The sequence below is a fragment of the Caballeronia udeis genome (genome assembly GCF_001544555.2).
GTDB classification, from domain to species: Bacteria; Pseudomonadota; Gammaproteobacteria; order Burkholderiales; family Burkholderiaceae; genus Caballeronia; species Caballeronia udeis.
The window spans coordinates 1-57671 of record NZ_FCOK02000020.1 but is presented as its reverse complement, the minus strand read 5'-3'; the positions used below and the strand labels follow the sequence as shown (position 1 = coordinate 57671).

Sequence of the window (57671 nt, the reverse complement as noted above, 5' to 3'; positions counted from 1 at the left end):
GACGCCATCTGCCGGAGACGTCGGGCCAGCGCCTTCGAAACCACTGGCTTCGCGCCACCTTCGGCACTGCTGGCGGCCTCGCTTTCCTTGAGGAACACAGCTGTCTCGCGCGCAACGATTTCCCGCTCGTTGTCGGAGGTGATCATGTGATACGAATCGTCGAGATAGATGGTGCGCAGAACCGTCGATCCGATGTTCGCCGCAACGAACTGCGCATTGCGCGGGCTGGACGTCTCGTCGTCAATTGCATGGATCAGCAGGCAATCGTTCTTGAGCGCCGCCAGTGTTTTTCTCACGCTCGCGGCAAGGCGGCTGGCCTCGTGCAACGCGGAAAGCGAGATGCTCGACGGGCCTACTTCGCTCAGATCATTGCGCTGCATGGCCCGGCCGACCTTCGCGCGCAACGCCTCGTTGCGCAGCCCGAACGGCGACTCCTCGCGGTATCTCCAGCGATTGCGCAACGGCGTGTAATAAGCCCACCCAAGCAGGAATCGATACCACGGCATAGCCCAGCCGTCGTAGTCGAGCGTGACGGACAGCAGCACCATAGCCTGTGCGCTCGCGCGCTCACGCATGAGCGCCAGCGCCAGCGTAGCGCCCATGGACAGGCCGCACACGGACACTCGGGGGTAACGGGCGCTCAGCGCATCGAATTCCCGGACCGCGGCCGCTACCCATGCTTCCATGCGTAGTTCCGGCGTGCCCGCGCTGTAACCGTAAAGGTTGGGCGCGCACGTGGTGAGCCCTTCGCTATTCAGGTAACGCGCGAGATGGCGCATTTCGAGCGGCGAGCTGGACAGGCCATGCAGCATCAGCACAGCGTGATCGCTGCCGGGATAAAAGATCGAGCCGTTCAACGCGGGCGGTTCCTTTGTCACGCTATTCAACCGTGCGCAGGATCAGGAACTCGCCGGCGTGCGTGGTAAAGCGCTCGCAGATGCATTCCACAAGTTTATGCATGCCGTCGCCGGAGCCGATCCGCACGCGGTGCCGCCCCGGTTGCAAACCACGCTGCAACCGTTCGATGTCGTCGGGATGGGCATTGGCGAAGAGCCGCCCGGGCGCCATTTCCTTGGCGCCTTGCGCCGCGTCGCGATCGACTGCCTGCAGCAGGATGATGGCGTCGTGGTAATGCGGCAAATGCCGCACCAGCCGATGCGTTTCATCCACAACCCGGCGCGACAGCGCACGTTCATTGTCGGCGCGCAGGAGCATTTCATAGCGCGACAGCGCCACCGCCGCGATCATTTCCGCACCGAATTGCGCGCGCCGCAGCCGTTCGATAAGGGTGATGGTGGACAGCGTGACGAGCGGGTACGAAATCGCCAGCACGACGTCATCGCGAGTAACTATCGTAATGTGTCCGTAAGGCGGTACGAACAGGAAATCGGCAATGCCCAGTCCAAGCAGCATGACCGTCAGCGAAGGAATGAGACCGAAGAAGTATTCGACCATGGCCGCCGCTATACAGAAAGCGACACCTGGCATGACCGGGCCGAGAAACGGATGCAAGGCGAGTCTGACCCCGCTTGCGACACAAAGCGCAAGCGCACTCATCAACCACACACGCTTGCCTCGCGGCGCCCAGCGGCGGGCGTTTTGAATATTCATTAATGCAGCTTTGTGTCAGCGAAGTAACCGGGACGGGGATGGATTATTACACACAGTTACAGCCAGTGTGACATGCACCTGCTTAAGCCATCCTTAAGGACCTGCCAGCGGCGGACGTGTCGCTAAAACCACCCGTTTCCAGGTAAGGAACTGTTAAGGAGCACTGTGTAATCTGGAAGCATGCATCGTGGTTGACGAGGTGCCGGTTACGGCACTTTTCGCGATGTAGCCATCCCATATCCGGATACGCCGGATGACCTCTCGTTCCAGGAGAACGCATCATGAAATCGCTTGTACTGTCGTTGCTCGCGGCCTCGGCCCTGACGCTTCCGCTCGCTTCGTTCGCACAGACCGCGAACGATCCGGTCACCCGTGCGCAAGTCCGCGCCGACCTGATCACCGCTGAACAACAAGGGACGGTTCCCCCGTCGAAAACGCACTACCCGGCAGGTCAGGAGACCGCTTCGAATACGACTCGTCACGCAGATCAACAGGACGGCGCAAACAACGCATACGGCCCCTCGACCTACGGATCGAGCCAGTCAAGCAGTGTCATTCCAATGGGCCCGCATAACTCCCTTTTCTCGCATCACTGATCACGGTGTTGTGCACGCGGGATGAAAGTCCCGCGGCTGAGGGCTGAGTGTTGTGAAGCTAGTTTGTGTAACTCGATGAGGGGCGCTGATCCGGCGCCCCTTTTTTATTCCTTTGCCTTATTCCTTTGTGCCCCGCGGTTTCATCAACAACTGCAGCAATACCGGCAACAACAGCAGCACCAGCGGCAACTGCACGATCAAACCGGAGATGATCGCCACCGCCAGAGGTTGCTGCATGGCCGATCCCTGGCCCAGCGCAAACGCCAGCGGCAGCAACGCAAGAATGGCCGCAATGGTCGTCATGGCAATCGGGCGCAAACGGTTCCGGCCCGCTTCTATCAACGCGCGGTCGAGCGGCATCTCCTCGTCGCGCATCAACCCCTGCAGCTCCGATACATAGAAGATCGCCACCTCGGTGACAATGCCGATGATCATCGTCATGCCCATCATCGCGGAGATGTTGAGTTCAATGCCGGTGACCCACAGGCCGACAAACACCGCGCCGGTCGCCAGCAAGGGCATGGCAAGCACGGCCAGCGCAATGCGAAAACGCTCGTAGAGAAACAGCAGCAGGCCAAATACCAGCGCGACAGCCGCGCCGAATACGGTCATCAAACCCTTGAAGGCAATCTGCTGCTGTTTAAACAAGCCGCCTAGTTCGTAATACACGCCCGTGGGCAGCAGATTGGCCGTAGCGAGCACTTTCTGCACGTCGGCAATCGTCGAGCCCAGATCGCGCCCATCAATACGCGCCGTCACCGCCACCATGCGCTTCAGGTTGTCCCGGCTCACCTCCGGCTGGCCCGTCACGGTCACACGCGAAGCCACGCGATCCAGCGCGAACAGATGGCCGTCCGGCGCGCGGATCTGCAACTGGCCGAGCTGCGTGTCGGTAAGTGCGAGCGCACCGGCCACCCGAACCCGAATGCCGACCGTCTTCGGCCCATTCTGGAACTGCGTGGCAATATTGCCTTGCACCATGTCGGAGACAGCCTGCGCGATGCTTTGCGGATCCATGCCTTCGGCCGCCGCCGCATCTGGCCGGATGTGCAGTTCAAGCGCGTCGCCGGCGGGATTGATGCCGTCGTTCACATCCACCACGCCCTGGACCTTGCCGATCGCCTCAGCCACCTTCCGCGCGGTCGAGTTGAGGATGGTCTGGTCGTCGGAGTAGATCTTGATCTGCACAGGTTGCGGCACGGAGGTCAGATCGCCGATCAGGTCTTCCATCAACTGTGCAAGTTCGATATTCACCCCGGGCACATCCGTTTCCACTTTCGAGCGAATCTCCTCCATCACGGTCTCGATCGGCTCGCGCTTGCCGGACTTCAGGCGTACGAAAAAGTCTCCCCGGTTCGGCTCGTTCAGATCGCCGCCCAAGCCTGCGCCGGTCCGCCGCGAGTAAGTGGCGACATTCGGATTGGCGCTGACAATCGCCTCGACCTGCTTCATCAGCCGGTCGGTTTCACTGATCGATGTACCCGGCTCGGTGTGATAGTCGAGCACAAAACCGCCTTCGTCCATGGTCGGCATGAACCCGCTGCCCACCCGGGTGAACGCGAACGCAGCGACAACAACCAGCGGTACGAGGCCGATCAGGACGAGCACCGGCCGTGCGCTGACGCGGCCGATCAACGTCGCGTAGTGCTTGTTCATCCACGTCGCGAGGCGAGTCTCCGTGTGTTCCTCCGCGTCCTTGGGCTTGAGCCATCGGTCGCAGAGGATGGGCACGGCAAGCCAGGTGACCATGAACGAAATGAGGAGCGCGCTTGCCATGGTGACGGACAGCGCCTTGAAGAACGCGCCCGTCACACCCGACAGAAAAGCGAGGGGCACGAAGATGATCAGCGTCGCCGCGGACGACCCGGCAAGCGGCCGGGTGAATTCGAGCGCGGCCGCCATCACGCGGCCATGGAACGCGTTCGCACCGCCCTCGCGCATGCGCCGCACGATATGCTCGATCATCACGATCGCATCGTCGATCACCAGGCCTACCGCCGCCGCCATGCCGCCGAGCGTCATGATGTTGAAGCCCATGCCGAACACATCGAGCAAGAGGATGGTCGCGGCCATCACGACCGGCACCAGCGCCACGGCAATCGCGGTGATCTTCCAGTTGCGCAGGAATGCGAACAGTGTCAGCGCAGCGAGCACGACGCCGATCATGATGGCGTCACGCACGCTCGTGGCGGCTGCGGTCACCAGTTCGCTCTGGTCGTACCAGTTGGCGAGGCGCACGCCCGGCGGCATCTGCGGCTGGAATGCGCTCAGCTTTGCGCGGATCGCCTTCGCCATGGCGACGCTGTTCGCGCCCGGCTGCTGGTAGATGTTGACGAGCACTGCGTCCTGCCCGTCGGCGGTCACGCGCAGCCATTGCGGCGTGACGCCCGCGCGCACCGTGGCAACATCGCCGAGCCGGATCTGGGTGGGCCCGTTCGCCGCCACCACCACGTTCCTCAGATCGTCGAGCTTCGTAATGGTCGCATCCGCTATGACCAGATAGAGCTTGTAGTGATCCTCGATCCGGCCGGTCGCCATGAGCACGTTGCTCGCGCTGATCGCCTTCGATACATCGGCGAGCGAGAGTTTGTAGGCCGCCAGCCGGGCGGGGTCCACGGCCACTTCGAACTCGTCGGTCGCGCCGCCGGTCACGTCCACGCGCGCCACCCCTTCCACCGACGACAACAGCGGCCGCATCTGGAACTGCGCCAGGTCGTGCAGCGCGGAAAGCGATTGCTGCTTCGACGTCAGGCTGTACGCGAGCACCGGGAACACCGTCGGGTCCATGCGGCGGACCTGCATCGACGTGCCTTGCGGCAACGTCCCGAGGATCTCGCTGATCGACGATTGCGACTGTAGCGTCGCCTGCGCCATGTCGGTGCCCCAGTTGAAGTTCACCGATATCTCGGCGGACCCGCGGCTCGTCCTTGATTCGACATCGAGCACGTCGGGCACGCGCCGAAGCGCCTCTTCCACCGGCATGGTGACGAGCGTCGCCATCTGCTCGGCGGGGCGGTCGCCGGCATCGAGCGAGACAACGGCACGCGGGAACGCCACGTTCGGGAACAGCGAGATCGGCAGCCGGAACGCGGTCAGTGCGCCCGCAACAGCGAGCAACCCGATCACGAACAGCAATGAGCGCCGGTGCGCCTGCATCCATTGGCCGAAGTTCATCGTGGCGCGCCTCCGGCGCCCCGCACCGTCATGCCATCCGTCAACTCATAGTTGCCGCTGACCACCACCGGCTGCGCCCCATTGAGCGGACCGTCGATGCCGTAGCGGTCGCGATCCTCTATCTGCGTCACCACGTTCACGCGGTGCGCCTTGTTGCCGGACATGACCTGGAACACGAAGTCGCCGTGGTCGTCCTTGAGTACGGCCGAGCGCGGGACGACCCAGTGCATGCCGCGGTTCGTATCGATATCCGCAGCCACGCGCGTACCGGGAATGAATGCGCTATTGCCTAGCGGCACGTTCGCGCCCACATCGACGAGCTGGCTTTGCGGGTCGATAGACGCACCCACCAGGACCACACGCCCGGTCATGGAGACCTTCGAGAGCGAAGTCGACAGGCCGCGCAGGCGGACCTCATCGCCGGCATGGATGTTGACGGCTTGCGAGGGTTCGACCGCCAGCATCACGTTGCCGCGCGCGGGTCGGCCGCTGTCCGCGCCGGCGAGTTGCATGATCGGCGCTCCCGCCTGCACCTGATCGCCTTGTCCCGCCGAAACCTGCAACACCACGCCGTCGACGGGCGACGCAACGACCTTGGCTCCGCTCGTGATCCCGCTCTGTGCCTGCGACGCCAGCGCCTCCCGCGCATCCTGCGCCGCCTTGCGCGCACCGGCCAGTTGCGACGCGGTGGCGAGGCCCTTGTCGAACAGCGACTGAGTGCGCGCGAGCTCGCCGTCGGCCAGTGTCGCGGCGCTTCTTGCCTGCGTAGCGGCAAGCGCGGCAGCGGGGTCGGCCTGTACGACAAACAGCGGATCGCCGCGCCTCACCGGCTGCCCCGTCTGCACGCGCAGTTGCGTAATCCGGGCCACGTAGGGCAGGTTGATCGACGTGAGATTAGCCGCCGATGCCGCGACGATTCCGTACGCGCGCACTGGTTGCGCTATCGGCGCGCGCTGGACCAGGGCGGTTGTGACGACGACCGCGGTGTCGTCGGCAAGAGCGTTGCTGGCTTCGGAGAAAACGCTGAAGCAAAGACAAAGGACGATGCAGGCGTGCATCGAAAGCCGGTTATTTTGCATGGGCTTCGGTCAGGGTCAGGTCGGAAGAAAAGGCGTCGGGGATCACGCTGCCCAGCAACGCCTGGAGGCCGACACGCTGTTCGGCCCGCGACTCGCGCAGTGTCGCGATATCCACACGTTTGGTCAGCGCGGCCGACATCGCATCCGTGTACGCGCCGAGCGTCAGGTTGTGCTCGGCAAAGGCCGCGGCGGCGTCGCGCGCCGCACGCTGCGTTCCGGGCAACGCCGCTTCGGTCTGCTCGAGCTGGCGCGAGAGGATCGCGTCGTCGGCACGCAGATGGGCCACGTCCGCGAATGCCTGGTTCAGGCGATTTTGATATTCATCACGCAGGCGCTGGCGCGTGCTTTGCTCGATCGCGATATTGCCGCGGTTGCGGTTGAAGATGGGCAAGCTCAGGTTGATCTGGAAACCGGACGTGTAGATATTCGACGTGTCGCGTTGACGGTCGAACCCCACGGTCAGCGACGGAAACTGGCTCATGACCGCCGCGCGATACTTTTGCTCCTGCGCCTCGTAGCCCGCTTGCAGGGCCAACAGATCAGGCCGCCGGCGCGGCAGCGCGGCGAGCGCGCTATCCACCGTGGTGTTGTCGAGCGATGTGTCTTCGGGCTCGCCAACAAGCTGCAATTGCACGTCGGGGGACAAGCCCAGCAGCTGGTTCAGGTCATGGTGCGTCTGCTCGGCCGCGCGTTCAGCATCGGTATAAAGCTTGCGCGCGTCGCTATACGAAGTCAGTGCGGCGGTCAGCGTGTCTTCGGTCAGGTTGCCCTCGCGCTGGGCCGCGGCCATGCGTTCATAACGTGTGCGCGACAGGTCCCGTTGTTGCGCAAGCAACGGCAGCGTGTCCTCTTGAAAGCGCGCCTTGATGAACAGTTGTTTTGCTTGCGCCACGACCTGCCACTCCTGCCAGAGCAGGCCGAGATCGGTCTTCGCGACGGTCGCGTCCGCCGACTGCTTGTTGGGGCCGCGCGTGAAGATCGCCAGCACGTCCATGGTCAAGCCATAATTGAACGCACGCGTGGCGCCCTCCATGCCCGGGTAATCGCTGGAAACGGCCAGTTGCGGATCAGGCAGCAATCCCGCCGAAAAGGCTTGTGCCCGTGCAATACCCACGTCGTCGCGAGCGAGCTTCAGGTCTGGATTGTTCGCCACGGCCAGCATGGCGACCTCTTCGATGTCGAGGCCGTCCGAGGGGTCGAAGCGATGCGCCGCAAGAGAAGGCAAGGGCATGGTCGCCGGGTCGATCTGCACGCGTGAGAGCGTAGTGAGCGTGGTCGATGTGTCCCGCGTCGCGAGCGGCTCGCGGTGATACGAGGTGCAGCCGGCCAGCAGCGCCGCGCACGTGCTGGCGCACACCAGCTGGCACAGGTACAAACTCGGGATGGCGGACAATGCAGGCAAGCCTGGCTCCTGGGAGAAGAAAGTGAACGGGCAAGATTCATCGAAGGAGCGGCCGATTCTAGGAAGCGCGTGCTTAAGGAACGCTTAAGCACGGGCCGCTGACAATTGATGCTCCATACTTGTTGATAGAACCTGGGAGACTTCACGATGCGGCTATTACTGGTGGAAGACGACGAGATGATTGCCGAGACCGTGCTCGACTCCATGCGCCGGCTGGGTTACGCAATCGACTGGGCGGCGGACGGACGCGCCGCCGATCTGTCGCTTGGCAATGGGGTGTACGACCTCGTATTGCTCGACCTCGGCTTGCCGAAACGCGATGGCATCCAGGTGTTGAACACGTACCGCAAGGCAGGCGGCGCGGCGTCAGTCATCATCCTGACCGCGCGCGATGCCGTGGACGACCGCGTTCGCGGACTGGATGCGGGCGCCGACGACTACCTCATGAAACCCTTCGATCTCGACGAACTCGCTGCACGCGTGCGCGCGGCGCTGCGACGTCGTAGCGGACAAAAGCAGCCCGTCTATACGCATGGCCAACTTGCCCTCGATCCCGCCTCACACGAGGCCAGCAAGGCCGGTGTGCCGCTGCCGCTGGTGCCACGCGAGTTCGCGTTGCTTCAGGTGCTGATCGAGGAGCCAACACGCGTTTTCAGGCGGGCGGAACTGGAGGAGAAGCTGTACGGCTGGGGTGAGGAAGTGAGCAGCAATACCATTGAAGTGCATGTCCACAGTCTCAGGCGCAAGATTGGCGCGGAGCAGATATTGACGATCCGGGGCGTGGGCTACCGGCTCAAGGGACTCGAATGACATCCATACGCCGTTGGCTGCTCGGCTGGCTGATCTTCGGATTGGCCGCGACGTCGCTGGCAGCGGGCTACGGCATCTTCGACACCGCACGCAGCGAAGCGAGCGAGTTATTCGACTACGAGTTGCGCACCGTCGCGCTTTCATTGCCGCCGAATATTGCTACCGCCGGCGCTGCCGAGCAGCCCAGCCACGACTTCAACGGCATAGCCGACGACCGTATTGCGATCGATATCTGGGACAAGCAGGGCAAGCTCGTTTACCACTCGATCGGGGAACCGGCATTGCCGCGTATCGCTGAAGGATTCCAGTCGATTGAACGCGACGAATATCGATGGCGCGTGTTCGGCCTGCAGCAGCCGGACCGGTACATCCAGGTGGCACAACCGTTCTCCGTTCGCGAGGATCTGGCGCTGCGGCTCGCCTGGCGCACGTTGTGGCCGCTGGCGCTGGTGGTGCCGGTGACCATTGTGCTGGTGTTGTTTGTCGTGGCGCGGGGACTCGCGCCGATCGGCGGGTTATCGCGTGCGGTATCGCGACGCTCGCTTGACTCGCTTGAGCCGTTACAGGCGGGCACGAAGGTGCCGGTGGAGATCCGTCCGCTGGTCGACGCGTTGAACGACTTGCTGCGGCGTTTGAACGACGCGTCGCAGGCGCAGCGAATCTTCGTTGCCGACGCCGCGCACGAGTTGCGCACGCCGCTGACCGCGTTGAAGCTGCAGCTTCAGGCGGCCCGGCGTGACGGGACGTTGCAAGGCGTTGGCCAGACGCTCGAGCGTCTTGAGGGACGGCTCAACCGGATCATTCACCTTGCACACCAGCTATTGGCCATGGCGCGCGAGGACGCGAACCGGGCGGGGTCGGTGGCGCCCATGAGTCTGCGCCGTCTCGCCGAACGCTCAGTGAGCGACCTGTCGTTGCTGGCCGAGGCCAAGGGTATCGACCTGGGGCTGGAGGAGCGCTCGCGCGACGCATCGGACGACTACGTCATCATGGGCGACGAAGATTCGCTGGGTATCCTGCTGAACAATCTGATCGATAACGCAATTCGCCATACGCCCGAGGGCGGCAAGGTCGATGTGATCCTCACGCGCGATATACAGGGCATGGGCGTTGAAGTGGTAGATACGGGCACGGGCATTGCGCCCGATGAACTGGACCGGGTGTTCGACCGGTTTTACCGCGGTGCCGGTGCCCAAGGGTCGGGCAGCGGGCTGGGACTCGCGATTGCATCGAGCATTGCGGGACGGCATGGGGCTACGCTCGATATCCGCAATCGCGAGGACGGGGGTGGGTTGATGGTGAGGGTGGGCGGGTTGGCGCCGGGTGCGTAACCCGCCAGGCTTTTAATCCACCAACTCCCCATCGTCATCGAAAAACGGATACGGCCCGTCGAACTGCTCGACGTATTCATGATGCGACACGAGCCCCACGCCCTCTGTCCAATAGTGCAGGGCGAACGCCCCCGGCTCGAGCACGAACGCCGACGGTGCATCCACATGCAGATCAAGCACGACCTGATGCGCGGTCGACGGCGCGATGGAAGCGATCGTTCCGGCGAAGCGCTTATGCACCGGCCGATGCACATGCCCGCACAAAACCCGCTCCACGTTCGGGTACCGCGAAATCAGGGCCTCGAGCTTCGACGAAGCTTGCGAGTCAAGCGCCATGTCGTCCATATGCCCGATACCGGTGGCAAACGGCGGATGATGCAACGCGACAATCACCGGGCGGCCATCCGCGGCCTCCAGCTGCCGCTCAAGCCACGCAAGACGCGCGTCGCATAACGTACCCGGGCTTTCCTGCGGCTTCTGCGAATCCAGCGCGATGACCCGCATATCCTGCAGGTCGAACGCGTATTGCACAAAGTCGCTACCTGTACCGCTTTCGTGCAGATAACCCGCATCGAAAACTTCGCGCAATGCCGCGCGATCGTCGTGATTCCCGACCATCAGATACACCGGCATCTCTAACGGTTTCAAGCACGCCGCCAAGTGACGATATTCATCGGCGGTACCGAAATCCACCAGATCTCCGGTCACGAGCACGGCATCCGGACGCGGACTCAGCGCGTTCAACCGTTCGACACAAGCACGCAGACAGGCTGCCGTATCGACTTTTTTATACGCGAGCACACCGGGCAGCTTGATATGCAAATCGGTGATTTGAGCGAGCAGCATGGCTTCTCCTTGGTTTGGCTTCAAGCGAACGGAACCCCGACCAGGGGGATCAGTGCAACGCGACCCAACCTTCGTCGCGCACCGATATCCCCACAGCCGTTCCCTCCGCCAGTTCGACACGGCCGGGCACATCGACAATCAATGCATCCGGCGCTGCGTCCCTGATTTTCAAGCGGGTGCGTTCACCCAGAAACAGCGCCGACTCCACCGCGCCGCGCAACTGCGCAGACTGCGGATCGACCAGCACGGCATCTTCCGGCCGGAAGAAAATTTCCGACCGGGCACCGTCCCGCGCACGCAGTTGCGCGACCAGTCCCGTCACGCTAATCGTACCGCCAAGCGTGACGAATGCGTCATCGCGGCACTCGCCCGCCACCCGGTTCAATGTGCCGATGAATTGCGCCACCGCGCGGCTGGCCGGCTGGTAATAGATCTCGCGCGGCGTACCGCACTGCTCAATGCGCCCGGCGCTCATCACCACAATGCGGTCGGCCAGGGCCATTGCTTCGGACTGGTCATGCGTGACATAGATGCTGGTCACGCGAAGCTCTCGCAGCAACGCGTTCATCTCGGCACGCAAGGTCTCGCGCAGGCGGGCATCGAGTGCGGTCAGGGGTTCATCGAGCAACAATACACGTGGCCTCGGCGCCAGCGCGCGAGCCAGCGCGACACGCTGCCGCTGACCGCCGGACAACTCCGTTATCGGCTTGTCGGCGTGTGCGGTCAACTCGGTCATCTCGAGCAATTCATCTACCCGCCGACGCGCCGCCGATGCCTCCACCTTCTGGATCCGCAAGCCATAACCCACGTTGCCGCGCACCGTGAGATTGGGAAATAGCGCGTAGTTCTGGAACACCATGCCGACCTGACGGCGTTCGATGGGCAATGCCGTGACATCGTCGGCGCCGAAGCTCACGCGGCCGCCGGCATCGGGTTTTTCCAGCCCCGCGATCAGGCGCAGCGTGGTGGTCTTGCCGCAGCCTGACGGTCCGAGCAGCACCAGCGTTTCGCCGGGTTCGATGCTGAGATCGACGGGTTCGAGCACACGCTGCCCGCGAAACGTTTTCGCGCAACGGCTGAGGGTGACGGGAACAGCTTCGAGTCTCATCGTGCAGTCTCTACAGGTTGGGTAAGGGTTTGCTGCCCCGGTGAACCGCTTTGCGACAACGCTCGCTTGCGTTTTGCCGCGGCGCGCTCGCTCTGCGCGCCAGCCGGATCGACACCCAGCCACTGCATCGCAATCAGCAATGGCAGCGTCATCAGCAGGAACAGGATGGTGTAGGCGCTGCCGACTTCAAGACGCATGGACGCGTAAGCATCGGCGAGTCCGACCGGCAGCGTCTTGGTGTCGGGCGTATGCAGCATCCAGGTCAGGTTGAATTCACCTATCGACAAAGTCAGCACCGCGAGCGCACCGGCAACAATGCCGGGACGCGCATTCGGCAGCACGATTGTCAGGAACCGCTGCGTAAACGACGCGCCCAGACTGGCCGCGCCTTCTTCCATGGTTCGCAGGTCGGTGCCCGCGCAGACCGCCGCGACCGAGCGCACCATGAACGGCAAGGTAAAGACCACATGCCCGGCGACGATGAACCACATGCTCGAGCGAAACGCGCTCCAGCCGCCGTACACCGACAACAAGGCCAACGCAGTAGCAAGACCCGGCAACGCGATAGGCAGCACCAGCAGTTCTTCTACAAACCGCGCCCAGCGCGTATTGCTGCGCGCCAGCGCATACGCCGCCGGCACACCAATAGCGAGCGTGATGGCAAGCGTTGCAAGCGCGATCTCGATCGATAACCAGACCGAATCCTGATACATCGCCCACACCTGCTCGAGCCATTTAAGCGTCAGCCCGCTGGACACGCCACGAAAATAGTTGACGGTCAATCCGGCCATCACCGACATCACCACGGGCACGACCATGAACGCAACCAGCGCAAGCGTCAGCAGCAATTGCCCCGCAACGAGCAGACGGCGCGGCTTCAGGAACTCAGGCATCGGCGTCCTCATGCGGTAGCGGCGACAGTCGCGCCGGTGAGGCTGCGAGCAACCGCCAGCACGGCCCAGGTAACGAGGCCGAGCACGATCGACAACGCCGCTGCCGTCGCAAGATTCGCGTTCAGCGTGAACTCGGTATAGATGGTCATCGGCAATACGTCGAGGTCGGTGGCGAGTGTGAACGCGGTGCCGAAAGCACCCATCGCGGTAGCAAAACACACCGCGCCCGCCGCGATCAACGCAGGCATCAGGGCAGGCATGACCACATCGATAAAGATGCGCCACGGCGACGCCCCCAGCGAACGCGCCGCTTCTTCCAGCGACGCATCCAGCTTCGTTGCAGCCGCCATGACGGTGACGATCACGCGCGGAATCGAAAAATACAGGTAGCCCAGGAACAAACCGCTGAGCGAATAAGCGAACACCCAGCGGTCCCCTGTAAACCGGGTGGAGAGGGCGCCAATCAATCCTTGGCGCCCGGCCAGCATGATCACCATGAACCCCACCACCACGCCGGGAAACGCGAGCGGAAACGTCAGCAGTGCGACCAGCAATCGCTTGGCCGGCAGCTCGCGGCGCGCGAGAAACAAACCCGCGATGGTCGACAAAACCAGTGTCGCCGCCGTCACCGCCAACGACAACACAATGGTCGCGAGCAAGCTATGCAGATAACGCGAGTTGGTCAGGACCTCGCGATACGCGGTGAACGCGTCCGGCACCGCGCTGGCCTGCAACAACGCGACCAGCGGCAGCAGCCAGAACGCGAAGAACACGGCAAGCGCGGGCGCCAGCAGGAAGATCCGCGCACGGGTGGAAAAGGTGGAGTCTTGCATTGCCGGAAGCTCAGTGCATGACGCGCAAATACTCTTCGCCGAACGCGCTCTGCTTGGCGGCCATCTTCGCAAAGTCGACGTCCTTGGCGCGCGCATACTCCGACGCCGGCAGGAACTTGGCGGCTATGTCAGGCGGCAACGTTCCGCCACGCACCGGTCGCAAATACGCGTTCGCCCACAGGCGCTGGCCTTCATCCGACAGCACGAAATCCAGCACCTTCTCGCCGTTCGCCTGATGCGGTGCGCCCTTCACAAGGCTCATCACATACGGCACCACGATCGTGCCTTCCTTCGGGATCACGAACTCCACGTTCGCGTGATCCTTGTATTTAGCGCGATAGGCGTCGAAGTCATAGTCGAGCAGGATCGGAATCTCGCCCGACATCACGCGCGCATACGCGGTCTGCTTCGGCACGATCGGCGCGTTGGCCTTCATCTTCGCGAACCAGTCGAGACCGGGCTTGAAGTTATCGAGCGTGCCGCCCAGCGCCTGGTTCACCGCCACTGCGCCCGCGTATCCCACGAATGCCGACGACGGATCAAGATAGCCGACCATGCCCTTGTATTCCGGCTTCAGCAAGTCCGCCCACGAACGCGGAACCGGCTTGCCGTCGAGCGCGTCCTTGTTCACGAAAAAGCCCAGCGTGCCGGAATGAATCGCGAACCAGTAGCCGTTGGGATCCTTCATGCCGGCAGGGATATCGTCCCAATGCGCAGGTTTGTACGGCTGCACGAGGTCCTTGTCTTTTGCCTGGAACGCCGATGAAACGCCGAGATACACCACGTCGGCAATCGGGCTCTTCTGCTCGGCCATCATCTGCGCAATGGCCTGGCCGGAATTCTTGTTGTCGAACGGCACGCGAATGCCGGTCTGCTTCTGGATGGCAGCAATCTGGCTCGCCCAGTCCGCCCATTCCGGCGGGCAGTTGTAGCAGATCGCGGTGCTGTCGGCGGTGTTGCCAGCATAGGCCGCGCCGGCCGCGCAAAAAGTGGCCGTTGCTGCAAGCAGCGTAGCCAGGACATGACGAATTTTCATGCAGGATTCTCCGATACGAGGGAGGCCGTTCTGGCCGCGGGATCGATCAATGGCGCGATGGTCGCACCGGTTCTTACGCTATGAGGCAACTTGAAGGGAACAGGGCCGTTGGTCGTGTCGCCGGGCAAACCCAGCCTGGCCGCGAGATGAAGCCATGCGTACCGGCCAATCTCGCGGTTCGGCGTAGCGACGCTGGACAGCGCTGTCGATAGCCATTCGCCAAGCGGAATGCCATCGAAACCAAGCACCGAGATATCGCCCGGCACGGACAATCCCGCGTGCCGCAAACCCCTCATCACGATGATCGCCAGCCGGTCATTGCTGCAGAAAAGCGCAGTGGGCCGGCGAGCGGGATCGGAGAGATGGGCGAGCAGCGAAGGCGGCAGATCGTCCGCGTTGAAATCGAGTTCGATCGGCGGGTGCGGCGTGAGGCCGGAGTCAAGCATCGCGTCTTCATAACCGCGATACCGCAAGCGCGCGCGGTCCGATTCCGCGAACGAACCAGCGAGCATCAGGATGCGCCGGTGCCCGCGCTGCAGCAACGCACACACGCCATCACGCGCTGCGCGCCGGTTATCCACCGATACCGCCGCGCGATACGCCGTGTCGTTATGCGCGAGCACATAAGGCAGACCAATGCGGTCAAGTTCGTCCAGCAAGGGGTTGGATTCGGCGTCGGCGACGGTCGCGATCAGGCCATCCACACGTTGCTCGCGCAGGGTCTCGATCGCGCGGCGCTCACGAGCGCTGTCATACGCGGTGGTCATCAGCATCAGGCGGTAGTCACTGGCGGATGCCGCTTCATCAATGCCTTGCAGCGACTCGGCGAAGACGGGATTGGCCAGTGTCGGCACGACCACGCCGACCAGCCGCGTGCGTACGCCGCGAAGCTGGCGGCCTCGTGCGCTAGGCATGAAGTCGAGTGCTTCAATCGATTCGCGCACCTTCGCGAGGGTCTCCGCATTCAGCAACTGCGGTGCGTTCAGTGCACGCGAAACCGTGGCGATCGAGACGCCTGAATGCGCGGCAACGTCCTTGATGGTGGAGTGCATGGGCTTTGGCAAAAGTGAACTGAAAACGTTTACAGCAGCAGCGATTATCGAAGCGCTCTGTGACGTCAGCATGAAAGGTTGCGACTCGTTAGCGGATAAGCCGTGCAACTCTTTCCGGCCGCCTAAAAAAGCCTTGCCATCAAACAGCCGTGCCGGCGCTCGCGCCGCCGGCCTTGAAAGGCCAGCCCGTACCGCGCTTCGACGTTCTACCTTACCGACTCTTTCTGTTTGTTATTTCCACGTAACCACAGCGAAAGCAGACCGTCTTTTAGGGTTCATACGTAAGTGTTCCAATGCGGTCGGATCGAAAAGAAAGGTCTCTTCATAGTCCGCACCCGTCCCCCAAAGGCCACGCGGCCACACAAGCACTGCCACAACGACATCGGGAGCTTCACACATGTTTCGTCGAGCCTTAATGGTTGGCGTACCCACTGCAGCAATGGCTATCGGCCTATACGCCTGCGGCGGTGGCAACAACAGCAATCCCAGTTCGTCGCAATCCATCCAGAACCGGATCGCGACGGCTACCCCCATCAAGCACGTAGTCGTGATCTATAACGAGAACGTCTCGTTCGATCACTACTTCGCGACGTATCCGAACGCAGCGAACCCGGCAGGCGAGCCGGCGTTCACTCCGGCAGCGGGCACGCCGGCGGTGAACGGTCTTAGCGGCACGTTGCTGACAGCGAACCCGAACTTCACGAACACGGCCAACGGCACGGGCGCAGCCAATCCGTTCCGCCTGGACCGGACGCAAGCCGCGACCTCCGACCAGAACCACGCGTACACGGCTGAACAACACGCCTACGACAACGGCGCGGCCGACCTCTTCCCGAAGTTCACGGGTAAGGGCACGGCAGGCGGCGCAGGCGCATTCGGTACCACAGGCCAGGTCATGGGCTACTTCGACGGCAACACGGTCGGCGCCCTCTGGAACTATGCGCAGAATTTCGCCATGAGCGACAACGCGTACACGTCGACCTACGGTCCGTCCACGCCGGGCGCACTCGAAGTCGTGTCGGGCCAGACCAACGGCCTGCAAGTGATCAAGTCGAGCGCAGGCGGCCCGGTCACCGCGACGAACACGGGTTCGTACTTCGTGAACGACGGTCAGGGCGGCTTCACGCTGATCAACGACGTCGATCCGGCGAACGACACGTGCTCGAGCACGACCGACACGGCGATGATCGCAGCCAAGAACATCGGCGACTTGCTGAACGCGCAAAACATCTCGTGGGGCGGCTTCATGGGCGGCTTCAATCTGTCGACCGTGAACAGCAACGGCACGACGGGTTGCAAGCGCAGCACGTTGTCGCCAGTCGTGGGTCAGGCAACCGCCGACTATATCCCGCACCACAACTGGTTCCAGTACTTCGCATCGACCGCCAACCCGACGCACGCACGTCCGAGCTCGACGGCAGTGATCGGCTTGTCGCTTGAAGCGGATGGCAAGACGCCGGAACCGGCGAACCACCAGTACGACACCGACGACTTCTTCGCAACGGTCAAGGCCGGCAACTATCCGTCCGTCAGCTTCATCAAGGCGCCGGCGTTCCAGGATGGCCACGCAGGTTATTCGGATCCGCTCGACGAGCAGGCTTTCACGGCGAAGATCGTCAACTTCCTGCAGCAACAGCCGGACTGGGCAACCACCGCTGTGATCGTGGCCTGGGATGACTCGGACGGCTGGTACGACCATGCCTTCGCAGTGCCGAACTCGTCGTCGTTCGACGCAGTTGCCGATCAGGTGAATGGCGCCGGCACGTGCGGCACGGGTACGGCTCCGCTGGGTGTGAAGGGTGCGCCGGTGAATGGCCGTTGCGGTCCGGGCACGCGTATCCCGTTCGTCGTGATCTCGCCGTGGGCCAAGGTGAACTACGTGGACCACACGCTGATCAACCAGGCTTCGGTGGTTCGCTTCATTGAAGACAACTGGCTCAACGGTGCGCGTCTCGGTGGCGGTTCGTTCGACGCAACTGCCGGCAGCATCAACAACATGTTCAACTTCAGCGGTTCGGGCAAGAACCCGACGGTCTTCATCGATCCGAACCTGGGTACACCGGTCGCATCGGTTCCCACCATCTGATTGTTACCTGAACACCCGCGTCGGATCACTGACGCGGGCGGTAAGGTTCTTGCTGCGTCGCCGCCGGGCAATTGAGCCGGCGGCGTTTTTTCAATGCTGCCCCTGCTTCCTGGTCAACATGCCGCACACCGTCATACCCCCGGTAACGCCCGCCGCAGGCGAGAAGCCACGCTTGAAGCCACGCTTCCCCCGCCCGAAACACATCTTGCTCGGATGCATCGCCGCCGTGGTTCTCGGCGCCGCCGGATTCAGCGCATGGGCCGTAGCCTTCCCCTCGCAAGTACCGGCCCGCGTGGGCGCCATCGTGGAAGACCTGACGGGTGCCAACCCGAATCCTGTTGTCCTCTCCCGCCCGCCGGTCGCCCCGTTGAGCGCGGTCGCGCAACTCGGCCAGAAGATTTTCTTCGACGAGTCGCTGTCCGCTTCCGGGAAACAGTCGTGCGCGACCTGCCACAGCCCGGACCATGCCTATGGCCCGCCGAACAAACTCTCCGTGCAGTTGGGCGGACCGCACATGACGCTGGAAGGCTACCGTCCGCCGCCTTCCCTGATGTACCTGTACCTGCAGCCTAACTTCAGCATTGGACCCGATGCCGGCGAAGCCGAAGCTCCGGCCGATTTAGCCGCCCTCGCGTCGCAGGCCGCCGGAACCGCCAAGGCGCAAAAGAACGCGGGCGTAGCGCCCGCAGCGCCGGCTATGGTGCCGCAAGGCGGTCTCTTCTGGGACGGCCGCGCCGATACGCTGCAGGAACAAGCGTCCGGCCCGATGCTCAATCCCGTGGAAATGGCCAACACCAGCGAAGCCGACGTCTCCGCAAAATTGCAGCGCACGGCCTACAAGGACGACTTCACGAAACTGTTCGGCCCGGCTATTTTCCAGAGCAGGGAGCTCACCATCTCCGAGGCCATGTTTGCAGTTGCGCGCTACCAGGTCGAAGAACAGTCGTTCCACCCGTACACCAGCAAGTACGACTACTGGCTCGAGGGCAAGGCGCGGCTCTCGAAAGCGGAGTTGCATGGCTTGCGCCTCTTCAACGATCCCGACAAGGCCAACTGCGCCGGCTGTCACTTGTCCAAGCCCAGTCCCGACGGCGTGCCGCCGATGTTCACCGACTACCAGTACGAAGCGCTCGGCGTACCCCGTAACACCACGCTGGCGGAGAACCACGATCCGAAGTTCTTCGACATGGGCGTGTGCGGCCCCTTCCGCACCGACATAAAGGACCAGACGCAGTATTGCGGCATGTTCCTCACGCCCACGCTCCGGAACTCCGCGACGCGGCAAGTGTTCTTCCATAACGGCGTCTATCACTCGCTCGACGACGTCATGGCGTTCTACAACGACCGCAATACCGCGCCGGAGAAGTTCTATCCGAAGGGCGCCGACGGCAAGGTCAACAAGTACGACGACCTGCCGCCGCAATTCCACGCGAACATCGACGTGACCGACGCACCGTTCGACCGCAAGTTCGGCGACAAGCCCGCAATGACCGATCAGGAGATGAAGGACATCATTGCGTTCCTGCATACACTGACCGACGGTTACAACAAGGGAAGCTGACTCGCTCGATCAGCCTTTGACGAGCTTGATGCTTGAGGTGTCCGCGGTCAGGTAACCGACCGTGGCGCCGAAGCGGTCCTTGAAGTTGTCCCGCACGAGCGGGTCCAGCGCGGCCTTCACCTTGTCGTGGACCGGGCTCTCCCAGTCGCCCGCATGCTGGAAGTTGCTCATGATGTAGGTCCAGCCGTTGATCTCGTCAACCGCATGAAGGCCGGTCGATTCCGCGCCGGCCGGACACGACAGCACGCGTGACAGCGTCTGCGTGTCCACGTTGTAGGCCCACAGGAAGTTGTTCACGTGCATGCCCGAATCTTCGCCAACGAAGAGCGTGCGCAGCTTCTCCGAGAACTTCAGGTTGTCCGGGTTCGCGATCTTGCTCGCGTTCGCGGTATTGCCGATCGCATCGGGCGTTGAGAGGTCTTCGCCTGTCAGCGCAGCCGGCGCGGCCATGTCGACCGGAACCCATTCGCTGTTGATCGCCGTACCGCTCGTATCCCGCTGCCCCGCTTTCAGGTTCAACGCATAGACCGCACCGGCGTTGATGGTTTTGTCGACGGCCACGTCCGTGGATGCCGCGTTGCCCTTGACCATCGACTTCTCGACGCGTGACATGGCGCTGTACACGATCTTGTCCTTCGCGTTGATCGTCGTGCCTTCAAGCTTCGTAAAGCCCATGCTCCCGCCAATATAGGCAGCGTAACGATGCGTCTCCAGGAACGCCGCCGCCTTCTCCATGCCCGGCTTGATGCGGATCCAGTTGAACGTGCCGTTGAAATTGATCTTCGTGAAGCTCGCGTCGAGAGGATCCCTGGTGCTCACGTCCATGATGTCCGGCGCTTTCAGCCTCGCTGCCATTGTTTCGATTTCCGCGCTCGCCGCGCTGCCAATCCTGATCCAGGTCAGGTTGGCCGAGCCCGCACCCGCAGACGATGTCTGCGTCCATTTCGCCACATACAGCGTGCCCGACGACAAGTCCTCCGCACGATCCGCGATGAACATGAAGAGGCCGCCGTTGGTCGCGTCGTCGCCCATCATGACGGTGCGTTTGTCCGGCATCACCTGCACCAGTTCGTGCGAGATGCGTCCAAGGTTGTAGTGTTTCTTGACGGTGCCCGTGCCGTCCGGGTTCACCGTGACTTCGGGGAGGTGACCGTAGTTGTACGGGTTCGCGCGGGTCGCATCGCCATAGAGGCTCGTGCTGAACACCTTGAACTGGCTGTTGGTCGCAATGGTCGTGGCGTCCGGCTCGTACTCCTCGCTCGACAGGTGCGTGTTCCACGGCGACAGGCTCGCGCCGCACGTGATCCACAGACCATTCGCCTTCGACGTATCCACGTTGTGATACTTCACGAGCGTGAGTTTGCCGGTCGTCTGGTCCTGGTCGAGCGTAAGGACCGCGATAGGCGAAGGCAACTGTCCATACGCCGACGCGAGGCTCTGGTCACGCGTCGCATATTCGAACTGGACGACTGCGAATACGGCCTTTCCCTTGATACCGGCAACCGTGGGTTTCGCGAGTGACAGCAGCGACGTGCCGTCCGGGCAATCCGAGAAGAACTGGCGCTCCTTGCCCGGCACCGATTTGTCGATGACCGGCTGGTTGTTGATGTCGTAATAACCACCCGCGAGCGTCGTGCCGCCGCTGCCGTTCGGCACCATGTCACCGGTCACGAAGAACGGCTGGTAGGCGAGCTTGTACGCTTGCGTCGTGCCGTCGGTGTAGGTCACCGTGAGCGACGAGCGCACCGTGGTGGTCGCCATGGCGGCCGTGTCCTCCAGAGTCGGCGCAGCCATTGAAGCAAATGAAGCGGACTTGAACGATGCCGACGTGACCGGTGTGGTTGCGCTGTCGCCGCCGCAGCCCGCCAGCGTGGAAATGGAGAACGCGCCTAGAGGCAGCATGGGCGCGGTCACGAGCAGTTTGAGGGCTTTACGGCGCGATACGTTGGGCTGCTCTTGCATGTCGTCTGGTCCGGTTTTCTGTTGGGTGGGGGCCAGCGCACCCTGTCATTGAAACGCCTGAGCGTATGAGTCATGAGTTAAGGGGTACGCGGTGAAGGCGAATTGTAATTTTCATTAATGAAAGAAATATGACAGTAAATAGTATTGAATATGGAAGTTAATGCGGACGCGATTTGACGGCCGGTGGGATATCCGGTGTGACGCGCTATCAGAGGGAGAATTGCTGCGATGGGAGCGTTGCGGTTTGCGCGCAGCGATCCTGTGGGAGGCCACGCGACAAGGGTTTTATTATTCAGCCGCGCGAGTCGATTTAGCCGTGAGGGGCCGCCGCGATTCAAGCTGACTGGCGCCACGCATTCGCCGATCCATTCGCAACCGCCTTACCGTGCATCAGCGTCGGCCAAAGCCTGCCTGCGCAGGCTGATTCGTTCGACGTCAGCCATATGCTCAGTACCCCAAACACAAAGCGGACCCAACGCTTTCGCCAGAGAACGGCCGAAAGGAGTGAGCGAGTACTCGACCTTCGGCGGAATCTCCTTGTAGTCAGTGCGCTCGATAACTTCGTCCATCTGCAATTCCTTCAACTGCTGAATGAGCACTTTGTCGCTCACGCTTCCCACGGCACGCCTCAGTTCGCCGTATCGATGCACACCGTGCGCCAGATTAAACAGCACCAGCGGTTTCCACTTTCCACCAAGGATAGCCAGTGCGGCCTCAAGCCCGCAGGTGAAGGTAATCGTCGACATTCTGCCGCTCCTGGAGAGGGTACTTACCAAAAGGTAAATACTATACAAAGTAATAGCGCGGGTCTACGCTTCCTATCTCCTATCTCGGGAGGTACGCATGAACAGGCTTGACGGAAAAATCGCAGTGGTCACCGGCGGCAACAGCGGCATTGGATTGGCAAGCGCCAAACGCTTTGCAGCCGAAGGCGCGGAGGTCGTTATCGTAGGTCGTCGCCAAGAGGAACTGGACAAGGCACTCGAGGTGATCGGGCCCCGCGCGGTGGCTATTCAGGGAGACATTTCCCGGCTGGACGACCTTGAGCGTGTTTTCGCCACGATAGAGGCCGCGAAAGGACGCATCGACATACTGCTCGCCAATGCGGGAGTCGGCGACATGCAGCCTATCGGTTCGATCACCGAGGAATCGTTCGATCGCGTTTTCGGCGTGAATGTCAAAGGGACGCTGTTCACCGTCCAGAAAACACTGGCGATGATGAAAGCGGGCGGTTCCATCATTCTTACGGGATCGACGGCGGGTTCAACCGGATCGCCCGCTTTCAGCGTCTATAGCGCATCGAAGGCTGCGATCCGCAATTTCGTCAGGGGCTGGGCGGTGGACTTGAAGGGTACCGGCATCCGCGTGAACGTGCTTTCTCCGGGCCCGACCTCCACGCCGGGACTGCTCAATGGACTGGCTCGCTCGGGTCAGCAGGAAGCGATGATAGCGGGCCTGGTCGCCAAGACGCCTCTTGGCCGCATGGGCGACCCGGACGAAGTCGCGGCTGCCGCACTCTTCCTTGCGTCTGACGACAGCAGTTTCATGACCGGAAGCGAATTGAGCGTTGACGGCGGGTATGCACAGGTCTGAAGAGCTCGCGTCCAATGGCATGGAATGACTCACCTGATAGCGGTTACAAACCGCTATCTTTCAAGAACCGCGCGCGACACTCCTCTATCTATATAGGCGTGCCGCGCCCTCCGCGGTAGCCGTCTCCCAACCATCCCCAAGCGGACGGCCTCCTGCCGTTGTCTTGTGCATGGCGGCACTTTATCGGTGCCTTGTCTCTTTCAAATCCCACTCCGGTGCATGCCGGCCAGACCCAGACATCTCCCAACAAGCCCTCTTCATGTGGCACACTTCATGCATAGTGAATCTCATTCAAGTAACTTGAATACATTCACTAACCCCTCTTTGCGGCGTGGCCGCACGGGAGCATCATGCATAAGTCACTTCACAGGTTTGTCTTGTCGATGACCGGCGCGCTTGCGCTGTGCGCGTCAATTCCGGGGCACGCGCAAAGCGGCGACCTGCTCGCCCGCGTCAAGGCGAACAAGGAAATCACGGTGGGCACAGAGGCGCGATATGCGCCGTTCGAATCCGTTGAGAACGGCAAGATCGTGGGATATGACTCTGACCTGCTGCAATACGTGCTGAAGTCGGTGCCCGACGTCAAGCTCAAGCAACTCGACCTGCCGTTCCAGGGCTTGCTCCCGGGCCTCGACGCCAAGCGTTTTGACATGGTGATCACCGCCGTCACCGTCAACAAGGATCGGGCAGAACACTTTGCGTTCACACTGCCTATTGCCGATGCAACCGCAGGCGTCCTGGTGCGTTCGAATGAAGCTTCCATCAAGTCGCCCAATGACCTGAACGGCAAGATCGTCGGATCGCAAACGGGCTCGGCACAGTTGCAGGCGCTCATGGCGCTCGACAAGAACCTGAAGGCCGCCGGCGGTCCTGGCATCAAGCAGATCAAGCAATACGTCGCCTTCGACGAGGCTTATGCGGACCTGGCGGTCGGCCGCCTGGACGCGGTCGCGCAATCAGTCGCGAATCTTGGACCCTTGCTGAAATCCCGTCCGGGCGTGTTCACCGTGTTGCCGCAAAGCATTGGACCGAAGAGCTATTTCGCATGGGTCGCGCGCAAGGACGCGGACAGCGCAACGCTGCTCAAGCTTTTCAGCGACGCCATTGCCCGCGCGAATCATGACGGCACCATGAAGGCGCTGCAGATGAAGTGGTTCGGCACGACCATGGACGTCCCCGCCGACGCCATGCCCGCACCGTCGATGTAAGCAGCATCAAACCGCATCGACCGATATGAACCCACCCGATCTCCTCGCGCGTTGTCTCGGCTATCTGCCGCAACTGCTGGACGGCGCGATCACGACGCTATGTCTCTCAGCGGTCGCGGTGGCGTGCGGCTTCTTTGCGGGCATCTTCATCTACATGATGTCCGCAAGCAAAAGCCTCACGCTCGCCTCTGCTGCGCGGGTCTATGTGAGCCTCTTTCGCGGCACGCCGGTGCTCGCGCAATTGCTGGTGTTCTACTACGTGCCCTCGGGACTCGGATGGGCCATCCCCGGCGTGGCCGCGGCGGCAGTGGGTTTGTCGATGAATACAGCGGCGTATCAGTCGCAGATCCTGGGCACGGGTTTTCGCGCGATTCCGCGCGGGCAGGTCGAGGCGGCGCAGACCTTCAATCTCACGCGCCGCCAGACCTTGTGGCACGTGGAGATTCCGCAAGTCGTCGCGTTGACGCTGCCGGCGCTGGTGTCGGAGATGATCGACATAGTGAAGGCGTCCGCGGTGGTGTCGGTGATTGCGGTCACGGACCTGATGCGCGTCGGGCAGCAATTGTCTTCGGTCAGTTACCGGCCGCTCGAGGTTTATACGCTCGCGGCCTGCTTCTATCTCGCGATCACTTCGCTGCTGTCGCTTGCCGGCCGGGGTATCGAACGGCGCGTGGCGCGACGGGCCTGAGCCGACCATGAACAGTTTCCTCTCGCTCATTCCGCGTTTCGCCGAAGCCATCCTGGTGACGCTCGAGGTCAGCTTGCTCGCGGCCTTCACGGGTGCGCTGGCCGGCTTCGTGCTGAACGCGCTGCGGCTGCGGTTCCCGCGCTGGGTGGCGGCGCCTTATCGCGTCTATGTCTGGCTCGTGCGCGGTACGCCGTATCTGTCGCAACTTGTGATCGTCTATTTCGGCTTGCCGGTGATCGGCATCACCATGACCGCGGTGCAGGCCACCATTGTGTCGCTCGCGTTTTATTCGGCCGCGTACTTTGCGGAAATCTTTCGCGCCGGCTGGGCCAGCATTCCGCGCGGACATGGAGAAGCGGCTCGCGCGTTCGGCATCAGCCGATGGGCTGCGTTTCGCAGCATCGACATGCCACAGGCTATTGCATTCGCCATTCCCTTGCTCGCCAACCAGACCATTCTTGTCATCAAGGAAAGCGCCGTGGCGTCGATCATCACCGTGCCCGAACTGACCATGACAGCAAGCGACATAGTCTCGTCCACTTATACGTACATCGCTCCGTACGCGATGTTGATCGTGTGCTACTGGCTACTCACGCAATGCGTTGCCCTCGCTGCCCGATGGGCGCAGGCGCTGATTGCCCCTTCGCGGAAAACCTCATGAGTTCATTGCCCATTCTCGAACTGCGTGCCGTGGGTAAATCGTACGGTGCCAATCGCGTGCTCAAGGGCATCGATCTCGCGGTGACACGCGGCGAGATCGTCTCGCTGATCGGGCCTTCAGGGTCCGGCAAGACGACCGCGCTACGCTGCATGAACTTTCTCGAAGCCTACGATGAAGGCGAAGTGTGGATCAAAGGCCAGTTGCTCGGTTATCGCTCGGCAGGTCGTTCGGACCGTGATCGCGATAGTGAAAAGAGCATCGCGGAAGTGCGTCGGCCCGTGTCCATGGTGTTCCAGCAATTCAATCTCTGGCCACACATGACCGTGCTGGGCAACGTGGCCGCGCCGCTGGTGTTATCGAAGAAAGCGAGCAAGGCCGATGCTCATAAACAGGCGCTGGCGGCGCTGACGCGTGTTGGCCTCGCAGAAAAAGCCGATGCCTATCCCGCGTCCCTGAGCGGCGGTCAGCAGCAACGCGTGGGAATCGCGCGCGCATTGGCGATCGAGCCCGAAGTGATGCTCCTCGACGAACCGACTTCCGCGCTCGATCCCGAACTGGTGGAAGAAGTATTGAGTGTGATCCGATCCCTGGCGCAAGACGGCATGACGATGGTCATGGTCACGCACGAAATGAGCTTTGCCGCCAAGATTTCGGACCACGTGGTGTTCATGGAAGCCGGGCGGATAGTGGAGGCGGGGCCGCCTGAACAGATCTTCGGCAACACCCGCACGCCACGCCTGCAGCAGTTCCTGAAGCCGTGGTTCGATCGCAGCCTGACATCTGTCACGGGGGTCGCGTGATGTTGGACGGCGCATTCAAGACCGCCTCTCATATCGACGCATCACGTCTGCTCGAATCGATCGAGACGCTTGCTCGCTTCGGTGCGCGTGCAGACGGCGGCGTGGATCGCCCGGCGCTGTCTCCTGCCGATATCGAAGCACGGCGTTTCCTGATCGATCGTGCCGCCGCACTCGGCTGCACAGTCCGTACCGACGCTTGCGCGAACCTGTTTTTTCGACGCCCCGGTCTGGAGGGCCTGCCGCCGGTGATGACCGGCAGCCATGTCGATACCCAGCCGACAGGCGGCAAGCTCGACGGCTGCTACGGCGTGCTGGCCGGCTTCGAATGCCTTGCCGCGCTCAACGATGCCGGTATCCGTACGCGCCGCCCGCTCGAAGTGGTGGCATGGACCAACGAAGAAGGCACGCGCTTTCAGCCTGGCGCGATGGGGTCGAGCGCGTTCGTCGATCCGGCATTGATCGAGCGCTACGGGCAGGCGAAGGACAGCGATGGTATCTCGCTCGACAGCGCGCTCGCCGCACATCGCGAAGCGTTTCCGTTACTCCAGACACGCGTTGTCGAGAAGGCTGCGCACGCGTTCATCGAATTGCATATAGAACAAGGACCCTTGCTGGAACTCGCCAATGTTCCTCTGGGCGTAGTCACCGGCATCCAGGGCGTGCGGTGGTACGCAGTGCGCTGCCAGGGCGTCGCTGCACACGCGGGCACCACACCCATGCACGCTCGCCACGACGCCATGACGCTCGCTGTCGCCGTCCGCGCGGAGATCGACACGCTCGCTTGCCGGCTAGGCGGCGGCGATACCCGCATCACCTTCGGACGCTGGACCGTCGTGCCGAACTCGATCAACACGATTGCATCGGAAGTCACGTTCACCATTGACTTCCGTCACCCGGACGCGGCTGTACTCGACGCTTTCGATCGCCAGCTTGCGGACTGCGTGAGCCACCATGCGGTGACATTGGAAGCGCTGTTCATCCACCCACCCGTGGACTTTGCACCGGCCGTGATCCAGCGCGTAGCCGATGCATGCGAAGCACTCGGCGCGCCTTCACTACGCATCACCTCAGGCGCATTCCACGACGCCATGTATCTCGCGAAACATTGCCCGAGCGCGATGCTGTTTGTCCCGAGTCGCGACGGCATCAGCCACAACCCGCTTGAAGCCACCGACGACGATCACCTCGTACTGGGCGCCCGCGCATTGGCGCATTGCCTGGTTCACCTCTGCAACGAAGCACCTTGAAAACGATCTGACTGAAGGAGTCACCATGAGCACGCCGCACGTTGAACATCATCACGACAACAGCCATGCGCTTGGCGAAAACGCCACGCTGCGCGAACCCATTTCCGCCGATGGCACACCGGAGATCGGCAAGACCTATACCGTGCCTGCGCGCAATGGCCGCGCGGTCAAGATACAGTCGGGCCAGACGATCCGTATCACGAACACGCACGGCACCCAGGTGTGCGATACGTGGATCTTCAATGCGACTCACCTCGACGAATTCCTGTCGTTCGAACACGCTCGCGCGTCGCTTGACAAGGTGATTCCGCAAGCCGGCGATCCGTTGATGACCAATCATCGCCGGCCGATTGCTGAGCTGGTCACGGACACATCGCCGGGCGTGCACGACACGCTGATGGCCGCGTGCGATCTGTACCGCTACAAGAACCTGGGCGTGGCCGGTTATCACGACAACTGCGCGGACAACATGCGGCTCGCGCTGAAAGCGATCGGCCTGCGCGCTCGCGAAGTGCCGCAACCCTTCAACCTGTGGATGAACATCCCGATCAGGCCGGACTATTCGATCGAATGGCTTGCGCCGGTATCGAAGGCGGGGGATTACGTGGAGATCAAGGCGTTGATGGATTGCGTCGTGGTCATGTCTGCTTGCCCGCAGGATATTATTCCGATCAACGCGTTGAATCCGTTGGAAGTCGAGTTCACGGTGCTCGCGTAGATCCCCTACTTTTAGGAAGAACCTTCCGGTGGCCACAAAAAAAACCGCAGCACGCAAACCAGCGAGCCCGCGCCGGGCCGCGAGCAAGCCGCCCGAGGTTCAGCCCGATCCGTCCGCCACGCTCGGCGTGCGTCTGAAACACGCGCGCATGGTCAAGCAGTTGACGCTGAAAGCGCTCGCGGCGGAGGTGGGTTGCTCGGAGAGCATGTTGTCCAAACTCGAGGGCGGCCACGCGCAACCCTCGCTTGCGACATTGCACAAGATCGCGCTGGCGTTGTCGACCAATGTGGGCGCGCTCGTCTCGGGACCGGACATCAATACGTCGCCTGTGCAGCGCGCGAACGAGCGTCCCACCACGGAGTTTCCGTCAGCCGGCAAGCGTCTTTCGATCATGCTGGAACGGGTGATCGTGCCCGCTTCGGGGCAATTGCTGCAAAGCGATATCCACGTGATCGAACCGCTTGCAAGCAGCGACGAGCAGATCAGCCACGCCGGTGAAGAACTGGGTTACGTGATCGAGGGCCAGTTCGAACTGACGCTGGGCGATGAATGTTATCTGCTGCATGCGGGAGATACCTTCTATTTCCCCAGTACCGTTCCGCACAGTTATCGCAACCCCGGCAAGACCGTTGCGCGTGTGCTGTGGACCAATACACCGCCTACTTTCTGACGAGAACATCATGCCCGGCACCGATCGAAGCCAGATGGCGTTACCCCGCTTTAGCGGCATCCCGACCTTCATGCGCGTGCCGTACTGCACGGATATCAATGAACTCGATATCGTGCTGGCCGGCGTGCCGTTCGATGGCGGCGTGACTGCGCGTCCGGGTGCGCGGTTTGGCCCGCGCGAGATCCGCAACATGTCGAGCATGACGCGCGCGATCCATCACGTGACGCGTTTCAATCCCTTCGATGTGTGCCGCGTGGGCGAAATAGGCGACGTCCCGTTCACCGACCTCTATCATCTCGAACGTTCGCACGAGGACATCCGACGGTTCTTTGAACCGGTGTTCGCGGCCGGCAAGATTGCCTTGAGCGCGGGTGGCGATCATTCGATTACCTACCCGATCTTCCAGGCGATGGCGCCGAAGCGGCCTGTTGGCATGGTGCATATCGATGCGCACACTGACACATGGGATAGTTTCAAGGGGTCGAAATTCACGCACGGCGCGCCGTTTCGCCGCGCGGTGGAAGCGGGCTTGCTGGACCCAAAGCGAACCATCCAGATTGGCATTCGCGGTGCGCAGAATTCCGACGAGGGCTGGCGTTATTCGCTCGAAAGTGGCATGCGTGTGGTGTTTATCGAAGAATTCGAGGCCCTCGGTGTGGGCGCGATCATTGACGAAGCGCGTAAGGTCGTGGGCGATGGCCCGACATATCTTTCACTGGATGTGGACGGCCTGGATCCGGTCTACACGCCGGGTACAGGCACGCCTGAAATAGGCGGGCTGACAACGCGTGAAACGCTGGCGCTGCTGCGCGGACTGGATGGTTTGAACTGGGTCGGCGGCGACGTCGTGGAAGTGTCGCCGCCTTATGATCCGAGCGGTAATACGGCGCTTGTCGCCGCCACGCTCATGTACGAAATCTTGTGTCTGCTGGCGCGGCGCTTCGAGTAAAAGTCTTTAACTTGGCAGGTCCTGCCCCTTCGTTTCCGGCGCGAACGGGATCACCGCCAGCCCGATCACGAACGCGATGGCGGTCAGCGCGATAGGCACGCCGAGCGTCTTCATGTGCAGCACCATCGCGCCAATCCCGAAGTTCACGATTGCCCCGAAGAAGCGTCCTATCGATGTGCAGAACGCAAACGCCGTCGCTCGCACGCGGGTCTCGAACTGCTCCGGCAGCCACAAGCTGAACAACGCGAAGTTGCCGCCGAAGAAACCCAGCACCACCAGCAACGCGATGAACGGCACCAGCCCGTTCTCCAGATAGAAGGCCCAGCCGAACGCCAGCGCGATCGATCCCGCCATGCCCACGAAGTACACCGCCAGCGTGAGTTTTCGGCCGATACGCTCGGCCATTGGCGGCAACGCGAGACAGCCGATGATCGTGCCTATCGACAACAGCCCTGTCGCGATAGATGCGGTCCGGGATGCATCCGCCTTCGTCATGCCGGCTTTCGTCGCAAGCTGAATGACCGCCGACGGTTCATACACCGCGCCCGCCCACAAGCCGATGATCGCCACGGTGAGCAACACGGTCGCGACGATGGTGCGTTGCCGGTACTGCGCCGAGAAAATCGCACGCAGCGAACTGGCCTGCTTGACCACGGTCGCTTCGACCTTCTGCCACTTGTCGGTTTCCTTCACGCGCAACAACACGACGATAGATACGATCACCGGCACAATGCCGACGAGGAACATCGCGCGCCAGCCGAAGGTCGCACCGATCGTATAGTTAAGCGCGGCGGCCATGAAGAAGCCCGCGTAATACCCGGTCTGGAGATACCCTGCGCCCATCTTGCGGCGATCCTCCGGCCACGCTTCCGCCACGTAGGTGCCGGCGAGCGCCCACTCCCCGCCAATACCCACACCCGCAAGAAAACGATAGATGCCCAGCTCCCACACCGTATGCGAAGTCGCGGCAAGCCCTGTAAAGATCGCGAAGGTGAAGATGGTCGCGGCGAGCACCTTGGTGCGCCCGAAGCGGTCGGCGAGCGGGCCCCAGATGAACGACAACCCCCAACCCACCAGGAATAGTGCGAAGAGAATTGATCCTGCCAGTCCGACATTCGCGGGCGTAGCCGCGTAGCCGGACTTCGGCAGCAGTTCGGTCAGCGCGGGCGCCAGCACCAGTGCATAGATGAACGAGTCCATGCCATCGAGCGTCCAGCCGGCCCAGGCACCCCAGAAGCCTACGATCTGTGTCCGGTTGAGTGGCGTGCGCTTGCGCCGGACGGCGCCTATCGAACGTTCCAGCGTACTTGGCATGACTGTCTTCCTGGTAGATATAAACCTGGTGTGACCCTGATATGAACAACGCCCGCTGTTCGCAAATTGGGGCGTCTGCGTTAAAGCACCGGGTTTGCCTTACAAGCCCTAAAAGTGCATTTTCATATATAATATTTGAAAATGAGCTGTTGACCACTCCGCACTTGTACCTAGCTTCGGTAGGAACAAACATGAAAAACGAGCTGAATCTCCCGTTTCGCGAGGCGCAATTCGAGCCGCGCCAGAGCACGTCGCGCTATATAGCGGACGCGTTGCGCGTGGCGATCGTGGAAGGCACGCTGTTGCCGGGTGAACCGCTGCGCCAGGACGCTATTGCCAGGCAGTTCTCCGTCAGCGCCATTCCTGTGCGCGAGGCGTTCAGGCAACTGGACAGCGAGGGCTGGGTCACCATTGAACAGAATCGCGGCGCGTCGGTCAGCCTGCAATCGGCCGATGAAGCCCGCGAGATCTACGAGATCCGAGCGTCGCTGGAGAGTCTGGCTATCGGCATCGCAATCGAGCGCCATACCGATGCAACGCTGGCCGAGGCGCGCCGGTTGCTGGAGGCCGCGGCCAACGAACAGGACCAGGCGCTCTATGTCGTGCGCAATGAGCAGTTCCACATGAGCCTGTACGCGCCCGCTGAGCGGCCTCACCTGATGGAGCTGATTGGGACGATGCATCGGCGGGGCGAGCGTTATCTGCGGCTCAAGTTCGGCATGCCCACGTTCAAGGGACAGTCCGACGCCGAGCACGAAGCCATTCTCGACGCACTGCATGCGCGCGATACCGAAGCGGCGCAAACACTGGTCGCACGCCATCTGCTCGCGACCGGCGAACTGGTTTTTCGTTTTCTCCACGACGCTCAAATGCAGGCCCAGGCCACGCAGCCGAAGAAGCGTCGCCGTCCTTCCACTGCGCGGTCAGACTAAGCGCTGCTGCCGCTCTCCTGATTTCGTTCCGCTGATCCCGCTCAACACCGAGGCCCCGCATGAATCCTCCCGCACAAACCGACACCGCCCCAGCGCCGCGCCAGTGGAACACGCGCGCGCTGGAAAAGGCCCGGCGCCTGAAGGCTATCGAAGGCTGGCTCGACAACGGCGTGCTCAAGGCGGAACGCATTGTCGACGCCCTCGAAACGCTGATTCAATCCGGGGACCGTGTCGCGCTCGAAGGCAACAACCAGAAGCAAGCCGACTTTCTTTCGCGCGCATTCGCGAAGCTCGATCCGGCGCGCGTGCATGACGTGCATCTGCTGATATCCAGCATCAGCCGGCCCGAGCACCTGACGCTGTTCGAACGCGGCATCGCGCGCAAAGTGGACTTCTCGTTTGCGGGCCCGCAAAGTCTGCGCGTCGCGCAGTTGCTCGAAGACGGGCAGCTCGAGATTGGTGCGATCTATACGTATATAGAACTGTATGCGCGCATGTTCATCGACCTGACGCCGCAAGTCGCGCTGGTCTGCGCGGTGCAGGCCGATCGGCACGGCAATCTGTACACCGGCCCTAACACCGAGGACACGCCGACTATCGTCGAAGCAACCGCGTTCCGTCATGGCATTGTGGTGGCGCAGGTGAACGAGATTGTCGACGAATTGCCGCGCGTCGATATCCCCGGTTCGTGGGTTGATGTCGTCGTGCAGGCAGACCGGCCGTTTGCGGTCGAGCCGCTGTTCACGCGCGATCCGCGTCATATCGGCGAGTTGCAGATTCTCATGGCAATGATGACCATTCGCGGCATCTACGAGCGTTATGGCGTGACGGCACTGAACCACGGCATTGGCTTCGACACCGCCGCGATCGAATTGCTGCTGCCCACTTATGGCGCAGCGCATGGGCTGAAGGGCAAGATCTGCACGCACTGGGCACTCAATCCGCACCCCACGCTGATCCCGGCCATCGAGAGCGGCTGGGTCGAAAGCGTGCATTGCTTCGGCAGCGAAGTGGGCATGGAGGATTACATTGAAGCGCGCTCGGACGTGTTTTTCACGGGTCGCGACGGCAGCCTTCGATCAAACCGCGTGCTGTGCCAGCTCGCGGGGCAATACGGCGTGGATCTTTTCATAGGCTCGACGTTGCAGATGGACGCCGACGCGAATTCATCGACGGTCACGCTCGGCCGCCTTGCCGGATTCGGCGGTGCGCCGAACATGGGACACGATCCGCGCGGCCGCCGTCATTCGAGCGCGGCGTGGTTATCGCTGATGAAAAACGATGGGCCAAACAGCGCGATCGGACGCGGGCACAAGCTCGTCGTGCAAACCGCCGAGACCTTCAAGAAGGGTGGCGAGCCGACTATTGTCGACGCCCTCGACGCGATCGCCGTCGGCAAGCAAAGCAACATGCCGATAGCCCCGGTCATGATCTACGGCGACGACGTGAGCCACGTCGTGACCGAAGAAGGAATTGCGTATCTGCATGCTGCCGAAGGCGTGGAAGAGCGCCGTGCGGCGTTGAGTGCCGTGGCGGGGGTGACACCCGTCGGCATGCGCGCCGACCCCGCCAAGACCGCGGAATTGCGGCGTCGTGGCATTGTTGCGTACCCGGAAGATCTCGGCATCCGCCGCGGCGAAGCGAAGCGCTCGTTGCTGGCGGCACGGAGCATCGACGATCTGGTCGCGTGGTCAGGCGGGCTGTATCAGCCGCCCGCAAAATTCCGCGGCTGGTGAAACGCGATGGCCTGCACTCAACAACCCGAATTCATCGATGCTGCCCGCGACCCGTCGACCCTCGCGGATCATGCAGTCGCCGCGTTGATTGATGAGGCGTCTCTCACGCCGAAGCCCGCGCTGGTGGATGGGCGCGGCAGCGGCGCACATCGTGACCTGGACCTCGACATCATGCTGCGTTCGGCGCGTTCGTTGCAGCCGACCTTTCTCGCACTGGCGCGAGCAGCGGTTGATCAAAAACCTTCTCAATGGCTGCGTGAGCAACTTGCGCGTATTGGCCGTGAGGGTGAGGCGGCCATGCTGCGTGCAACGAATGGCAGCAACGCGCATCGCGGGGCGATCTGGATTGTTGGCCTGTTATGCGCCGCTGCTGCAATGTGTCCCTTGGGTGAACCCTTCGAACTCTGCGCGCAAGCGGCAGTCATCGCGCGCTTCGAGGATCGTTTCGCGCCGTCACCGAACGCGATGAGTAATGGTGCGCGTGTTTCCCAGCGCTTCGGCGTGACCGGCGCACGCGGTCAGGCTGCCGAAGGTTTCCCTCACGTGCTCGAAGCCGGCTTGCCTGCGTTGCATCGTTCTCGTGCGAACGGCGCAACTGAAGGCGAAGCGCGGCTCGACGCATTGCTCGCCATCATCGCGACACTCGACGATACCTGCCTGCTGCATCGCGGCGGCCGGGTCGCGCTTGAAGCCGCGCAGGCCGGCGCCCGCGACGCACTGCAAGCCGGCGGCGCGGCACGTCCGCAAGGCCGCGCCGCGCTCGCCCGCCTCGACCAACGTCTCACCGAACTGAACGCATCTCCCGGAGGCGCGGCGGACTTGCTGGCCGCCACCCTCTTCCTCGATACCCTGCCGCGCGTCGGCTGACGCGGAGAACACGCCATGGAAAACTTGCGCTACGAATATCCCGCCACCCGCCCCGTGCCGCAACGCGCGCATGTCGGCGTGGTCGGCTCGGGCGACCTGGAGATCCTGCTGTCGCCATCGGAGAGTCAGCATGCGGAGGTCGTGATCCGCACGAGCGTGGACGGTTACGAACACGTATGGAAAAGCGTGCTCGACCGCTTCTTCTCGCGCTACGACGGCGCCGCGCGCCTCGAACTCAACGACTTCGGCGCAACGCCCGGCGTCGTCATGCTGCGGCTCGCTGAAGCAGTGGAAGCGAGTGAAGGAGACGCATCATGAGCGGCCACAATGCCTTCATCGCGCAGCATAGTTTTATCGAACTGACCGCGCGCGAACGTGCCCGTGCGTTACTCGATACCGGCACCTTCCGCGAGTTGATCGGACCGTTCGACCGGCTCGAATCGCCGTGGCTCGCCATGCAGGATGTGGTCTGCCAGGCCGACGACGGCGCGGTCATTGCACGCGGTACGCTGGGCGGCGAAGCGGCGGTCATCGCGGCGATCGAGCCAGCGTTCCAGGGCGGCAGCATCGGCGAAGTGTCGGGCGCGAAGATCGCAGCGGCGCTCGAAATGGCCGTGCGCGAATTCGAAGCGGGCCGCAAGATCCGGGCGGTGATCCTGTTCGAAACCGGTGGTGTCAGGCTGCAGGAAGCGAATCTCGGTCTCGCTGTAATCGCGGAGATCCAGGCGGGGATCGTCGCGTTGCGCCGCTACGTGCCGGTCGTCGGCGTGATCGGCGGCATGGTCGGCTGCTTCGGCGGGATGTCGCTGGCGGCGGCATTGTGCACCCGGCTGATCATGACGCGGCAGGCGCGGCTCGGGATGAACGGGCCCGAAGTGATCGAACAGGAAGCGGGCGTAGAAGAACTCGATTCACGTGACCGGCGTCTCATCTGGTCGATGATCGGCGGGGAGCAACGCGCAGCCGTGGGCTTGGTCGACACCCTCGTGGAAGACGATACCGATCAGGTTCGCGAAGCCGTGCTCAGCGCGTTCGCAAGCGGTGTGCCGGCAAGCCATCGGACCGAACAGGTCGATGCACAACTTGAACGGCTTGCGCGTGTGGACCCGGCGGCAATCGACCCCGCTGTGTTGCGCACGCTTTGGCAAGGAGAGGTTTGATGAACGCATCACGTGGGCAAATCTGGTTCGACGCGTTGACGTCGAATGAACACCCGGCTTCGGGCAACGAAGGCCCGATCCGCAGCGCCGACGCGCCGCTTGGCGACACGACCGCGCGTTTCATCACCGTCGTTCCCGATCCGCACAACCGCTTTCCGCGTGCGACCGACAACGTGGTCGGCCTCGAACAAGGCTGGCTGCTTGCACGCGCGGTGCGCAATGCAATGGAGGCGGATCGCGACGCTCCGGTCAAGCGCCCGATCGTGGCTATTGTCGATGTGAAGAGCCAGGCATACGGCCGTCGCGAAGAATTGCTTGGCGTTCATCTCGCGTGCGCGGCCGGCGTCGATGCCTATGCAAGCGCGCGGCTTGCCGGTCATCCTGTGATCGCGCTGATTGTCGGCCCGGCAATGTCCGGCGCTTTTCTCGCGCATGGTTATCAGGCGAACCGGATCATCGCGCTCGACGCGAGCGGCATCGCCGTGCATGCGATGGGCAAGGAAGCGGCGGCACGGGTCACGCGCCGTAGCGTTGAAGGACTCGATGAACTCGGCGACCGCGTGCTGCCCATGTCGTACAAGATGAGTGCTTACGCGAAGCTCGGGCTGCTGCATGAGCTGATCGCCGGCATTGATGCGGATGCACCCGGGCGTGAAGATATCGACCGCGTGCAGTCTTCGTTGATCGCTGCAATTGACGATGCACGCAAAGGTCCGCGCGATCTCTCATCGCGGTTGCAGTCGGCGGATGCCAAGCGGATTCGCGCCGCGTCCATAGAAGTCCGCAAGCGCATGGCAGAACAATGGGACGCGTCGTGAGTCCGCACGACCTGTTGCAGCTCGCGCCGGGAACACCTGATTTCCCCGATGCCCCGGCGTGGGTCGCAGCCTCACTGACACGTGCACCGTTCGTGGTGGTCCGGCGGGCGGTGTCGGTGAACGGCTTGATCGCGGTGGGCATTCGCGGCGAAATACGCAGCGAGCGGTTCGGCTCGTGGCTTGATCCGCGTTTTGTTGCCGATGTCCTGAAGCCCGAATCGCTTGGGCCCGCGAAGCCCGCAACGACACGCGCAAACTTCTTGCCCGCGTTTGTTTTGCTGCAAGCAATTGCCCCACTCTGCGAAGCGACCGGCTGCACGTGGGGGCCTACCGGCAGCGCCGGCTTCGAACTTGCCAGCGGCTATCCGACGGTCACGCAAACCAGTGATCTCGACCTGCTTATGCGCGCGCCCGAGCCTCTCGACCGCGCCGCAGCCAAGACCTTATTCGATGCCCTCTCCCAAGCCGCGCTCGACCACGGCACGCGCATTGACATGCAGATCCAGACGCATGACGGCGCGTTCTCGCTGGCTGAATACGCGCATCCCGGCGCACGCGTGATGCTGCGCTGCGCCGATGGCCCGAAGCTTGTCGCCGATCCTTGGCAGACGAGTCAAGCGGCATGATCGCATTCCTCTTCCCCGGTCAGGGCTCGCAATTCGCGGGCTTTTTGCACACGCTTGGGGGCACGACGCCGCATGCGCGTTTTGCTGAAACCATCGAGGAAGCGTCCGATGTATTGCATACCGACGTACTCTCACTCGATCACGCCGATGCTTTGGATTCGACCGTCGCAGTGCAGATCGGCTTGCTTGTTGCGGGGGTGGCGACGGTGCGAGCGTTGCGGGATGAAGGGATCGAGCCGGACGCGGTGGCGGGTTTATCGGTGGGAGCGTACGGCGCTGCGGTTGCGTGCAATGCCGTGTCTTTCGACGATGCCTTGAGGCTGCTGCACCTTCGCGCGCAATTGATGGAGACCGCTTTTCCGCACGGCTACGGGATGCTCGCGGTCTCCGGCTTAAGCGAGTGTGAACTGGACGCTGTGATTGCGAGTGCCCATACGCAGGCCGCTTTCATTGCGAATTTGAATGCCCCGCGACAGATCGTGGTGGCAGGTGCGGACGCGGATCTCGACCAGGTTCGGGAGCTCGCATTGCAAGCCGGCGCACGCAAGGCAGAGCGGTTGGCGGTCAGCGTGCCGTCCCACTGCGTGCTACTCGACGACGCCGCTCGCGAACTCACTGAAGCCGCAAGCAAGATCGCCTTCCATGCGCCGTCGGTTCCGTATATCAGCAATCGCGGCGCACGGCCTTTGCGCCAGGCCGACGCTATCCGCACCGACCTCGCGACGAACCTGCGATATCCCGTTCGCTGGCACGACTCGACGATCGTGCTGGGTGAACTCGGTGCACAGGTGTTAGTTGAAATGCCGCCGGGGCGTACGCTGACGCAACTCGCGGAAGACGCGCTGCCGGGTGTCGCCAAAGTTGCAATAGAGCAGACATCAGTTCCATCGGCCGCCGCGCTGATCCGGGCACGCGCCGCCGGGTAATCCTCGGTTTGCACCTCATCAAACGCGAAATCGCAAAGCGTTTTCCCCGATCACTTTTCGCGGGTGCGCTTGTTATAATCATTTCATCTGGCGAACAAAATCTAACAACCACATCCACGACGTGCAGCTTGCGTCCACTACCCTCTGCGAATGACCAAAAGCGATCGCTTGCGTGTTCTTGCCGATGCTTTGCGCGAGCAAAGTGTGATGCGTCTTCGCGATGCGGCGACTTTGCTCGATGTATCGGAGATGACGGTTCGCCGTGACATAGCGGCGAGTCCGGGGACCTTCACTTACCTTGGCGGTTATATCGTTCGCGCCTCGGATGTCCCGAACAGCGCGGGTTATACGATCGATGAAGAGAAGGATCATTTTGCACAGGCCAAGGCGGAAGCATCGGCGCTGGCTGCGCGGCTGCTTGCTGACAACGAGACCATTTTCATCGATTGCGGAACGACGCTGACCACGTTGGCGCGGCTCATTCCGGCTGAAATGCATTTGACGGTGGTGTGTTATTCGCTGAACGTGGCTGAGATTTTGCGGCGCAAGACCAATGTGCGGATGATCTTATTGGGCGGCGTTTATGCGCCCTCGTCGGATTCGTTTTCCAGCGATGAAAGTATCGAGACGCTGCGGCGAATGGGGATCAACAAGGCGTTCATTTCGGCCGGCGGGGTGGATGAGGCGCGCGGCGTGACGTGCTGGAACTTTCATGAGGTAGCAATCAAGCAGGCTGCAATGGAAAGTGCGGTTGAGAGGCATCTGGTGGTGGATGCCAGCAAGTTGGGCAAGGTCAAGGCAGTGAGGTTTTCGCAGCTGGATCAGTTCGATTCGTTGATCACGGAGAAGGGGATGGAAATTCGGAAGTGAACGAAACCATGAATAGGCTGAGCATCGGCAACTATCGTGTGGTTGGCCCGGCAAATTCACCGGGCAGTTCAACCGACCACTGCGCGTAGGCGAAATCAACCACCCCTACGCCGCCCTTCTCCCCAACGCGAACAACGTCCCCGCCACCAGAATAAACGCCCCGATAATCACCTTCTGCCAGGTACTGGGCACACCGATCAAGATCAAGACGCTGTTGATCAGCGTAACCAGAACCACCCCAAGCAACGTCCCCACCACCGTCCCTGTCCCGCCGGTAATCCGGGCCCCGCCAAGAATCACCGCCGCGATCACATCCAGCTCAGTCCCCACCAGATCGAACGGATTCGCCAGCCGATTCGTCGATACATGCAATATCCCGGCAATCCCCGCCAGCATCCCGGTGTACCCAAAGACAAACAGGTGAATAGCCCGCAGGTTGTAACCAAGCCGCTCGGCAATCGGCAGACTGCCGCCCATCGCATACACACCCCGCCCCATCATCGTCCGGTTGAGCAGCCACCACGTCAGACCCGCAGCAATGAACAGCGCAATCACCGACACCGGCAACACCGCCCGAAGCCCATCGTTCGTGTGGTAGAAAAACAGCGGCAACTGCCCGAAGCTGTCCATGCTATGCGGGATGTTCATGAAAAACTGCGTTCCCACGAACGTCAGCAACAACCCGCGATACAGATACTGCGTGCCAATGGTCACGATCAGCGAAGGCGCTTTCAGCCGATGCACCAGCACGCCATTGATCAACCCAAGCAACACGCCGCCCACTGCACCGCAAACCAGAATCACAAAAAACGGCGCATCAGGCCACCACGCGAACACGGCCTTGGTGATCGAATACATCGTAAAAGCAGCAATGGCAGTGAAGGACACGTCAATACCGCCCGATGCCAGCACGACCAGCGTCCCCAGCGCAAACAACGACACGGTCGTCCCTGAATGCAACAGATCGAAGAGCGTTGCGAACTGGAAGAAGCGCGGATTCAGCGTGCCCACCACCAGACACGTCACAAGAATCAACCCGACGGTGAACCATTCAGGATTACGCACCAACCGCGCGGTAAAACTGAGCGGCTGCACCTGCGGCGCAACCTCGGCCAATGCCGGACTGAGCGCGGATGCGCCTTGCGATGTCTGAGCAACGCGATGAAGTGACTCGCTCATGCTGCCTCTGAAAGTAAAGCGTGATAAAGATCGGCTTCAGTCAACTGCCCCGCACGATACTCGTTCGAGACACGCCCCTTCTTCATCATCAGGATTCGGTCGCAGTTCTGCAGCAACTCAGGCAAGTCATCGCTGATCAGAATAATGCCGATGCCCTGCTCCGCCAGCCGCTGCATGATGCGGTAAATGATGTCCTTCGATCCCACGTCCACGCCCACCGTCGGGCCGTGCAGGATCAACACGCGTGGATCAATAGCAAGCCAACGCCCGATCAACACACGTTGCTGGTTTCCGCCGGAAAGCGATTGCACCGGCTTGTCAATGTCAGGCGTCGCAATCTGCAACTCCTTCACGGTGCGCTCGGCAAGCTCACGCGTGCGTTTCCGGTCGACCTGTCCGAAGCGGTCCCGCAAGCTCGAGATCATCGCCGTGATGACATTGTCGCGAATGGATTTATCGAGGAAAAGGCCTTCGTTCAGGCGGTCTTCGGGCACGTAGCCTATGCGCTGCCACTTCGCATCGGACGGCGTTTTAAGCCTCACGACAGAACCGTCCAGCGTCACCGTACCGCTATCCGCAGGCGCGACGCCGGCCAATGCGCGCGCCAATTCGTTGCGCCCCGAGTCGAGCAAACCGGTCACGCCGAGAATCTCTCCGCGATGCAGGGAGAACGTGACATCGGCGAACTGGCGCGACCGCGATAATGCCTTCACATCCAGCACGATCTCGTGGCCATCCATGACTTCGGCCTGCCGATATCGCTCGTTCGATAACTGCTTGCCCGTCATCAACTCGCCAATCTGCGCCTTCGTATAATTCTCGATCGGCCCTTGCGCCATCTTCTGGCCATCGCGCAGCACAATCACCTCGCCGCCGATCGCGTAGCACTCATCCAGCTTGTGACTCACGAACAGCACGGCAACACCATCGGCACGCAGTTTCGCCAGCACTGCGATCAGGTTATCGACTTCCTTTTGCGTGAGCGACGTAGTCGGCTCATCCATGATGACGAACTTCGCCTCGCTCGCAATCGCTCGCGCGATCGCCACAAGCTGCCGTGTTGCCAGCGGCAATTGCTCGACCAGCGTGGCCTGGAAATCGGCATCGCCGGGCAGGCCCACCGCTTCCAGAGCACGCGCCGCCGTTTTGGCCAGCGCGCGGCGATCGAAGGTCCGCGCAAGGCGCCCCGCGTGCGCGGCCAGTTCCGACGTCAACGCCACGTTCTCCGCCACGCTCATGTTGGGCAGCAGCGAAAGGTCCTGATACACCGTTTCAATACCCGCCGACAACGCCTCCAGCGGCGCAAGCCGCGCATGCCTTACGCCTTCGATCACAAGCTCGCCCTGATCGGGCGGTTGCGCCCCGGAGATGATCTTGATCAGCGTGCTCTTGCCGCAACCGTTCTCGCCAAGCAGGTGATAGATCTGCCCACGCTGGAACGAAAGGCTCACGCCACGCAGCGCATACACGCCGGTAAAGCGCTTATGGATATCGACGACTTCGAGAAGCGGCACTGTACTCATCATTGGACCTTCCACTCTTTCAACTTCCTGAAGACAGCGCGCACGGCAGCCGTGCGCGCTTCACTGCATCAGCTACAGCAGTCAGAATGGATACTGCTTGTAGTTGGTCTTGTCGACGTCGACCCAACCGGTGCCGCGCACGATGATCCCTTTGCCCGGACCCTTCGTGACCGTAACCTTGTTATAACCAACGAGGCCCAGGTCGGCACCGTTCTCCACTGTCTTGCCGTCGATCAGCATTTTCGCGACCTTGTTCATCGCGATACCGGCGAGCTTCGGGTCCCAGAACGCGATGCCGTTGATCGCGCCGCTCTCCAGGAACTTGCCGGCTTCGGTCGGCAGTCCCGTGCCGTACACGCAGATCTTGCCAATCTTGCCGGCCTCTTCCACCGCACGCCCGATACCAATCACGTCCAGCGATGACGACCCTTGAAAACCAGTCAGGTCCGGGTGCTTGCGCAGCACTTCCTTCGCGACCTGGTAAGCACGTTCGCCGTCGTTATTGGTTTCAAGCTTCGGCTCGACCAGATCCATCTTCGGGTACTTCTGCTTCGCATTGCCAATCCCGCCATCCGCCCACTGGACCTGCGAACGGCTGCCGAGCGAGCCCACCAGCACCGCCCATTTGCCCTGGTCACCCATGCACTTCGCAAGCCGCTCGTTCAGACCTGCGCCGTACGCGGTGTTGTCGAAGGCTTCGATGTCCACCATCGTGTTCTTCTCGTTGTCCGCTTCATGCGTGACGACCTTGATGCCGCGATCCATCGCTTTCTTGAGCGCGGGTTCGAGGGTCGGCGGATCGTAGGGAACGACTGCGATCGCCGTGACTTTCTTCGCGATCAGGTCTTCGATGATCTTCAGTTGTTGCGCAGCGTCCGCGCGTCCCGGTCCGGTCTGATAAGCGTTCACGCCCGGGTTGTCCTTGGCGAATTCTTTCACCCCGTCGTCCATCCGGTTGAACCAGTTGATACCCGTGACCTTGACCACCGTGACGATGGTTTGATCGGTCGCGGCTTGCGCGACAGCAATGACTCCGGCCGCAAGCGTGACTGCTGTAAGCGCAATGGTGATTCGATTGAGTTTCATGCGTTGTCTCCGTTATGGTTTGTCTGTGATGCACATGAGATGAAGTTTTGAAACCTGGCAAAGCTCGTTTATTCGCTTGTTTGTCCGACTACGCCGCCGGCGGCTTTGGCGCCTTCGCAACGGTTGGTGCGCCGCCCAGGCCGAAGATCGCCCGCACGCGTTCGCCGCCCGCCAGCGCAAGCGACGCGAGCAACAGGAAGCCCCACGCGCAGTCGCCGAAGAACTGCGAGACGCCGAGCAGATTGAACAGGCTCGACAGAAACTGGAGCACGGTGGCCGCCAGGAAAACACAGATGATCCGGCCGTAACCGCCCGCCGGATTCACGCCGCCCATCACCGCAATCAGGATCGCGATCAGCAAGTACGAGTTGCCGTAGTCCCACTTGGCGCTGGACGTATGCGTCGCGCTGATCAGCCCGGCGAGCGACGCGAGTACGCCGCACATGCCATAGGTCAGGATCAGCATGCGGTCGCGCGGAATGCCGGCATAGAACGCGGCTTTCGGATTCGTGCCCATCAGATAGAGCCGCAATCCGAAGGGCGTGCGCTTCAGGATCCAGCCGAGCAGCAACACCGTGACCACGAAAATCCACAGCGAGACAGGCACTTGCAGGAAGGTGCCGTTGCCGATGTCGGAGAGGGCATCGACATATTCCACCCGCACCGATGCACCGTTGCTCAAGACCACCGCAATGCCGGTAAACAGCAGCGACGTTCCAAGCGTGCAGAGGATCGGCGTGAGTTTCAATCGCGCGATGATCACGCCGTTCATCAAGCCGCCCATTGCACCCAGCGTCACGGTGATCACGCAGAACACGGCGGTATAGAGCGATGGCGAGTTATCCGCGGAAACGAGCATGGGCAGCAGTTGCGCGGCCACCATGCCCGAGAGGTTCGCGAGCGCGACGCCGGACAAGTCGATACCGCCGTTACCCGACACCATCGAGAGCATGATGCCAAGCGCGAGCAGTCCCAGTTCGGGCAACTGGCTGCCCATGGACTGGAGGTTGTCGATATCGACGAACTGGCCATGCGACAACGCGGTCGCGACAATCACGACCAGCAGGTTCACGCCGACCAGGAAATTCAGTTGCCGGTCAGCGAGCCATTTCGATGGGTTCATCGATGCGCTCCTCCGTTCAGGATTGGTGAACCAGCACGCTGCCGGACTTCACAGGTCCGCCAAGCACCGCTTCTATTTCGGCCAGCGTCGGCATGGACGGCGCGGTGCCGGGACGCGTGACTGACAAGCTCGCGAGCGCGCAGCCGAAACGCACGGCGTTCAACGGGCTTTCGCCGCGAGCAAGCGCCGCGGCGAAGCCGCCGGTGAAGCCATCGCCCGCGCCTGCGGTCTCGACCACGCGACCGCAATTGAAGGCCGGCACGAGCACCGATTCTTCCAGCGTATGCAGCAACGCCCCCGCTTCGCCCAGCGTCACGATCACCGCGCGCACGCCCTTTCCGAGCAGGACATCGGCGGCACGGCGGGCGTCATCGACGGAAGCAATCGCGATACCCGTCAGCGCCGTTGCTTCGGTTTCGTTCGGCGTGATGTAGTCGCAAAGGGGGAAGATGTCGTCGTCGAGCGGTAGCGCGGGCGCCGGATTGAAAACGGTCGTCACACCGTGGCGACGCGCAAGTTCGAGTCCGCGCCGCGCGGCAGGAACCGGTTGTTCAAGCTGCGTGACGAACACCACGGCGGACGCAATATCGGCTTCGATTGCTTCAACGTCTTCGGGGCACAAACGGCCGGCCGCACCCGCTGCAACAATGATCGCGTTGCCGCCCGTGACGTCGTCAACAAAGATGTGCGCCGCGCCTGTTGCCACGCCATCAGTCGTGATTGCCCGCGCCGTGATGCCTTCAGCGGCCCACGTCGAGCGCGCGATGTCGCCGAATGCATCGGCGCCGAGGCGCGTGCAGAAGATCACGTCGGCACCGGCGCGTGCTGCGGCCACGGCCTGGTTCGACCCCTTGCCGCCCGGCCCCATCGCAAACGCCGATCCGGCGATGGTCTCTCCAAGCAGCGGCATACGCCCGGCGCGGAACGTGAGATCCGTCACGTAGATGCCGAGGATGACGATGCTGCGGTTCATCGCGTGGTCTCCGACGGCGCATCGGGCGCAAGGTTCACGCCCTTCTTGAAGATGAAGCAGCCATATCCACGCGCTTCGCCGGTAGCAATCACGCAATACGCTTGCTTGGCGCGCTCATAAAACGCAAAACGTTCGATGGAAGCAAAGGGCGTCGCGCGCCCTTCGGCGGCATCCACTTCGGTCTGCGCCTCACGCTGTACGGCAGGAAGCGCGTTGGCATCGCCGACCACTTCCATGCGTTCGGCGGGATGATCGACGAAACTGTCCAGCGGCAACACCGACAACACCGCGCGGATCGCACGCGGTGCATTCACGCCGTCGAGCCGGAGCACATGGCCAAGCACCGTTTGGCGCGCGACGGAGTCGGCGGGGAAATTGGCGTCGCAGATCACGACTTCATCGCCGTGCCCCATTGCGCACAGCGCGTGCAGGACGTCGGCGTTCAGCAGCGGGTCGAGGTTCTTCAGCATTACGTCTCCTTCATGTTGAGCGTGCCTCGCTGTGTTGCGAGGTCATCGCTCATGATTCTATTTTGAACCCGGCATTCTTGCGTCCGCTCGTGAGGTTCATTGCTGACGCTCAGTCTCCGTACGGGATCCAGATGTTCTTCACCTGCACGGCCTGACGCAGGAATGGCAGGCCTTCGCTTGCGGCATCGAACCAGTCGAACACGCGGCCGTAATCCACGAACGTGCGCTTCAGGTTGCCTACCGATTCACGCTCTGCCAGCGTCGATAAATCCGCACCGCCGAAGCACCACAACGCGTCGACATCGTCGTGTTTTGCCAGGGTCGACGCCAGCGCCTTACGCTCGCCGGTGACAATGTTCAAGGCACCCGCCGGCACGTCCGATGTCTCGACCACCTGATAAAAATCGGTCGCCGTCAGCGGACACGTTTCGCTCGGCACGGCGACCACGCGATTGCCCAACGCAAGCGCCGGTGCGATCAGCGAAATGAGCCCCAGCAGCGGTGCTTCGTCCGGACACACCACACCGATCACGCCGAGCGGTTCGTGCATTGCCAGCGCAACGCCTCTTAGCGGCGGCGAATGCACCGCTCCATCGAACTTGTCGGCCCACGCGCCATAAGTGAACAAACGCGTGATCGATGCTTCGACTTCGCGCTCGGCATCGGCGGCAGACACGCCGGTCCGCGCCGCGAGTTGCCTTGCGAATTCGTCCGCACGCGCCGACAGGTTTTCCGCGAGGTAATACAGCACCTGGGCGCGGTTATGCGTGCTGGCTTGCGACCACTTTTCAGCGCTGTGCGCAGCGGCGACCGCGTTGCGTACGTCTTTGCGATTGCCCTCGCCCACCTCACCAACGATCGCCCCGGACGGCGCATGCACAAGCCGCGAGTAACCACTGTCCGGGCGAACCTGCTTGCCGCCGATAAACAGCTTCGCAGTACGGTCGAGCGCGCTGACGCTGGTGTCCGCTTCGAACGCGGAAGGCTGCGCAATATGCTGGGCGCGCTCGGAACGAACGGGCAGCTTAGTCCACGCGCGCGGCTTCAGGTACTCGTAAATCCCCTCGCGTCCGCCTTCACGGCCAAAGCCCGATTCACGATACCCGCCGAAGCCAACACCGGCATCGAAGAGATTGGTGGCGTTGATCCAGACCACGCCGCATTGCAGGCGCGGCGCAATATCCAACGCACGGCCAATGGTCTCGCTCCACACGCTTGCAGCGAGTCCATAACGTGAATGATTGGCCAGCGCGACCGCTTCATCAGGCGTTCGAAAACTCATGGTCACCAGCACCGGCCCGAAGATTTCTTCTTGTGCAAGCGTGGACGCGGGTGCGACATTCGTCACCAGAGTGGGAGGATAAAACGCGCCTTGCTCGGGCATTCGAAGCCCTTTGGGCTGGTGAATCTCGCAGCCTTCCTGCACACCGCGTTCAATGAGCGAACGAATGCGCTCAAGCTGCACGGTGTCCACGATCGCGCCCAGATCGATGCCCTTGTCGAGCGACGGCCCGACCCGCAGCGTGTCCATGCGGCGCTTCAATTTATCGATGAAGCGTTGCTCCACGCCTTCCTGCACCAGCAGCCGCGAACCGGCGCAGCAGACCTGGCCCTGGTTGAACCAGATCGCATCAACGACACCTTCCACCGCGCTGTCGAGATCGGCGTCGTCGAATACGATGAATGGCGACTTGCCGCCGAGTTCAAGCGTCAGCGACTTGCCCGAGCCTGCGGTCGCCACGCGAATCAGCCTGCCTACTTCCGTCGATCCGGTGAACGCAATCTTCGCCACGCGCGGATGTTCGACGAGCGCAGCGCCCGTGCGGCCGTCGCCGGTGACCACGTTCAGCACGCCTGCGGGCAAGCCTGCACGCGCTGCCAATTCAGCGAACAACAACGCGGTCAGCGGCGTGTATTCGGCGGGCTTAAGCACCACGCAATTGCCCAGCGCGAGTGCCGGCGCGATCTTCCACGAGAGCATCAGCAGCGGAAAATTCCACGGCACGATCTGGCCGATGACACCCAGCGGCGCCCAGTCGGCAAACTCCCGATCCTGCAACTGAGCCCAGCCCGCGTGATGCAGAAAATGCCGTGCCACAAGAGGGATGTCGATGTCGCGCGACTCGCGGATCGGCTTGCCGTTATCCAGCGATTCAAGCACGGCGAAGAGGCGCGCATGCCGCTGCACCATGCGCGAAAGCGCATACAGATGCCGTGCGCGACCCGCGCCGCCAAGCGCTTGCCACGCGGGCAGCGCACGATGCGCGGCGTCGACCGCAGCGTCGATATCCGCCTGATCGCCCTGCGCAATGCTCGCGATCACGCGCCCGGTCGCGGGTTCCAGCGAGTCGAATTGCTCACCCGCCAGCGGCGCGCGAAAGGAGCCGTCGATGAAATGGCCAAAGCCGGTCGCGTGTTGATCCAGCCAGGCGCGCGCGGCGCCGTCGTCTTCCGGTGCAGGTCCGTAATCCATCGAGGTGAAGTAGTCGGCTACGCTCATTGGGAGCTCGTGTAAAAGATGATGCGGTGCTGGCTTATGCAACCGGCTCAAGCAACCGGATGACGATGGAAAGCCGAATAGCGGCCGGTGACGTGATGCTCGAGTTGCCGCTCGATGTCGGCGAGCAGGCTCGACGCGCCTATGCGAAACAACTCCGGTTCGAGCCATTCGCGGCCAAGCTCTTCCTTCATCAGGATCTGGTATTCGAGCACCGACTTGGCGGTGGACACGCCGCCGGCCGGTTTGAAGCCGATCATCACGCCCGTCCGTTCCAGGTAGTCGCGGATCATGCGCACCATCACGAGCGAAACATCGAGCGTGGCGTTGACGCCTTCCTTGCCGGTGGAAGTCTTGATGAAATCGGCGCCGGCCATCATGCAAACCATGGACGCCTTGGCGATGTTCGAGAGCGTGCGGATATCGCCTGTCGCAAGAATCGCCTTGATATGCGCCGGGCCACAGGCCGCGCGGAAGTCGCGCATTTCGTCATAGAGCGCTTGCCAGTTGCCGGTGAGCACGTGTTCACGCGTGACGACAATATCGATTTCCGCCGCGCCGTCTTTTACCGACGCCTCGATCTCCTTCAACTTCAGCGGATGCGGGATCAGGCCGGCGGGAAAGCCCGTGGAGACGGCCGCGACCGGGATGCCGCTACCGGCAAGCGCAGCAACGGCCGTGCCGACGAAGCGGTGATACACGCACACAGCGCCGGTCTTGATGGAGCCGGCCGGCATGCCTAGCGACTCCAGCAGGTCGTCGCGAATTGGCCGGCGTGCTTTGGCGCACAGGCGTTCGACGCGTGCGGCGGTGTCGTCACCGTTGAGAGTGGTCAGGTCTATGCACGTGATGGCCTTGAGCAGCCACGCAGCTTGTGCGTCCTTTTTAACCGCGCGGCGCGTGCCCAGCGTGCTGACTCGCCGGGCCACCGCTGACTGGTTGACGCGCAGGGTGTCAAGCCACGAGAGATCCAGCGGAACGCCTGGATTGCGCTGCTGTAACTCATGATGGGAGAGCGGTTTGGCGCGCAAGGCGACAACGGGTTGGGAAGCAACATCGAGCATGAGATGGCCGGTTGTGCAGCGCACAACATTTTCCGGTTAATCGATAGATTATTCTAACACCTTGTTGTTATGATTATAACATTCGGGATTATACCGAGAGAGGCCGTTCACACTTGCCCTGGGCGTCGGGGGTGGCAGCGGTGCTGACGAACGCCCCGTTCAAATCTGTGGCCTTTTAATCTCCACGGTTAGAATTGACCTTTAAGCATGAATCGCCGGACAAAAGCATAGGCGACACCGCGGTCAAGGAGAACCCGATGGATGCATTGCCACCCGAAGAAACGATCCGCAGTGCCGTCGAACGGTCGGTAAGCCGCTTGCGCCTGCAGCACGAGATCGCCGTGCAATTCGCGACGTCGGTCCTGCGCGTACACAGCGCGAACGTGCTTCTCGACGAAGCCTGCAAGGCCGTATCGGCTGGACTGCGCTCGCGCTTCGCCAAGGTGCTCCGCTATCAGCCCGAAAGCGAAACCTTCGTGCTGGAAGCCGGCGTGGGCTGGGACCCGGCGGACATCGGCACCACGGAACTCGGCGCCGACGACGCCAGCCCCGCGGGCCATGCATTCGTCAGCGGCCGGCCGGTGTTGTCGAATCACCTGGGTACCGAGCACCGTTTCCGCACGCCCGATTTGCTGGCGCGGCACGGTATCAAGCGCGCCATCAACGTCCCCATTCGCGGCATTCCCGAAACCTTCGGCGTGCTCGAAGCGGACAGCTCCGACGACGAAGACTTCAGCGAAACAGACATCGTTTTCCTGGAAGCGATCGCGAACGTCATCTCCATGAGCCGTGAGCGGCTCGCCGCGGAGTCGCAGACCGGCGCTGACGAACTGTTCTCCACCAGCGTGCTGAACGCGAGCACGGACTGCATCCAGGTGCTGTCGCTGGATGGCGCTATCGAATTCATGAACGATAACGGGCTGGTGGCGCTGAGCATCGACGACTTCGGGGACGTGGGCGGTACGCATTGCGTGGACCTGTGGCCCGAAGATCAACGCCCGAAGGTCGAGCAGGCACTGGCGAAATCCGCTCGCGGCGAACCGGTCCGGTTCGAAGGCCCCTGCCCGACCCGTGTCGGCGACGCTCGCTGGTGGGATGTATCGGTGGCGCCTGTTCTCGATGCCGACGAGCGCGTGAAGCGCGTTGTGCTGACCATGCGCGATGTCACCGAGCGGCACGAGAACGAGGAGGAGCTCGCCGCGCTCGTGTCGAGCCAGGAAACGCAGCTTGGCAATTCGGCGCTGATGATGAAAGAGGTTCATCACCGGGTTCGCAACAGTCTTCAGCTTGTGCAGACGCTGCTCGCGCTGCAGGCGAATCTTGCCGGCGATAAATCCGTCGCCACGCATTTGCAGGCGGCGGCCACGCGCGTGCGCACGGTGGGCTCGGTGCATCACCGGCTCTATCAGGACGACGGCGCGGAGGCGACCGACGCGACCAGTTACCTGCGGGGCCTGACGGCCGATCTGGCTGAACTGACGGCGGGGCGGGAAGTATCGCTGGAAGGGGAGTCGATCGTGCTGCCCGCCGCGCGGCTCGCGCCGCTCGGGCTGGTGACGGCGGAACTCGTGACCAATGCCCTCAAGTACGGACGAGGAACGGTGCGCGTGAAGCTGGAACGATCCGACGATGTCGTGCTGTTGACCGTGGAGGACGAAGGAGACGGCTTTCCCATCGACTTCCCGAAACCACAGGGCACAGGGCTTGGCATGCGGCTTGTGACTACTTATGCAGGTAAGGGTACGGGCGCGGTTACGGTCGACAGGTCGGTGCCGTTCAGCCGGATTCTGGTGAGGTTTCCGGCGGGGTGAGCGTACTTGCGGATAGCGTTGGTTCACTTAGCCGCTGGTTTTCTCGCGAGTTTGCCGGAATTGCGCAAGCGAAACAACGCGATCGCCTGCCTCATGCTCATCGTCGGCCAAGGGGGCAATTTCCGCGAGCAGGGCTCGGGTCATGTGCACGGACACGGCAATATCGTTCAACGATAAACCCAGTCGTTCTCTAAGAACTGCCATTGCGCTATGAAGAAGCTCCGGCTTTTCATGGGGAATCGACACGTCCTCGTGCTCGATGTGGCGCTCGCCTTTTTCAAACAGATGTCCTAGCAGCGCGCGCTTATATTGATCTTCACCAAGAATGTTCAGTTGCCGTGCGCGATACAGCATTGCCGCTTTACTCACGCGCCACCGCATTTTCAGTTGCGACAATGCTATCCAGTTAACCTGCGTGCCGCCTCTCAAGGCCGGAAATTCCTTGACGAAGGTGCTTCGAGGAAGCAGGAAAGCACTGGCAAACCGATTCGCCTCGGACTCCGATGCTTTGTCCCCCGTCCTGCGGCCGACATGTCCAACGAAGTGACCGCACTCATGCGCGTATCCAAAGCGTACGCGGCATGCTGACGCGTCGCTGCGGTTGGTCACCACGATTGGCCGGGACGACGCAATAGACAGTGCATCAATGTCCTTCGCCGAGTTTTCAAACGCGGTCACAACCGCACCTGCGTTTTCAAGCACGCGGACCATATTGCCGACCGGTCCTAATCCCAATCCCCAATGCGCCCTGCATTTCTCGGCGGCACGCTCTGCCGCTTCAGGGCTGTCGATCGGATATTCGGGAAAGTCGAGTTTGGGAAGCCGCAACCGGGCGTCAATCGAAGCGACGAACCTGCGGAAGAGTTCGCCTTTGGCGATGACGGTCTGCTTGTCGCTCAGCTTCGCAGTCGTCAACTTGCGAAAATGGAATGCGTCTTCCCGTACCAACATTATTGCTAGCCCGAGAAACTGCTGATCATCGTGCCGCAAGACTGTGGACACGTATGGCGACACTAAAATCGATATCCCTTTCTTTGCAGGCCACGATTTGCACGCTAATTCTAACTGACTGAAATCAAGCGATTGACCTTGATGTCTTTCACTGAGCTCTTTTTGATATGCCTCTAACATTCCGTTTTCAAAGACAGTACATGCATGCGTCAACGAAGAGGTAATATCCAAACAACGGTCACGAAATATTTTTTCACTATTTAAAACCATCACCCGGTATGGATCCGGCAGCAGACTCATCGAAAGATACCACTCCGAGCGGTCCACGTCACAAGGACGCCGACCGATGCAATACTTTACCTAATGTACACTTAAATCTTTTGACTGCATCCACTTTGTCAAGTCGAAGCCATCGGACTTTTTGTATTCGACAAAGAGCCAGCCATTTCCGTTGGAATGCATAACCCGTACCAAATCACCTCGTATCAAATACATTGAAGTCCTGCTTGACACGTCGGCACTCTCATACAACCACGCTTTATCAACTGCGACTTGCGATTTTCTCTTGGCGTCCTCGTTGTAGTTCGAGGAATTTAGCTTTTCCGTAATGTACGTCGAGTCCGCAATATCACCCTCTTCTTGTAGCTGATCTGCTATCAACTTGTATATCGCTCGATTCTTATCTCGAATCGGGTCACATGCCATAAGGTTTTTCACCCCAAGATCATCTTGCAATCGTTCCTTCATTTTTATATTAACGAAAGACACCTTTTTCTTCGAAAACTCACTCCAAGCTTCCGTTGCACTTTTGCTTCCGAGCTGCGTACCCAACATTATTGATATTGAATCATCCCTTTCTCCGACAACGATCCAGTTATCGCGTGTTTTGTCCCATTCTCCAGCACAGAGTTCACCGGTCTGTATGCTTTCGAGGCAACCGGATGTTGTATTAAGAACCGGGCAGTACTGTCGACTTGTAACCTTTTTGTCCCGCGGATCCCCAAGTAAGCCAGCGCGAAGAATAACCAGAACCGTGAATTTTCCTGAAGGAGAAATTCTCCAATACTCCGGAGGAGAAAATATTACGCCACCGATCGATGTAAAGTGCTCGTCCGGGAAAAATCGGATTTTTTCTCCTTGCCGACCTAAAAACTCGGCTACTCCCCATCCTGGCTCGAATAGCTTTCGACTCGACGCTGCGAGAGGTTCCGAGAGGTGGATTTTGGAATTACCAGGCAATTCTACATATAAATCTTTAGCACTAGCGAGTGTGCATAAAAGACAGCTTGAGAATGCAACGAACATCGATGTTCGGCTAACACGAAATTTAATTTTCATTACAATTTAGCCGTGATTTCAAATCGCCTATCGAATAGGTGCTACAAAAATTGCACTTGGCTGCCAAATGCCGAAACCGGCGACTGTGATCGAATATTGATATCAATTTTTGTAGAATGTGAGGTGTGCCACACACATGTTTTGATCTTCAGACAGTAACGTGGATGTCATTTTGCAGTTTTGTGCAACGTAGCTTCGCCAGTAATTATCTTTTGAAGATACAAATTTCGAGATGAGCTTCCCGATCACTATCCCCCGATTTACCGAATCATCTTCGGACTCGAAAGCTAGATGAGAAAAAAAGCCAAACATACCGATTCCGATGCTGAGGTAGCTTAGTTCGTCGGACCTCAGCTTGGTGAGTTTTATAAGGCAGCCTAGTTTGTCTAAACTGGCTTCTGCACCGGCGTTACCATTCGGCTCGCAAGATGACTCCTTGTACTTGATCCAGGTCTTCTCCGCCGAAATGAGGGCGTTTTTCGTGCCCCCGTCGCTTTCCTCCATTAGCTGATGATATTTCTTCCCGAGGGCTTCGTCGACTATTCGGTAGTTTTTCTCTGCGCATGCTTTTAATATTGAAATGTTCGTGTCGGTACAAACTTCGGCGTGAGCGGATGTAAGTGCAAGTTTCAACACGAGTACAAGAATCAGTATTATAAATCTCATTCTCGTCACCTCCAACAGTTGCATTTCAGACCGCGCTCAAAGAGATCTGCCTCTTGATCGCGACGCTTTAGTAACCCGCGTTGGCCGGTTCCCTCCCAAAGGCGTTTCATATCTCTTATTTTCTCAGGAACGAGATTTTCCACCCCGGTTTCGAGGGCATTTTTTATTTCTCTCATTTCCCTACGCCGAGCTTCCTCCTCGACACTTTTTCCGTGGAGACCGCTTCCCCTGTTATATATAAGACTTAGCATCGCGCCCTGACAATGAGGGTGAAGGTTGATTAACTGGGGAAATACATTCACCGCTTGCTGCGCATAGCTTCTCATAGAAGCTAGAGCGAGTTTTTTGGCGTGTTCTTCTGATATCAGTATGTCGCACACATCGCTCAAACTCTCACGTGCGAGCGCAGGGGCGTTCGGCTCATTCGTGTCGAGTCAATATTGCAGGTGTCATGGCAACATCGTGCTGTGCTCCTATTTATACCCCCAATCCGCCAATTGTTTCTTGATCAACTTTGCCGTCTTGAACTTGTACACTGCCCGCTGTCCTTCCCGAGTCCCATCGAATCCCATTCCAAAACGCCTCATAAGCACTAGATCCGGGATCAACCGAATAATGTTCTCTTTGTTTTCAACCCTTTCGTCATACACATAGATTTGGTAGAGGGTTCCTCCTGTCCCAATAGAGGGAATATCAGCAGCCCAATCAACAATAACAAACAATTTTCGTGGCGCATGACCACTGACAAAAACACTTTCTATCTTTGGAGCCGATCCACCTTCGGGCTCGTAACGGTCAACAAAAATCTTTCGTTGCTCGACTTTGGAAAACCAAATAGGTTAGCTTCTATGGCCTCGCCTTCAAGACTTTCTACTTCAGCGAATTCTATTGTGCTTCCACCCAGAAATTCGATTTGGTATTTTTCTGTTTCGGCAGCCGATGCGCTAGAATTCACTAGCATAGCCAAGCAAAAGACGATATAGAAATTCCGAATTTTAATCATTACTCAACTCCATCAAACAGCCCACCCTTCCATATCGCATGAAAGTTACTCCTCCGAGCAGAATAACTGTCTGTTTTTAAATTAATTACTGCAGTAATTTTATCGACGACACTGTCAGCAAAGCCTTCATCAGCTAGTTCCGGTAACCCGTTTGATATCCAAAAATAGACCGCCGAGCGTGTCGCATATTTTATTTCAGCAACAAGATCAGAATTAGACATAAAGTCCGCAGTATCGTCGGTCCACAGAGACGGGTAAAATTCTGAAACCCTTGATAATTCGCCTTCCCTGTGAGCTGCTTCAATCCGCGACCTCGATACTTCCAGCCGTCCCCACTCTCAACGGAACCATTGCCGATCCTATGAGCGTATGCGCGGTTCGCAATCGATTCGGGATCTGCTAAGTGCTCCGTTGTTCGACCATATACTTCCGCATCGGCCCGGTGCGAATTGAAATAGCCGAATTTTTGGGTCAAAACATCAGCTCGGTAATTCAGGTTTTCGGTGGTGTTAAGACCGACCCCTGCTTCCTGACGGATCTGCGCAAAAAAGTGAGAAAGCCGAAGCCGAGATCCAAGATTAAAGTCTTTCAACCGTGGATTCAGCTCGTCAACAACAGCTTGAAGCTGCTCCAAAGATGCTTCCGTGAAGATTGCGCTAAGCATCGCTAGCGTAATTTTTCCGCCAAACTTTCGGAAATTCCCCACCAACCCCACCGGATAGATATGAAACACATCCGCCGACTCCGGGAACCCCTCGATCTTCCCCTTCACCGCATCCCACCACACCAGCTTCGCAATGCGCTTCTGTTCCTCTTCATGCGCCGGATCATGTCCAGTACGTTGCTCAATCCACTCGTACAACCGCTTCCACTTCCCCGGATTCGCCCATTCGCTCTCATGCTTCACGATCAACCGCGATAGCCGCAACTGCAACCACGGATCCCGCGACACCTTGCGCAACTCGTCAGCCGCGTGTGAACCGCTTCCCGTGGTAAACACCGAGCGATAAACCTTCCCCGCAAGCGGACTCAACTTCGCCAGCGCAGGTACGTCCGGCTCATCCGCATCGAGCCAATAATCCAGATACGCCTTGGGCGTGGCGAACATCGTATGCATCGGGTCATGGGCTTCCTCGTGTATCTCGAAATCCACCCACGTACACGCCGCTTCGCGCGTCACCCTTCCGCCCGCGTGATTCTGTTCGCGCACCCACCCGGAGATCGGTGCGCGACGGACGTCCGCGCTATCGACCTTCCACCAATGGAACTTCGATCCATCTGTGCCGGCGGTCGTTTCCTCGAACTGATCCTCTTTCGGACCCTGTGCGAGCGCTGAAAGTGGATAGATCTGGATGACACCCGTTTGAGGCGCATCGGCGACTTCCCGACCCATCGCCGCATAGAGCTTCACTTTCCTGTCGATACGCAAAATCGTGGGCTCAATTTTCCACACGTTTTTCTTGACCCATGCCCGGCCATGCTCAATGTACGGCTTGACCTTCTCATCGCAGAACACCTCGATGTGCACCATCCGGTTGCCCGCACTCGGCTCGCTTAAATGGTCGTAGTGGCCCAGATGCCCGATCAGATCTCCCGCGTTGATCTTGACGGGTTTAGGCAACACGACAACCCGATCGAAGTGCGCCTCCGACAGCACTGCCTCCAACAATTGATGGCCATGCGATTTGCCCAGAAATATCCAGCCGGTGTTGGCCTCTGGATCGGCGAAACTGCCGACGTTCGCGGCGATGACGGGACCACCCGATTCAATCGATGCAATCTGCCCCCAGGAACCTTTTTGCGCGCCGATCTGCACCTGTGCGCCCTGGCGCAAGATGCCGATCACGGACTTACCACTGGGCGCGGAACGGATGTTCAGTCCAATCTGTCGCGCAGCAGCCTTCCCGCGATGCACATCCGGCTTGGGAATATCCTTGGCAAACGGCGTCACTTTCCAGACCTTTGTCCAATACGACGGCATCTTGAGCGAGGCGTCTATCTGATACTCCTCGAAACTCTTGAGATGCATGTACAGGCTGAAGAAGGTCAGCTTCGTGCCGCGGGGAAATTCCGTCGTGTGGCGAACGAGCACAAAGCCCGTGCTGTATTTCGCCTTGACGGCGGATTTACCAACCAGCGCTGGCAGTTCGCTTACCGGGTACGCCCGATCAACCCGGTATGCAACTACCTCTCCATCGGCGAGGCAACGCACGCCGCTTTTTAGATCAAGCGATGCACCCGCACCGCCCGCGGTGATGTGCATGCCGCCGTGCCACATGCCCGAATCGCTAACCGGAAAGAAGCCGCCGCTCTCGCGCGCGAGCAGCGCGTTGAATTGGTGTTCATCGATAAAGTCCTTGCCGTCCGACTTCTTGAAGGGGAAGGCAAAGTTCAGCGGCGCAGGTAAGCTGTCATCGGTCTTTTGTGGCGGCGGAGGAGTGTTGTTTGGTCGAACAGGCGAAGCAGTCGTCATTACCAACCCAGTCAGAGTTAAGTGTCGAAGCGCCTCGAAATACGAAAGGCGCTCACACATAATTCCGGCTTTTGAAGCGACGGGGAGGCACGTCAACCTAATTTGATAATCATGTGAAAGGCCTCCTGGCCGCCCAGAGAAGGGGCGGCCAGGGTCTACAGTTGAGATGCCAAGCTCAACCGACCCGTTCAGGAGGCTGAAATGAAGTATAGCGGCATCGATTTGCACTCGAATAACGCCATGATCGCCGTGATCGACGATCAGGACCGGGTGCTTTACTGCAAGCGACTGGCCAATGACCTGTCATCAATCATCGCGGTCCTCGCGCCATTCCACGAGGACCTGCAAGGG

Annotated in this window: 50 protein-coding genes and 1 pseudogene (1 of these 51 running past the window's edge); 25 read left to right on the top strand and 26 right to left on the bottom strand. The window is 60.8% G+C overall.

Annotated features, from left to right (window positions below; all coding sequences use genetic code 11):
- Together AWB69_RS16310 and AWB69_RS16305 are read right to left on the bottom strand one after the other, a co-directional pair.
- On the bottom strand, nt 1-878 hold the 5' portion of the coding sequence (locus AWB69_RS16310) for an alpha/beta hydrolase (RefSeq protein ID WP_269447483.1). Its footprint begins 13 nt before the window's first position; only the first 878 of its 891 coding nucleotides appear in the window; it begins with the start codon at nt 876-878; its stop codon lies beyond the left edge, outside the window.
- Between the two features lies 1 nt (nt 879).
- A complete protein-coding gene (locus AWB69_RS16305; RefSeq protein WP_062086468.1) occupies nt 880-1611 on the bottom strand; it encodes a DUF4118 domain-containing protein in 732 nt (243 codons plus the stop codon).
- 281 nt (nt 1612-1892) lie between these two features.
- Here AWB69_RS16305 and AWB69_RS16300 point away from each other — a divergent pair, with 281 nt between their 5' ends.
- Nucleotides 1893-2207, top strand: coding sequence for a DUF4148 domain-containing protein (locus AWB69_RS16300; protein WP_062086465.1), 315 nt, complete (start codon nt 1893-1895; stop codon nt 2205-2207).
- A 117-nt stretch (nt 2208-2324) separates the two neighbouring features.
- On the opposite strand, the gene AWB69_RS16295 is transcribed toward AWB69_RS16300, so the two are convergent.
- Genes AWB69_RS16295 through AWB69_RS16285 form a run of 3 tightly spaced genes read right to left on the bottom strand, consistent with a single transcriptional unit; the run spans nt 2325 to nt 7862 of the window.
- Nucleotides 2325-5381: an efflux RND transporter permease subunit gene (locus tag AWB69_RS16295; RefSeq protein ID WP_062086463.1), complete on the bottom strand. Its 3057-nt coding sequence runs from the start codon at nt 5379-5381 to the stop codon at nt 2325-2327.
- Complete coding sequence (locus AWB69_RS16290) at nt 5378-6460, bottom strand: efflux RND transporter periplasmic adaptor subunit (protein WP_062086461.1); 1083 nt, start codon at nt 6458-6460, stop codon at nt 5378-5380. The genes AWB69_RS16295 and AWB69_RS16290 overlap by 4 nt, the downstream gene beginning before the upstream one ends.
- On the bottom strand, nt 6450-7862 hold the full coding sequence (locus AWB69_RS16285) for a TolC family protein (protein ID WP_082913434.1): 1413 nt from the start codon (nt 7860-7862) through the stop codon (nt 6450-6452). The genes AWB69_RS16290 and AWB69_RS16285 overlap by 11 nt, the downstream gene beginning before the upstream one ends.
- A gap of 147 nt (nt 7863-8009) precedes the next feature.
- Between AWB69_RS16285 and AWB69_RS16280 the strand changes: the two genes are divergently transcribed.
- Nucleotides 8010-8672, top strand: coding sequence for a response regulator (locus AWB69_RS16280; protein WP_062086459.1), 663 nt, complete (start codon nt 8010-8012; stop codon nt 8670-8672).
- Complete coding sequence (locus AWB69_RS16275) at nt 8669-10003, top strand: ATP-binding protein (RefSeq protein ID WP_062086457.1); 1335 nt, start codon at nt 8669-8671, stop codon at nt 10001-10003. Before AWB69_RS16280 ends, AWB69_RS16275 begins: the two co-directional genes overlap by 4 nt.
- Nucleotides 10004-10015: 12 nt before the next feature.
- Here AWB69_RS16275 and AWB69_RS16270 read toward each other — a convergent pair whose 3' ends face one another.
- Genes AWB69_RS16270 through AWB69_RS16245 form a run of 6 tightly spaced genes read right to left on the bottom strand, consistent with a single transcriptional unit; the run spans nt 10016 to nt 15771 of the window.
- On the bottom strand, nt 10016-10849 hold the full coding sequence (locus AWB69_RS16270) for a phosphodiesterase (RefSeq protein ID WP_062086455.1): 834 nt from the start codon (nt 10847-10849) through the stop codon (nt 10016-10018).
- Between the two features lie 49 nt (nt 10850-10898).
- A complete protein-coding gene (locus tag AWB69_RS16265) occupies nt 10899-11957 on the bottom strand; it encodes an ABC transporter ATP-binding protein (protein WP_062086453.1) in 1059 nt (352 codons plus the stop codon).
- Nucleotides 11954-12862, bottom strand: coding sequence for an ABC transporter permease (locus AWB69_RS16260; protein ID WP_062086451.1), 909 nt, complete (start codon nt 12860-12862; stop codon nt 11954-11956). Before AWB69_RS16260 ends, AWB69_RS16265 begins: the two co-directional genes overlap by 4 nt.
- On the bottom strand, nt 12859-13683 hold the full coding sequence (locus tag AWB69_RS16255) for an ABC transporter permease (protein ID WP_062086449.1): 825 nt from the start codon (nt 13681-13683) through the stop codon (nt 12859-12861). Before AWB69_RS16255 ends, AWB69_RS16260 begins: the two co-directional genes overlap by 4 nt.
- Nucleotides 13684-13693: 10 nt before the next feature.
- A complete protein-coding gene (locus AWB69_RS16250; protein WP_062086447.1) occupies nt 13694-14719 on the bottom strand; it encodes an ABC transporter substrate-binding protein in 1026 nt (341 codons plus the stop codon).
- The gene (locus AWB69_RS16245) at nt 14716-15771 is read right to left on the bottom strand and encodes a substrate-binding domain-containing protein (protein ID WP_062086587.1); all 1056 of its coding nucleotides are present in this window, start codon (nt 15769-15771) and stop codon (nt 14716-14718) included. Before AWB69_RS16245 ends, AWB69_RS16250 begins: the two co-directional genes overlap by 4 nt.
- A gap of 397 nt (nt 15772-16168) precedes the next feature.
- Between AWB69_RS16245 and AWB69_RS16240 the strand changes: the two genes are divergently transcribed.
- Together AWB69_RS16240 and AWB69_RS16235 are read left to right on the top strand one after the other, a co-directional pair.
- Nucleotides 16169-17857, top strand: coding sequence for a phospholipase C (locus AWB69_RS16240; RefSeq protein WP_062086445.1), 1689 nt, complete (start codon nt 16169-16171; stop codon nt 17855-17857).
- A 118-nt stretch (nt 17858-17975) separates the two neighbouring features.
- Nucleotides 17976-19418 (top strand): cytochrome-c peroxidase, encoded by a 1443-nt coding sequence (locus AWB69_RS16235; RefSeq protein ID WP_082913433.1) that lies wholly within the window; start codon nt 17976-17978, stop codon nt 19416-19418.
- Nucleotides 19419-19427: 9 nt separating this feature from the next.
- Here the strand turns inward: AWB69_RS16235 and AWB69_RS16230 are convergent, their stop codons facing one another.
- Together AWB69_RS16230 and AWB69_RS16225 are read right to left on the bottom strand one after the other, a co-directional pair.
- Entirely contained in the window at nt 19428-21380 is a 1953-nt protein-coding gene (locus AWB69_RS16230; protein WP_062086441.1) for a PhoX family protein, read from the bottom strand.
- Nucleotides 21381-21760: 380 nt separating this feature from the next.
- Nucleotides 21761-22126: a winged helix-turn-helix transcriptional regulator gene (locus tag AWB69_RS16225; protein ID WP_062086439.1), complete on the bottom strand. Its 366-nt coding sequence runs from the start codon at nt 22124-22126 to the stop codon at nt 21761-21763.
- Nucleotides 22127-22223: 97 nt separating this feature from the next.
- On the opposite strand from AWB69_RS16225, the gene AWB69_RS16220 reads away from it, so the two are divergent.
- The 9 genes from AWB69_RS16220 to speB all read left to right on the top strand — a co-directional run bounded on the left by AWB69_RS16220 (nt 22224) and on the right by speB (nt 29914).
- Entirely contained in the window at nt 22224-22973 is a 750-nt protein-coding gene (locus tag AWB69_RS16220) for an SDR family NAD(P)-dependent oxidoreductase (protein ID WP_062086437.1), read from the top strand.
- A 350-nt stretch (nt 22974-23323) separates the two neighbouring features.
- Nucleotides 23324-24181 (top strand): transporter substrate-binding domain-containing protein, encoded by an 858-nt coding sequence (locus tag AWB69_RS16215; protein ID WP_062086435.1) that lies wholly within the window; start codon nt 23324-23326, stop codon nt 24179-24181.
- A 25-nt stretch (nt 24182-24206) separates the two neighbouring features.
- Nucleotides 24207-24869, top strand: coding sequence for an amino acid ABC transporter permease (locus AWB69_RS16210; protein ID WP_062086433.1), 663 nt, complete (start codon nt 24207-24209; stop codon nt 24867-24869).
- 7 nt (nt 24870-24876) lie between these two features.
- Nucleotides 24877-25530, top strand: a complete 654-nt coding sequence (locus tag AWB69_RS16205) for an amino acid ABC transporter permease (RefSeq protein WP_062086431.1) — start codon at nt 24877-24879, stop codon at nt 25528-25530.
- Nucleotides 25527-26330, top strand: coding sequence for an amino acid ABC transporter ATP-binding protein (locus AWB69_RS16200; RefSeq protein ID WP_062086429.1), 804 nt, complete (start codon nt 25527-25529; stop codon nt 26328-26330). The genes AWB69_RS16205 and AWB69_RS16200 overlap by 4 nt, the downstream gene beginning before the upstream one ends.
- Nucleotides 26330-27577 (top strand): M20 family metallo-hydrolase, encoded by a 1248-nt coding sequence (locus AWB69_RS16195; protein ID WP_062086427.1) that lies wholly within the window; start codon nt 26330-26332, stop codon nt 27575-27577. The genes AWB69_RS16200 and AWB69_RS16195 overlap by 1 nt, the downstream gene beginning before the upstream one ends.
- Nucleotides 27578-27602: 25 nt before the next feature.
- A complete protein-coding gene (locus tag AWB69_RS16190) occupies nt 27603-28295 on the top strand; it encodes a DUF1989 domain-containing protein (RefSeq protein WP_062086425.1) in 693 nt (230 codons plus the stop codon).
- Between the two features lie 148 nt (nt 28296-28443).
- A complete protein-coding gene (locus AWB69_RS16185) occupies nt 28444-28965 on the top strand; it encodes a helix-turn-helix domain-containing protein (RefSeq protein ID WP_062086585.1) in 522 nt (173 codons plus the stop codon).
- 10 nt (nt 28966-28975) lie between these two features.
- Nucleotides 28976-29914 (top strand): agmatinase, encoded by a 939-nt coding sequence (gene speB / locus AWB69_RS16180; RefSeq protein WP_062086423.1) that lies wholly within the window; start codon nt 28976-28978, stop codon nt 29912-29914.
- Nucleotides 29915-29920: 6 nt separating this feature from the next.
- Here speB and AWB69_RS16175 read toward each other — a convergent pair whose 3' ends face one another.
- Nucleotides 29921-31228, bottom strand: coding sequence for an MFS transporter (locus AWB69_RS16175; protein WP_062086421.1), 1308 nt, complete (start codon nt 31226-31228; stop codon nt 29921-29923).
- Nucleotides 31229-31419: 191 nt separating this feature from the next.
- On the opposite strand from AWB69_RS16175, the gene AWB69_RS16170 reads away from it, so the two are divergent.
- From AWB69_RS16170 to AWB69_RS16130, 9 genes are all read left to right on the top strand, one after another.
- Nucleotides 31420-32160, top strand: coding sequence for a GntR family transcriptional regulator (locus tag AWB69_RS16170; protein ID WP_062086419.1), 741 nt, complete (start codon nt 31420-31422; stop codon nt 32158-32160).
- 59 nt (nt 32161-32219) lie between these two features.
- Nucleotides 32220-33896 carry a malonate decarboxylase subunit alpha gene (gene mdcA, locus AWB69_RS16165; protein ID WP_062086417.1) on the top strand — a complete coding sequence of 559 codons (1677 nt, stop codon included), beginning with the start codon at nt 32220-32222 and terminating at the stop codon, nt 33894-33896.
- 6 nt (nt 33897-33902) lie between these two features.
- The gene (locus tag AWB69_RS16160; protein ID WP_062086415.1) at nt 33903-34763 is read left to right on the top strand and encodes a triphosphoribosyl-dephospho-CoA synthase; all 861 of its coding nucleotides are present in this window, start codon (nt 33903-33905) and stop codon (nt 34761-34763) included.
- 15 nt (nt 34764-34778) lie between these two features.
- Nucleotides 34779-35081 carry a malonate decarboxylase subunit delta gene (locus AWB69_RS16155; RefSeq protein ID WP_062086412.1) on the top strand — a complete coding sequence of 101 codons (303 nt, stop codon included), beginning with the start codon at nt 34779-34781 and terminating at the stop codon, nt 35079-35081.
- Entirely contained in the window at nt 35078-35923 is an 846-nt protein-coding gene (locus tag AWB69_RS16150; protein WP_062086410.1) for a biotin-independent malonate decarboxylase subunit beta, read from the top strand. Before AWB69_RS16155 ends, AWB69_RS16150 begins: the two co-directional genes overlap by 4 nt.
- Nucleotides 35923-36741 carry a biotin-independent malonate decarboxylase subunit gamma gene (mdcE, locus tag AWB69_RS16145; protein ID WP_062086408.1) on the top strand — a complete coding sequence of 273 codons (819 nt, stop codon included), beginning with the start codon at nt 35923-35925 and terminating at the stop codon, nt 36739-36741. Before AWB69_RS16150 ends, mdcE begins: the two co-directional genes overlap by 1 nt.
- Complete coding sequence (locus AWB69_RS16140; protein WP_231937128.1) at nt 36738-37367, top strand: malonate decarboxylase holo-ACP synthase; 630 nt, start codon at nt 36738-36740, stop codon at nt 37365-37367. The genes mdcE and AWB69_RS16140 overlap by 4 nt, the downstream gene beginning before the upstream one ends.
- Nucleotides 37364-38293 (top strand): malonate decarboxylase subunit epsilon, encoded by a 930-nt coding sequence (mdcH, locus tag AWB69_RS16135; RefSeq protein ID WP_062086404.1) that lies wholly within the window; start codon nt 37364-37366, stop codon nt 38291-38293. Before AWB69_RS16140 ends, mdcH begins: the two co-directional genes overlap by 4 nt.
- A 150-nt stretch (nt 38294-38443) precedes the next feature.
- Nucleotides 38444-39163 (top strand): DeoR family transcriptional regulator, encoded by a 720-nt coding sequence (locus AWB69_RS16130; protein ID WP_062086402.1) that lies wholly within the window; start codon nt 38444-38446, stop codon nt 39161-39163.
- Nucleotides 39164-39268: 105 nt separating this feature from the next.
- Here AWB69_RS16130 and AWB69_RS16125 read toward each other — a convergent pair whose 3' ends face one another.
- The 8 genes from AWB69_RS16125 to deoC all read right to left on the bottom strand — a co-directional run bounded on the left by AWB69_RS16125 (nt 39269) and on the right by deoC (nt 49078).
- Entirely contained in the window at nt 39269-40342 is a 1074-nt protein-coding gene (locus AWB69_RS16125; RefSeq protein ID WP_062086400.1) for an ABC transporter permease, read from the bottom strand.
- Nucleotides 40339-41868: a sugar ABC transporter ATP-binding protein gene (locus AWB69_RS16120; protein ID WP_062086398.1), complete on the bottom strand. Its 1530-nt coding sequence runs from the start codon at nt 41866-41868 to the stop codon at nt 40339-40341. The genes AWB69_RS16125 and AWB69_RS16120 overlap by 4 nt, the downstream gene beginning before the upstream one ends.
- Nucleotides 41869-41946: 78 nt before the next feature.
- Complete coding sequence (locus AWB69_RS16115; RefSeq protein ID WP_062086396.1) at nt 41947-42951, bottom strand: substrate-binding domain-containing protein; 1005 nt, start codon at nt 42949-42951, stop codon at nt 41947-41949.
- A gap of 88 nt (nt 42952-43039) precedes the next feature.
- The gene (locus AWB69_RS16110) at nt 43040-44074 is read right to left on the bottom strand and encodes an ABC transporter permease (RefSeq protein ID WP_062086393.1); all 1035 of its coding nucleotides are present in this window, start codon (nt 44072-44074) and stop codon (nt 43040-43042) included.
- A 16-nt stretch (nt 44075-44090) separates the two neighbouring features.
- A complete protein-coding gene (gene rbsK, locus AWB69_RS16105) occupies nt 44091-45047 on the bottom strand; it encodes a ribokinase (RefSeq protein WP_062086391.1) in 957 nt (318 codons plus the stop codon).
- Complete coding sequence (locus AWB69_RS16100; RefSeq protein WP_062086389.1) at nt 45044-45517, bottom strand: RbsD/FucU family protein; 474 nt, start codon at nt 45515-45517, stop codon at nt 45044-45046. The genes rbsK and AWB69_RS16100 overlap by 4 nt, the downstream gene beginning before the upstream one ends.
- 109 nt (nt 45518-45626) lie before the next feature.
- Nucleotides 45627-48017 carry an aldehyde dehydrogenase family protein gene (locus AWB69_RS16095; protein ID WP_062086387.1) on the bottom strand — a complete coding sequence of 797 codons (2391 nt, stop codon included), beginning with the start codon at nt 48015-48017 and terminating at the stop codon, nt 45627-45629.
- A gap of 47 nt (nt 48018-48064) precedes the next feature.
- Nucleotides 48065-49078 carry a deoxyribose-phosphate aldolase gene (deoC, locus tag AWB69_RS16090; RefSeq protein WP_062086385.1) on the bottom strand — a complete coding sequence of 338 codons (1014 nt, stop codon included), beginning with the start codon at nt 49076-49078 and terminating at the stop codon, nt 48065-48067.
- A 257-nt stretch (nt 49079-49335) separates the two neighbouring features.
- Here deoC and AWB69_RS16085 point away from each other — a divergent pair, with 257 nt between their 5' ends.
- On the top strand, nt 49336-50889 hold the full coding sequence (locus AWB69_RS16085; RefSeq protein WP_062086383.1) for a sensor histidine kinase: 1554 nt from the start codon (nt 49336-49338) through the stop codon (nt 50887-50889).
- Nucleotides 50890-50916: 27 nt separating this feature from the next.
- On the opposite strand, the gene AWB69_RS16080 is transcribed toward AWB69_RS16085, so the two are convergent.
- From AWB69_RS16080 to AWB69_RS16055, 4 genes are all read right to left on the bottom strand, one after another.
- On the bottom strand, nt 50917-52140 hold the full coding sequence (locus AWB69_RS16080) for an ImmA/IrrE family metallo-endopeptidase (protein WP_082913432.1): 1224 nt from the start codon (nt 52138-52140) through the stop codon (nt 50917-50919).
- Between the two features lie 60 nt (nt 52141-52200).
- Complete coding sequence (locus AWB69_RS47735; protein ID WP_156528870.1) at nt 52201-53178, bottom strand: hypothetical protein; 978 nt, start codon at nt 53176-53178, stop codon at nt 52201-52203.
- Nucleotides 53179-53280: 102 nt separating this feature from the next.
- The gene (locus AWB69_RS16070; protein WP_197500251.1) at nt 53281-53844 is read right to left on the bottom strand and encodes a lysozyme inhibitor LprI family protein; all 564 of its coding nucleotides are present in this window, start codon (nt 53842-53844) and stop codon (nt 53281-53283) included.
- A 1193-nt stretch (nt 53845-55037) separates the two neighbouring features.
- Complete coding sequence (locus tag AWB69_RS16055; RefSeq protein ID WP_062086371.1) at nt 55038-57320, bottom strand: hypothetical protein; 2283 nt, start codon at nt 57318-57320, stop codon at nt 55038-55040.
- Between the two features lie 201 nt (nt 57321-57521).
- Here AWB69_RS16055 and AWB69_RS51095 point away from each other — a divergent pair.
- A pseudogene (locus AWB69_RS51095) lies at nt 57522-57671 on the top strand (IS110 family transposase); the annotation flags it as partial.

Coding starts and splice junctions, on each gene's coding strand:
- AWB69_RS16250 (WP_062086447.1), bottom strand. CDS start 14,719: ATGAAAATTCGTCATGTCCTGGCTACGCTGCTTGCAGCAACGGCCACT.
- AWB69_RS16270 (WP_062086455.1), bottom strand. CDS start 10,849: ATGCTGCTCGCTCAAATCACCGATTTGCATATCAAGCTGCCCGGTGTG.
- AWB69_RS16220 (WP_062086437.1), top strand. CDS start 22,224: ATGAACAGGCTTGACGGAAAAATCGCAGTGGTCACCGGCGGCAACAGC.
- AWB69_RS16155 (WP_062086412.1), top strand. CDS start 34,779: ATGGAAAACTTGCGCTACGAATATCCCGCCACCCGCCCCGTGCCGCAA.
- AWB69_RS16245 (WP_062086587.1), bottom strand. CDS start 15,771: ATGCACTCCACCATCAAGGACGTTGCCGCGCATTCAGGCGTCTCGATC.
- AWB69_RS16115 (WP_062086396.1), bottom strand. CDS start 42,951: ATGAAACTCAATCGAATCACCATTGCGCTTACAGCAGTCACGCTTGCG.
- mdcA (WP_062086417.1), top strand. CDS start 32,220: ATGAATCCTCCCGCACAAACCGACACCGCCCCAGCGCCGCGCCAGTGG.
- AWB69_RS16265 (WP_062086453.1), bottom strand. CDS start 11,957: ATGAGACTCGAAGCTGTTCCCGTCACCCTCAGCCGTTGCGCGAAAACG.
- AWB69_RS16150 (WP_062086410.1), top strand. CDS start 35,078: ATGAGCGGCCACAATGCCTTCATCGCGCAGCATAGTTTTATCGAACTG.
- AWB69_RS16055 (WP_062086371.1), bottom strand. CDS start 57,320: ATGACGACTGCTTCGCCTGTTCGACCAAACAACACTCCTCCGCCGCCA.
- AWB69_RS47735 (WP_156528870.1), bottom strand. CDS start 53,178: ATGAAAATTAAATTTCGTGTTAGCCGAACATCGATGTTCGTTGCATTC.
- AWB69_RS16215 (WP_062086435.1), top strand. CDS start 23,324: ATGCATAAGTCACTTCACAGGTTTGTCTTGTCGATGACCGGCGCGCTT.
- AWB69_RS16260 (WP_062086451.1), bottom strand. CDS start 12,862: ATGAGGACGCCGATGCCTGAGTTCCTGAAGCCGCGCCGTCTGCTCGTT.
- AWB69_RS16175 (WP_062086421.1), bottom strand. CDS start 31,228: ATGCCAAGTACGCTGGAACGTTCGATAGGCGCCGTCCGGCGCAAGCGC.
- AWB69_RS16085 (WP_062086383.1), top strand. CDS start 49,336: ATGGATGCATTGCCACCCGAAGAAACGATCCGCAGTGCCGTCGAACGG.
- speB (WP_062086423.1), top strand. CDS start 28,976: ATGCCCGGCACCGATCGAAGCCAGATGGCGTTACCCCGCTTTAGCGGC.
- AWB69_RS16255 (WP_062086449.1), bottom strand. CDS start 13,683: ATGCAAGACTCCACCTTTTCCACCCGTGCGCGGATCTTCCTGCTGGCG.
- AWB69_RS16230 (WP_062086441.1), bottom strand. CDS start 21,380: ATGCAAGAGCAGCCCAACGTATCGCGCCGTAAAGCCCTCAAACTGCTC.
- AWB69_RS16275 (WP_062086457.1), top strand. CDS start 8,669: ATGACATCCATACGCCGTTGGCTGCTCGGCTGGCTGATCTTCGGATTG.
- AWB69_RS16190 (WP_062086425.1), top strand. CDS start 27,603: ATGAGCACGCCGCACGTTGAACATCATCACGACAACAGCCATGCGCTT.
- rbsK (WP_062086391.1), bottom strand. CDS start 45,047: ATGAACCGCAGCATCGTCATCCTCGGCATCTACGTGACGGATCTCACG.
- AWB69_RS16225 (WP_062086439.1), bottom strand. CDS start 22,126: ATGTCGACGATTACCTTCACCTGCGGGCTTGAGGCCGCACTGGCTATC.
- mdcH (WP_062086404.1), top strand. CDS start 37,364: ATGATCGCATTCCTCTTCCCCGGTCAGGGCTCGCAATTCGCGGGCTTT.
- AWB69_RS16210 (WP_062086433.1), top strand. CDS start 24,207: ATGAACCCACCCGATCTCCTCGCGCGTTGTCTCGGCTATCTGCCGCAA.
- AWB69_RS16300 (WP_062086465.1), top strand. CDS start 1,893: ATGAAATCGCTTGTACTGTCGTTGCTCGCGGCCTCGGCCCTGACGCTT.
- AWB69_RS16095 (WP_062086387.1), bottom strand. CDS start 48,017: ATGAGCGTAGCCGACTACTTCACCTCGATGGATTACGGACCTGCACCG.
- AWB69_RS16195 (WP_062086427.1), top strand. CDS start 26,330: ATGTTGGACGGCGCATTCAAGACCGCCTCTCATATCGACGCATCACGT.
- AWB69_RS16070 (WP_197500251.1), bottom strand. CDS start 53,844: ATGAGATTTATAATACTGATTCTTGTACTCGTGTTGAAACTTGCACTT.
- AWB69_RS16295 (WP_062086463.1), bottom strand. CDS start 5,381: ATGAACTTCGGCCAATGGATGCAGGCGCACCGGCGCTCATTGCTGTTC.
- AWB69_RS16205 (WP_062086431.1), top strand. CDS start 24,877: ATGAACAGTTTCCTCTCGCTCATTCCGCGTTTCGCCGAAGCCATCCTG.
- AWB69_RS16305 (WP_062086468.1), bottom strand. CDS start 1,611: ATGAATATTCAAAACGCCCGCCGCTGGGCGCCGCGAGGCAAGCGTGTG.
- AWB69_RS16200 (WP_062086429.1), top strand. CDS start 25,527: ATGAGTTCATTGCCCATTCTCGAACTGCGTGCCGTGGGTAAATCGTAC.
- AWB69_RS16100 (WP_062086389.1), bottom strand. CDS start 45,517: ATGCTGAAGAACCTCGACCCGCTGCTGAACGCCGACGTCCTGCACGCG.
- AWB69_RS16120 (WP_062086398.1), bottom strand. CDS start 41,868: ATGATGAGTACAGTGCCGCTTCTCGAAGTCGTCGATATCCATAAGCGC.
- AWB69_RS16280 (WP_062086459.1), top strand. CDS start 8,010: ATGCGGCTATTACTGGTGGAAGACGACGAGATGATTGCCGAGACCGTG.
- AWB69_RS16110 (WP_062086393.1), bottom strand. CDS start 44,074: ATGAACCCATCGAAATGGCTCGCTGACCGGCAACTGAATTTCCTGGTC.
- AWB69_RS16130 (WP_062086402.1), top strand. CDS start 38,444: ATGACCAAAAGCGATCGCTTGCGTGTTCTTGCCGATGCTTTGCGCGAG.
- AWB69_RS16185 (WP_062086585.1), top strand. CDS start 28,444: ATGGTCAAGCAGTTGACGCTGAAAGCGCTCGCGGCGGAGGTGGGTTGC.
- AWB69_RS16170 (WP_062086419.1), top strand. CDS start 31,420: ATGAAAAACGAGCTGAATCTCCCGTTTCGCGAGGCGCAATTCGAGCCG.
- deoC (WP_062086385.1), bottom strand. CDS start 49,078: ATGCTCGATGTTGCTTCCCAACCCGTTGTCGCCTTGCGCGCCAAACCG.
- AWB69_RS16080 (WP_082913432.1), bottom strand. CDS start 52,140: ATGAGTCTGCTGCCGGATCCATACCGGGTGATGGTTTTAAATAGTGAA.
- AWB69_RS16125 (WP_062086400.1), bottom strand. CDS start 40,342: ATGAGCGAGTCACTTCATCGCGTTGCTCAGACATCGCAAGGCGCATCC.
- AWB69_RS16235 (WP_082913433.1), top strand. CDS start 17,976: ATGCCGCACACCGTCATACCCCCGGTAACGCCCGCCGCAGGCGAGAAG.
- AWB69_RS16290 (WP_062086461.1), bottom strand. CDS start 6,460: ATGCAAAATAACCGGCTTTCGATGCACGCCTGCATCGTCCTTTGTCTT.
- mdcE (WP_062086408.1), top strand. CDS start 35,923: ATGAACGCATCACGTGGGCAAATCTGGTTCGACGCGTTGACGTCGAAT.
- AWB69_RS16160 (WP_062086415.1), top strand. CDS start 33,903: ATGGCCTGCACTCAACAACCCGAATTCATCGATGCTGCCCGCGACCCG.
- AWB69_RS16240 (WP_062086445.1), top strand. CDS start 16,169: ATGTTTCGTCGAGCCTTAATGGTTGGCGTACCCACTGCAGCAATGGCT.